Raw genomic sequence first — 57,671 nt, 5'->3', positions numbered from 1 at the left:
GTTACCGCGGCAGCGTAAATCCGGCGGGGCTTGGCCAACAACAGGCCGACTTGAGTTTTGCGCCGGTGCCGTTGCTGCCGGTCGATAACGACGACGAAGCCAGTGAAAGTTTTAACCCGTTATGCGACCCGCTGCGTATCAGCGAAGCCGTCGAAGCGGTGGAGCAACCCGCCACACTGCCAGCCTTGAATGTGCGTCAGGCCTGGGATCGCAAGATCTATACTTTAACTGCCACCGAAGGTAAACATCTTGATGTACCCAATCTACCCGCCAGTCTGACACCGCAAAATGGCCTGTTTTTGAAAAAGAGTCAGTCGATGTATTTTGTCAGCAGTGTCAATGGCGGCAGTGAAGGCAAACTGATAATTAACGGCCATGTGACGTTGTTTATTGCTGGTGACATGGTGTTTGGCGGCGATTCAGCGTTGCAGATTAACAACGGCAGTTCACTGACCATTATCACCAGTGGCCGGATTGAATTTACCGGCGGCGCCAAAGTCATTAATGATCAATTTCCGGTGGGCGAACCGCAAGGGATCGTCGATGGCCGGCCGGTGATGTCGATTTATTCTTCGTATAGTGGCAAAGATGGCATCAAACTCAATGGTGGCATTAAATCCATTTATGCTGCCATTTACGCCCCGCGAACCGATATCAAAATGGACAGTTTAGCCGGTATATTCTCCGGCTCTGCCGTTGGAAAAACGGTGAACGTCGGTGGAGCAGGTAAAATCCGATATGATCAGGCGCTCGGTAAAGTGGAGGCCGGTGGGTCAACCGGAACCGTTAACCCACGCATTGTGTTTCATGGCTGGAACTAACTATCCAGCTGCCGGTTTGTGAACAACTAACAGCTTAATAGGCCACACTAAAACGCCGGTTCAGCTGCTTCGGTTGCTGCAGTTCGTCCAGCATTGCCACGGCATAATCGCCGGTCGAAATGCGGCTTTTGCCGTTAGTATCGGTCAGTAACTGATCACCACCTAAACGGAACTGACCGGTTTTATCGCCCGGGAAAATTTCCGCCGCTGGCGACAAATAACTCCATTGCAGCGCGGTTTCTGCCCGTAATAGCTGCAACGCTGCATAAGCACCTTCTGCGGTGCCACGATATTCAGCCGGAAAATTCGGACTGTCGAGCAGCATCGACCCATCGGGTACTTCCAAGGATGCCGCGCCGCCGACCAGCAGTAAACGTGGGATGTCCGTTTGCGCTTTGACTGCTGCCAGAATGGAAGCTACACCACGTTGGTAATAGCTGGCTACATCAGTTTGCGCATGTCCACTAAATGCGCTCAGCACCACGTCCACCCCTTGAAGGGCGGCGATTAAGGCGGCGGTATCGAGCACATCCACTGCCACGACTTCTAATTGAGTTGTCGCTTCGAGCCTTTCAGGCCGGCTAACCAGCGCCCGTACCTGCAGCCCTCGCGAAAGCGCTTCTTTAGTTAACGCCGAGCCAATAAAACCTGAAGCGCCGATAATGGCAATTTTGCTGATGTTGTTCATAACAGTTGTCCTTCATGAGGTCATTGATTGATCAGTGGCTGACCGGGCTGACTACAACAGCAGCTCCGGCAATGACGCTATTATCCTTGCTCGATTACCAAAGAAAAATCAGCTAATCTTTGATTCACTGTTTAGATAAACAAAACAATTTGATGAAAAACCAACTGGATTTAAATAGTCTGTTATTGGTGCAGGCACTGGCGGCCAGTGGCAGTTTTACCGCTGCCGCCGCACGTCTTAGCAGCAGTAAAACAAAAATTAGCCTGCAAATTAAAGCGCTGGAGCAACAACTTGGTGTGGCGTTGTTCCGGCGTACCACGCGGCAAGTGAGCTTAACGGCCGAAGGTGCCTTGTTGGTGGAACGATGTTTGCCGCTGCTCGATGAACTGCGTAGCGAATTGACGCTGCTGCAGCAAAGGACGCTAGCAGATGCAGAGCTCAGCGGCACTTTGGTGATCAGCGCGCCTGAGGATTACAGCAACCGGGTGTTAGTACCGTTGCTGCTGCAGTTTCAGCGGTTGCATCCAAAACTGCAGCTGGACCTTCGCAGCAGCGATCAGGTGCAAGACCTGATTAAACAAGGGATTGATTTATCAATTCGGATTGGCTGGCTGCAGGATTCCAGTCTCAAAGCCCAGCGGCTGGGCGATTTTGCGCAGTGGTTGTTGGCCGCACCGGCTTATTTGGAAAAATTTGCCGCACCACTGCAGCCGGATGATTTGAAAGCAATGAATTTAGTGGCTTTTACACTGCTGCCAACACCACAACAGTGGCGGTTTAGCCAAGGCAAACAGGTGGTTGAATTGCGGCTGCCAAGCAGCATTAAAACCAGTTCTACCCAGACCGTGACCTCGTTATTACTACATGGCGCCGGACTTGGTGTACTGCCCGACTACAGCGCCAAAGCCATGCAGCAACAAGGTTTGTTGCAACGGGTGTTACCCGAATGGCAATTGCCGGCTGGTGGTATTTACGCGGTCTATCCGCCTGGACCACACCGGCCGGCCAAAGTACGGCAGTTCGTGTCGTTTTTGCAGCAGGGGTTAATCAATAGCTAAACTTTGCGTTTTGACCCAGCCAAGATGAATCAATCTGATGCCCCTCTCGCAAAGTCTTTACTTAAACAAAGTTAACAACGCTTAATATTTAACCATGTCGTCATATATTTTTACACTTATTCTACATTGAAAATTAAAATTCTTTAAAAGCAAAGGCTTATATTGTGGCCTATTTGTTGCTGAAGACCGGCAGCTTTTAACGAATGTAGGTTTCTCTAATGAAATTAAAACTCTCTTTACTCGTCGCAGCTTTTGGCTGCATTTTAACAGCAGGTACAGCACAGGCCGGTTTAATCGACCGTGGCAACGGCATGGTGTATGACAACTGGCTCGATATCACCTGGCTAACCGATGCTAACTTTGCAAAAACCAGCGGTTACCATGCGACGGGACTCATGAACTGGCAAGAAGCCACTGACTGGGCCGCCAATCTCGAATATGCGGGTTACAGTGACTGGCGCCTGGCCGGAGTTGACCCTGATGACTATACCTGCACACCCAGCCCGGGTTATGGCTTTGCCTGTAAAGGTGAGCAGAATGAATTAGCGGGAATGTTCAGCAACCATTTAGCACTGCACGGCCAACGCCTGGATATCCATGAATTGGATCCCGAGTGGCACCGCACCGCAATGCATCAGGCCATCAGCAATAGTTACCTCGATTTAATGACCTGGCAGTCCAAATCAGTTTCCAACCTGATGAGTGGAATTTACTGGGCTTCCACGCCCAGCAACTACAACGGCATTGCCAGATACTTCGATACTGAATACGGTTTTCAGTCCGAATACGAAACATACCAACATGCCTATGCTTGGGCTGTCCGTTCCGGAGATGTGGCTGCTGTGCAACCTCCAATCGAAACAGTTCCGGCACCCACCCCGCTGACTTTGCTTGTTTTGAGTCTGTGTAGTATGTTTTGGCTAAAACGACGCACGACCCGTTAATTCGTATTTACGTACAAAAAGCATCGTGGTTCCGGCAACGTCAACAAATGGCATCGCTGGAACATTCTCCGCACACCTTGCTTGAGCCTGGCCAATGACAGGCGTATTCTGAGCCTCCCATTCGCAAGGAGGTGTGTATGTATCAGCTTTTTATCGCCAATAAAAATTATTCGTCCTGGTCGCTGCGGCCCTGGTTATTAATGACGCAGCTGAATATTCCTTTTACTGAACAACTGCAGCAATTTGCCGCGAACAACTATCACAATTTCCGCAGCTTTTCACCAACCGGCAAAGTGCCTTGTCTACATGATGGCGATGTGGTGGTGTGGGAATCGCTGGCGATTGTCGAATATCTGGCCGAACGTCACCCGGGTGTCTGGCCAACAGATACCATGGCCCGGAATTTTGCCCGCAGCGCCTGCAGTGAAATGCATGCTGGTTTTGGTACTTTACGCAGTGTCTGCACCATGAACTGCGGCGTCCGAGTTGAGCTGCAGGATCCGCCAGCAGCGTTAGCAAAAGAACTACAACGGCTGGATGAACTCTGGCAACAAGGTCTGCAACAATTTGGCGGGCCATTTCTGGCTGGTGCACAGTTCAGTGCAGTTGATGCATTTTTTGCACCTGTAGCATTTCGCATTCAAAGTTACGGCCTGCAATTAAGCGAAAAATCAATGACCTATGTACAGCAGCTGCTGCAGCTCCCAGCCATGCAACAATGGTATGAAGCAGCGTTAGACGAAAGCTGGCGTGAAGTCAGTCATGAAGCAGAAATTGGCAATTACGGCCGGGTACTGGTGGATTACCGGCGGGTTTGACCGCTGAGCGGAAAAATTTTCGCTACACCTACCGAGTCAATAACATCAGGGTCAGAGTCAATTGTTAACAGACTTTTGTTAACAATTGACTCTGACCCTGATGTTAACAAGTGTCTCTTTTATCATTATGCATCCAACCAACAACCATGAAACCCCAGCGGTAACATCCGGTCCATCCGGGCCTGTGCGATGGGGCCCGCGTTCAGATCGTCGCTGTTAAACAAACTTAAACCACTTTGGTTGTGACGATAATCCAGCCAGCTGATTAAAACCTGCCGACTGCCACTGACTAATAAAGGCTCTTCCGCCACCACACCTGGCCCAAACTGATAACTTTGTTGCCGGCCAGCGGCATCGATGCACACCAGACTATCACTTAAACCGGCTTCGCTGCGATCGCTACCGCTGACGCCAAATAACGGTGCTACCTGTACTTTACCGGAAGCTGCTGATCCCGGACTGGCAAATCCCGCCACATATTGTGGAAACTCCATCACCAAGCCACTGCGTTCAACTGCTGCCGATGCGCCTTTTTTGTCAAGTGCCACGCGAATTGTAACCAATTCCGAGACGCTACTTTGTTTACGGCCATCACCGGTCAGTAAATAACTCATACCTTCCAGCATCACACCCGAGTCCGGATATAAACAGGCTTGCAGATGCAGTTCACCACCTTGCTGCCAGGCCTGACCAAAATGAAAAGCAAAACCGGCCGGTAATTCTACCCACTGCTGCTGGGTAAAGTCGGTTTTATCAATGATCAGCAGCTGCGAACCAAGCTCTGGCCGCCATTTAAAAGCATCAATAAAGGTCTGGCCCTGCTCATAAACACAAGCTCCCAAGAAAAATACCAGCTTGTCGGCGGTCTGGCTAAAAGCATGCAGATAACTGGCTTGCGGCAGTTTAATTTGCTGCATCCGCTGCATTTCGGACTTTGCGCCGATATGGTACAGCAGCATCAACGGCTGGCCGCTGACATACCAGGTGCCAAAATTCCACATCCCGCCCTGACCATCCGGCAACGGATGCGCCGAAAAAGGCAGTTGTTTATATTGCTCACCGAAGTCTTTGACGCTAAGAGTGCTCAGGTTATCCGGATCAATCCGGTGCGCCGAACCACCTTCCCATAACGCCAGCACTTCACCTTGCCATGGAATAAGCGCGGTATTGGCGGTATTTAAATCATCGTTATTGCGCGCCGGTAACGGATTTTTCACCAAAGTACCGGCAGTGTGATAACGAAAGGCGCCCGCCATTTCTTCCACCAGATATTTTTTGGTCTGAATAAATTTGCCTTGATGCTGCACTTTACCGTTGGCAAAGCGAAATTGCTGCACCATGCCATCGCCATCAAACCAGTGCTGATAACGCTCACCCGCCCGCTCCAGCCGTGCCGGACCGTTACGCAGCAACATACCGTTCAAATCGGTCGGCCATTTGCCTTCAGTGTGCAACTGCAGCGGCGCAAAATCGGCGCGAACTCCGGCAAAAGCTTTGCTCCACGAAGCTTTGCTGGTCGACATTGCTGGCGATCGGGTCACGGCCAGCAGTTTGTCAGCGTTACTGGCAAGTGCACTGGCGCTGGCACAAGCGATAGCAGCAGTTAAAAAGCGGCGACGATCCATGGTATACCCCGGCAAATAACGTTAATCAGTTTAACAGCTCAACATTCGTCTTAACGGATATGGATGGTCAGTTTGGTATCTGCCGCCACCGCAAAAGCCGCATCTTTAAAACTGGCCGGGCCAAACTGACCGGCGTTGTTGCTAAAGCCATACCCTTCACTTGGAATGCCCATGATGTTGCGGTCGAGCTCACCGTTGTCGTTGGCGTCGTGCATGATTTTAATGGCGTATTGGCCGTCTGCTAAATCCGCAAACACCAGCTGTTGGCTATCGCCGCTGACTGCTTTCACCACAGCCGCTGCTGCGTCCTTACCTTGTTGATAAGACTGCTCGCTGCGATACAGCGCCACATGTAATTTGCCAGTTTGCTCTTTAATCTGGTCAATATTGACGGTCAGGGTATGGGCTTGTGCGGTAAAAGCTGAAGTCAGTAATAACGCTAATAATGAGGTCGCAACAGTTAATTTTATCATGATGAAGTTCCTTGGAGTTGTGAGTCAGTCCCGCTGACTGATGACACCACTTTAGAACGTTGCTTGTGCTGGCATAACTGCTGAAAGTCACGATTTTCAGCAGTTAAAAAAGTGACTTCTGGGCTATTGGCAGGTTTTTATGGTGCTCTCGACTGTCGCAACGAAACATTTAAGACACTGTGGTCAGGATTTTTTTAAAAGATGCCGATCCATAACTGTCGGCTCAAAATTAACAATATAACAATAAATATCAATCACTTAATCAAGGTTATAACTTTGGTTATAACTTTAAGTGACACTAAATCACAGCAAAATCGCAAGCCGGTTATCGAATGGCAGCCTGCCGCTGGTTAGTTTGCAGCAACACATTTTCGCAAACTAACCATCAATAAACCGGAGTCATCTTATGCCAAACAAATCATTTTCTTTAACGAAGCTCACTATGGTCATTGTCAGTGGAAGCCTGATGTTGGCTAGTGGCGGTTGCACCAACACAACGGCGTCTGCGGTCTCGCAACCTGCCACTACACAGCCCGCAGTCACTTCAGCCAGCCAGCAACAGCTGACACTGAGCCCCAATGATCAGCGCCAGTATCAGGCGGTGACTCTGAGCAATCAGCTACAGGTGGTCTTGATCTCTGACCCTACTGCAGAAAAATCATCGGCAGCATTAAGTGTTGATGTCGGCTGGTTAAATGATCCGAAACAGCAACAAGGTTTAGCTCACTTCTTAGAGCATATGCTGTTTATGGGTACCAAACGTTTCCCTGATCCAGATGGTTTTATGAAGTTTATGGACCAGCACGGTGGCACGCGCAATGCTTTTACCAACCAGTTGACGAACTATATGTTTGAAATCAACGACAGTCATTACGAAGCAGCACTGGACCGTTTTTCTGACTTCTTTAAAGCCCCATTATTACTAGCTGAATATGTCGATAAAGAGCGCAACGCCGTGAACTCAGAATGGTCCTTGAACCGCAACCAGGATGGTTGGGCACAGCGGCAATTGGCAGCACAGTTATTGGGCGATCATCCGGCGAATCAACTTTGGGTTGGTAATCTGAAAAGTCTGAATGATAAAGAAGGTAGTCAATTACACCAGGAACTGGTGGCATTTTATCAAAAGCATTACTCTGCCAACCGGATGAAACTGGTGCTCATCAGCGCAAAACCGCTGGAGCAAATGCAGTTGCTGGCACAGCGCTACTTTGCTGATATTGAAAATAAAAATCTGGCGAGCCCAAGACCGACCGCGCCGATAGATTTTAAGAATCATGGTCCGAAACGGCTGCACTACGTCCCGAATACCGAAGCACAAATGTTGCAGCTGGAATTTACGATAGATAACAATCTGGCCGATTTTGCGCAAAAACCAAATGAATTTGTCGCCCATTTACTGCGTTCAGAAATGCCCGGAACCCCGGCACAACAACTCAAAGCGATGGGCTTATTAGATGGGCTCTCGGTAAGTTACGATCCGAAGTTTTATGGCAACTACGGTACTTTGCAAATCAGTCTGGCGCTGACCGAAGCCGGTATGAAACAACGGCCGGCAATTACTGCAATTATGATGCAGTATCTGGCGTTGATCCGCAAAAACGGTGTGGATCCAAAGTACTTTGAAGAGATCCGGACTTCACTGCAAAACGAGTTCAACTTCCTGGAAAAAACCGATGGCTTTAGCTACGCGTCCGAGCTCAGTGCAGCGATGCAATATTATCCGCTGTCGTCGATCGTCAGTGCGCCTTATCAGTACAACAGCTTTGATCAAAAGGCGATCAGTGCTTTGCTGACACAACTGGTACCAGAGCGTTTAACGGTTTGGCACATCAGCAAGCAAGAGCAAGCAGAACATAGTCTGCAGCATTTTGATGGCCGCTATTCAATTGCCGAGATTAGCGACGAGGAAGTTCAAAGCTGGCAACAACCGAAAATTCCTCTGAGTTTACCGGCGCTAAACCGGTTTCAGCCGGACAGCTTTGCGGTGCATCACAGCAGCAACACTACGCCGGTCAAAGTACTGGATAATCCGGGCGTGACCGCTTGGCTGGCTGGCAGCAAGCATTTCTCCGACCAACCTCGTGGCCAGTTACTCATGCAGTGGCACCAGCCCGAAGCCAAGAAAACCGCCAAAGATGCGGTGATGTTCAACCTTTGGTTACTTAATTTTTTAATCAACAATCAAGCGATGTTGCAAGAAGCCAGTGCGGCCGGCATGACGTTAACACCTGAAGATGAGGAGTATGATTTTGTGCTCAAACTGTCAGGTTTTACCAACAAACAAGCAAAGTTAGCCGGTTATATTGGCAAGGCACTGTCAGCCAACATTACCGAGCTGCAATATAAGCAAAGCATGGATTTATTGCAGCGCGGCTTACGCTCATCAGAGCAACAAATGCAGGCGCGGCAGGCCTTTGAATTGTTAAAAACTACCCTGTCCAGTGGCAGCTTTGAACTTCCGGCATTGCTGGCCAGTGCCAAGCAAGTGAGCGTCACGGAGTTAAATGCCTATATTCAGCAAACTCTTAATGGCAGCCATTTACGGCTGCTGGCGCAGGGTAATTACACTGAAGCCGATGTGACTGCTTTTGCCAAAGCGCTGGCCGGAACTAAAAAAACCATGCGCCCATACCAGCCATTTAGCAAATGGCAGCCGAAACAGGGTCAACGTCTCACAGTACTTCGCAATAATCCGCAAAACGACACCACAGTGATGCGGACACAGTTGGTCCCAAATGCCAATTATGCCGGTAAAGCGGCGGCAAAAGTGCTGGCAAATCATTTGCATCAGGCGTTTTTTAATCAGCTACGTACCGAGGAACAATTGGGTTATGTGGTACAAGCGATGGCATTACCCTTGGATCAGCATGCAGGCCTTGGCTTGTTAATCCAAAGTCCGGTGTTGTCCGGTTTGCAGCTGCAACAACGGGTAGATTTGTTCCTGCAGCAGTATGGCAAGCAACTGGAACAACTTACCGAAGCCGATTTCGCCAGTTTAAAACAAGCCCAGTTGCTGGAATTACAGCGTGCGCCAGCCAATCTCGATGAAGAGTTTGATACTTTCGGCAACGACTGGTTAAGAAACCGGCTCGACTTTAACGGTAAACAGCAACTGCTGGCTGCAATCAAGGTACTGACGTTGGCAGATCTACAACAATTTTATCGCCAGGCGATGGCCGCTGAGCAAAGTGCGGCGCTGCAAATCGTGTTGCAAGGCAAGGCAAAACCACAAACCAAAGAAACTTTGCCCGGCTTTAACTTATTAGAGGATGTCACGACGCTCCGTTAGTCGTTTTAAACTTAACCAGCGGTACTTCAGGCCCTGAACTCTCAGGGCCTGTTATTTGCACTATACAATGCGTCTTTTCGACCCCAGGCTCCGTGGTCAGCTCTAACACTATCCTGAATATTTCGCTCTAGTCTAACGACTTGTTTTATCGCATTTTTAAGATATTGCCTGCTTTAGCCAAAACACCCATCACCGCCTTTCCTGCCAAATCAAATACAAACCACTGGCCATAATGACTGATGCACCCAGCAGCAGGCTGCTATCCGGCCATACTTGCCACAGCACAATATCAAAACCCAAACCCCAGACCAGGGCAGAATATTCGAAGGGCGCGATCACTGAAGGTGGTGCCAGCCGGAAGGCTTCGGTGATAAAGACCTGGCCGATAGCGCCGGTAATGCCGATGGCTAAAAAGTAAGGCCAATGAATGAGTTGCAGCGGTTGCCAGTCGGGCAGTGCTAATAACCCAGCGCCGATGCCGATCATCGTCATTAACCAGAACACCATATTGCCGCTGGGTTCGGTTTTGGCCAGAATGCGCACCGTGATGCCGGACACCGCGTAACAAAATGCCGATAATAAAGCGGCCAGTGCGCCGAGGCTCAACAACTGATCACCTTCCGGTTTGAGCATATACAGCACCGCTGCCATACCAACCAAAATGGCCACCCACTGCCGGGGCGCGACATAATCTTTGAGCCACCACACCGATAACATGGTGATCAGCAGCGGCGCAGCAAAGAAAATGGCATAAGCATCTGCCAGCGACAGGGTTTTCAGCGCATAGATAAAAGCGGATAACATCACGATGCCAAGCGCGGCACGAAACAGGTGCAACGACCAGCGTGCCTGCATCAAATGCTGCAGCCGATTACCGTGCCATAACCACACCACAATAAAAGGCCAGGCACAGGCGGCGCGTAAGCAGGTAATTTGCAACGGGCTATAGTGTTCCGTCAGTGCCTTCATGCTGGCATCCATCCCGGAAAACATAAAAACCGCCAGCAGCATGGCCAGGATGCCATAAAGCGGTTTGTCATTGCTGTGGTGCATCAACCGGGTCCTCTTACCGGGTCTTGTCACCAAGACCCTAAAAACAGAACAATATGCTACCACAGCCAGCTGGATCCTTCCGAAGGTTCCGCCCGCAGCCAGACGCAGCAACCGGCGCTTTGACCGGTAATTTGCCGGCTTAGTCCAGCAACAGCATCAGTTGCGACGTCGCCACAGCCAAAGCGCCAGCAAGCCAAGGCCCCAGAAGTTCAGACTACCACCTGAACCACCCGCGGACGGTGTGGTGGTGGTGACGGTGCCTTTTACCTGCAGGCTAGCGTTGGCGGTCGAGACACCGCCCCGACTGTCGGTAACCGTCAATTGAAAACCCAGCGTACTGCTTTGCGCAGGTGCCACAAAAGTTAGTTTATTGGTGGCTGCGTTTTGCAGAGTCACGGCATTGCCTGAGGTCTGTTGCCACTGATAACTTAAAGCATCACCATCGGCATCGGTGGCAGTAGCCTCGATGCTTGTGGTGGCACCGGCATTCACTTCCACTGGAAACACCAAAGTCCCAATCACCGGCAACTTATTCACTTCATTGTCTTTTATTTGCACCTTCAATTGTGATTTGTCTGGCGCAATAACACCGGAAATAACCTGCAACTGCAGCTGAAAGTCCTCGTTACCTTCCAGTAGTTGATCATCAGTAATTGCAACCACAATGGTTTTATCCGCAGCATCACCATCGGCCCACTGCAATTCGCCGCTTTGCGCCACAAAATCTGCACCAGCCTTGGCACTGCCATCTACCAGCTGATAACTGATTTGCATCGGCCCGGCATTGCCACCAAAACGACCTACCGCCACATTGGCTGTCGGCTGATTTTCGTCAACGCTCAGCAGTGGCGCGACAAACCCCACGGCCCCGCCGGCAGAGCCTGCAATGCCAATTCTCACCGTATGATACGAAGGGCTTCCCAGCGTTAAGCCGTTGCGCGGGTCAAACAATCGAACAAACAACATTTTGGGCGCAACATCTGCGGTTGGCGCGGTGATCTGAATTACTTTGTCGGCCACATCCGCAGCATCCCAGCTCAATTCACCACTAGCATAAGGGCCATCGCTGACCACGCCGAAACCATTTAACGTTTCATACCGTACCCGCACGGCGCCGCTGCCCGAAGGTCGCTGCACTGCCACCTGCACCGCTGCACCCACGGTAAACTGTGAGCTAGCCGTTTTAAAGGATACCTGACCGGCAGCGCTGTTTTTAGTCTGATCCCGCAGCACATATAAACCACTATTGATGTCGGCTGAAATAATCAGCCCGGATGGCAAATATGGATAAGTACCCCAGACACCATTAAAAGCGGCGCTGTCGGACGATGGGAAGGAGTCAAAAAAACCAGCTTCAGTCGGATTGGTTGGATCGGTAATATCTAAAATGGTGGTGCCACGTTGATAATTGGAGATGTAATAACGATTACCACGGGTATAACCGTTGTGATCGATGGCCGCTGTCGGGCCACTCCAGACTTTGGCCAATACCGGATTACGTAAATCGTCGACATTCAACACCCGCACCGTGGTATTTAAACCGGCATTGCGTTCGTCCAGTTCGTCATGCACAAACACAAACCGTTGATCTTCACTCCACCAACCGGAGTGCACATAGCTGGCATTCTGATAGGTGATATCGGACAAGGCTTTGGCACCACTTAACTGACTGATATCCCACAACCGCACCGACTGCTCATTAAAATCCATTAACACGGTACAGCGTGAATTCTGACAACTTTGATTGGCCCGCGCATCCCGCACCACCATTGATGCCGCGTCGTGGGTGTAATCGCTGCGCACCGCCTGACTATTAGGGAAATACGCTGCCAGTTTCTCCGGCGCTTTTAAGCCATAAGTTGTGAACGAACCACCGACGGCTTTCTGCCCGACAATATGCAACGTAGGCTCCAGCCCATCCAGTGCAGTGTTGGTGGTGTAATCGACATGACTGATATAGACATTGTGCGCCGACGTCACTGCGGTATCGGCGCTGACCAGCCGGATGCTCGTCGGCAACTGGCTTAGATCAACAATCTGCAGATTATCAGTCCCTTCGGAACTGATATAGGCATACGCCTTCCAGCGCGACAATGCAGCATCGTAGTACTGCAGCACTTTAATATCACGCCAGGAAGTGCTGCTGCCGGCAATAGTGCCGATTTCTTTCGGTGCAGCAGGATTTGCCAGACTGACTACAGCAGTACCGTTATACAAGCCAATAATGGCGTATTCAGTACCGGTGTTCAGATCAACATGGCCCCAGATATCACTGGCGGCAGCAGGTCTGGATGAAAAATCGTCCAGCGCCAGATGGCTAACTAAATCAATGTTTTTGCAGCTGAAAATTCCGGCTTTACCATTTACGCAGGCTGCTGCCGGCTGGCTTTGTTGCAGCTGCGCCTGGGTGGCCGCCAGTTGCTGGTAATCCCTTGGCACACTGGCAAAACCATCGTTCACCACTACAAATCCTTGTTGCTGCAGCTGTTCGACAAAAGGCTGTGGCACGCCGGTTAAAATAGTGGCGTTCAGCTGTGGCGCCTGGCTCTGGAAATGGTCAAACTTGTTATAGCCGCCAAGCACTGGCACTAAAGCGCTGGTTAAAAAGAATAAATCTTCACCATTATCAATGGCATACCGACCAGAAGCGACCAGCACTTTATCGCCTTTATTGGCTTGTTTTACCGCGTAAGCAATACTGCGACAAGCACGTACCGGGCTGTCACAGCGCCCCAGATCCTGACCTGTTGCCGCCACAAACCGGGCGCGATCATGCTCGGCATGCGCCCAAACGGCGGAACTAAAACCGACTAAACTCAGTGATAATAACAAGCCAGAGCCAAGAGACAGCGGTAACATTTTCATCGGCAGTTCCATCCATCCTGGTAAAAAATTTGGGGTTTGGCTGAGCACCTTGGTATTGTTAACAAACTTTCGCAAGATACGCCGCAAAAATGAAAAAATGTAAAATTTTAACTAAATTACCACTAATTTCACTGCTGGTGTCGCTACTGATACTGCTGAGCGCCTGCCAGCCAAAATCCAATTCGACATTGCAGGTACAGCTGCTGTGGCAAGGTCAGCCGATCAACTGCGAAAGTACCTTCATGCTGGGCGACCAACGCTGGCAGTTACAACAATTACAGTTTTATCTGTCGGCTTTTTCACAGCAACAACAACCTTTATTACTACAACCAAACGACTACCAAAGCACGGAACTGGCGTTGCTCGGTACCGACTGTCAGTCGGCGGGTCAATGGCAACTGCAATTTGCCACGCCGCTACACCATGCGCCTTTAGAGTTCGAACTTGGGGTGCCATTTTTATTAAATCATCAGAACCCCTTAACCGCCGGCATTCCGCTGCAACAACTGGACATGCACTGGGCCTGGCAAAGTGGTTATAAATTTTTCCGGCTCGACCTCAATGGTCCACAGCACGACTGGTCTTTGCATCTCGGTTCCAGCGGTTGCAGTTCGGCCAGTGTGATGCGCGCACCCAAAACGCCTTGTCTGGCACCCAATCGGGTTCGGGTACAACTGCCCTATCAAGGGCAGTCCACTTTAACTTTAGACTTAGCGCAGCTATTAGGTGATTTTATTCTAACGGCGGATAACAACTGTATGGCTGATCCGGCCAGCTTGAGTTGTCAGCAGTTACTGCCAGCGCTGGGTATCGGTGGCAGCAGCAGGGTATGGGCGCTGCAACCATGACCCAGCATTTGCGACTGTTGGCAGCACTGCAATTCACAGGACGGCGGATGAAGCGGTTCACAATAGTAGCCGTGGCCGCGCTGCTCACCAGCTGCTCTGAAGCGCCACCACCCCCCTACGTCTGGACGTTACCGCCTGATTTCCCCAAACCGACAGTACCGACTGACAACCCAATGTCAGAGGCCAAAGTACAACTCGGGCGTTTTTTATTTTACGACCAACAACTATCCGGTAACGGCCAGCAGAGTTGCGCCAGTTGCCATCAACAAGCGTTTGCCTTTAGTGAACCCAAAGGCGGCTCGGTCGGCAGCACCGGTGAAATCCACCGGCGTAATGCGCTGGCATTGGTGAATATTGCTTACAACAAAACCCTGACCTGGGCGCACGATGGCCTGACTGATATCGAACATCAGCTGCTTTTACCCATGTTTGGCGAACAGCCGATTGAACTTGGCATCACCGGTCATGAAGACAAAGTACTGCAGGCGCTTGCACGACAACCGTATCCGAAATTATTTAAAGCAGCTTTTGGTGATGAACAAGTTAATTTTCAACGAGTCACCCAGGCGCTAGCCAGTTTTGTCCGCAGCCTGCTTTCGTTGCAATCGCCGTTTGACCGTTACGCTTATCAGGGCGATGACAGTGCGCTGAGCCCGCAACAAATTAAAGGCATGGATTTATTCTTTTCCGAGCGATTGGAGTGCCATCACTGCCATGGTGGTTTTAATTTTACCCAATCAACCAGCCACGAAAAACAGCCGCTGGATCGGCGACCTTTTCACAATACCGGTTTGTATTTCAGCAAACGCCAGCAAGTCGCCGGTGAAGGTTACCCTGATAAAGACCGCGGCCTGGCCGAAGTGACGCTGAACCCAGCGGACGATGGCCGTTTTCGCGCGCCAACGTTACGAAATATCGCATTAAGTGCGCCTTATATGCACGACGGCAGCATTGCCACTTTGCCGGAAGTACTGCAATTTTATATGGATGGTGGCCGCCATCTCAGCACTGGCCCTTATCAGGGCGACGGTCGCCGTCATCCACAAAAAAGTGCTTTCGTAAAAGGCATCGACCTAACCCCGGAAGAACAAGCTGCATTACTGGCGTTTTTACACAGTCTGACCGATCCAACCTTTGTGCAAAATCCGGTTTTTGCTGATCCGTGGCGCTAAATTTGCTCTGACAAAAACGCTGAATATCCTGCCAAAGTCTGCGTTCATCGCAGTAACCCCATCCCAACAAATGAAAAGGTCATTACCGCCCCCGAAATCGCGCATTTTTGGGGTGAATGTTTTATGTTTATTTTTTAATCGCCGCAAAATGTAAAAAAAAGCAAGAACGTAACGCATTTTGGCAACTTCAACCTTGGACGCGGATCACTACAATGATTTTTGGGGAGTTGGCAGCCCGACTTCGATATGCAGGAAGCCGGACCGATCAGCACCATGACAATCAAGGTTCGGGCATCAATAAGAAGTGCAATGACCAACAGCACCAGCCAGAACGTTGATTTGGTGACATACAACAAGTCGAGAGGGATTGGATAGATGAAAAATAATAAAACATTTACCAGAACTGCGGTGGCAAGGGCGATATCCTTGTTACTTGGCGGTTCTGTCGTTATGCCGTTACACGCACAGGAACAGCAGGCTCCGGCCGCTAATACTGCAGAAATTGAAGTCATTCAGGTTCGTGGTGTGCGCGGCAGTATGCAGGAAGCAGCAGACATTAAACGTAATTCAATGGGTGTGGTGGACGCCATTTCTGCAGAAGATATTGGTAAGTTTCCAGACACCAACCTGGCAGAATCGCTGCAACGGATTTCCGGTGTCTCGATCAGCCGCACCAATGGTGAAGGCTCGGAAGTGACAGTCCGTGGTTTTGGTGGTGACAACAATATGGTCACCCTGAACGGTCGCACTATGCCCTCAGCGACTACCTACGGCGCTGGTTCTGGTGCAGACGGCACCACTCGTGGCGGTGGCGCCCGTGCTTTTGACTTTTCGAACCTGGCCTCAGAAAGTATTCGTGCTGTTGAAGTCTACAAAACAGGTAAAGCCAATATTGCCACCGGTGGTATTGGTGCAACACTGAACGTAAAAACCGCCAGACCACTGGATAGTTCAGAAAACGTCGCCAGTGTTGGCGTCAAAGCCGCTCACGACACGTCGAATCGTGCCGGTTCTAGCGTCACACCTGAAGTGTCAGGTATTTTCAGCCATGCGAATGACGATGGCAAATTTGGCGTCAGTGTTTCTGCCAGCCATCAACAGCGCGATTCAGGTTATACCGGCGCCACCGTCAACGACTGGCAAGTGGATTACTGGGATGATATCGCCGATGCCAACCGGTTGTGGAACAACACTGCGACTGTGGTCAACAACGCCCCATCGCAAGGCCAGTTGTACACCCGTCCAAATGATATTCGTTATGCGTTTTCCGATACAGAACGTAAACGCGACAATGCACAGTTGACCTTGCAGTTCAAACCGCAAGACAATTTCACCGCCACCGGCGACTACACCTATGCCGAAAACAATCTGGTTGAACACCGTGGTGAAATCACCAACTGGGTACAAACCGGTAGCAATACTAAAATCGTCGAGTTTGATAATAATGCAGTGAAAACCCCGTCTTACATTAAAGAAGTGTATGACGGTGCGGTCGATGAAGGTTTTGAACAGCAGTGGCGTGAACAAACCAACACCCTTAAATCTGTGGGTGTGAACTTTGAATATAAACTCAATGACGACTGGACATTGGCGCTGGATGCTCACGATTCCAACATGTTCAGCCGTGGTACCGGCCCGCGTAATTCCGGCGAGTTGGCAGTAGGTTTAGGTGCGCCTATTGTGACTTCACGTGAATGGTTCTACGGTGCTGACTTACCAACATACCTGAACGTCTATAACGACGCCGTGCCAGGCAAAGGTGCCAACGGTAATGGTATGGTCGATCCAGGCGATGTGGGTTCTTCGATTGCACGTATTCGTAACGCCAGTCAGGAAAGTGATATTCAGCAAATTAAATTTGATGCCAGCTATGCACTGGAAGAAGGTCGTTTTGATTTTGGTGTCGAAACCCGCAGTATGGAATCGCGTTCCATGCAGACAGCTGGTAACAACATCGCTCTGGGTAACTGGAACGTTGGTAACCCTGGTGAATTTGGTGATTTAATTCAGCCGTTTGATTTACATGGTGAATTTGACGATTTTTCACCAAAGGCCGGTGGTTATGGTTTTATTGCCGATCCAAGGGCATTGTATACGGCCGCGCTGGGTTTATATCCGAACATTCCGACCGAGTCTGAAAAATCTTTGTCATTTGACAATATCGTCAAAGAAGACACCATGGCAGCCTACTTCCAGGTGTCGCTCAGCGGTGAAGTTGGCAAAATGCCGTTTGATATCCTGACCGGCCTGCGCTACGAAGAAACGGAGTCTGAATCCAGTTCCTTGGTCAGCCGTAATTATTTCCGCTGGGAAGATAACAATGACATCGTGGCTTATGTTGATTCCACGGTGCCAGCACAGCCATTTTCGGCAAAAAACGATTACGACTATCTGCTACCAAGTTTGGATGTGACGTTACATATCACTGACGAACTCATCACCCGTTTCTCCTTCAGCAAAACCATTGCCCGCGCTGGCCTTGGTAGCCTCGGTGTTTCGGCGTCTAACTTCGGCGGTGGTGGTGGCTCGACCATGTTTGGCGCCCAACCAACGGCCAATGCTTCAAACCCTGCTTTATTACCACTGGAATCGTCGAACTACGACTTATCGCTGGAATGGTATTACGATCCGGCCAGTTATGTGTCAGGCGGTTTATTCCAGAAAGACGTGGTGAACTTTATCGGTAGCCGGCAGGTTGATCAGCCGTTACTCGGCATTCGTGATGTCACGGCCGGTCCTCGGGCACTGGCTGCGGCACAGGCCATTCGCAATGCGGGTCTGCCGCTGGATGATACTTATTTATACGCGATGATGGTATTTACCCAGTTCAAGAACCATCCGGATATGCTGGCGAAATATGGTGCCAATCCACAGTTTACCGGCACAACCGATCAAATCAACTTCCTGGCGAACAATCCGGGTTTTGATTTAGTCGCTAATCCGGATGATCCGGAAATGGTGTTCCGCACCAATACCCCGGATAACAACAGAGCGGCGAAAATCTACGGCGCGGAAATGGCGGTACAACATTTCTTCGGCGAAACCGGTTTTGGCGTACAAGCCAACTACACTATCGTCCGTGGCGACATCGGCTTTGATGTACTGGCTAATCCTGCTGAATCACAGTTTGCATTGATTGGTCTGAGCGATACCGCTAACTTAATTGGTATCTACGAAAAAGATGGCTGGACCGGCCGGGTGGCGTTGAACTGGCGTGACAAGTTCCTGGCCGAAGTGAACAAAGGTGGCTCAAACAACCCAAGGTTTGATGAGGCTTATTGGCAGCTGGACGTCAACTTGAGTTATGCCGTGAACCCGCAACTCACGGTGTTCGTGGAAGGCCTGAACCTGACCGGTGAAGACAGCCGCAGCCATGCCCGGAACGAAGCCATGATGTGGTATCTGACCGACTTAAGTGCCCGTTATCAGTTTGGCGTACGTTACGACTTTTAAGGGTGGTAGCCGCCGGTGATCCCGGCGGCTTTTTTAAAGGAAGTATCATGACCAAACACGTCTTGCTGAATAATATCGACCATCAACACACCAAAGTCATTCACCATTTTGGCGTTGATTATGGTGACAATATCGCCAGCGCGCTGGTATTTCCAACCGAATTTAATGAACTACAAAAAGAATACCCGATCCTTGCCCGTCGTGACGAAGCCTCGGGGCAGTTTCAAGCCATTGTACTAATGGGTTTTGCCGCTGATGAGAATTTGTATTTAGCTGCCGAACAGCCATCTGGTTGGGACGCCCGGTATATTCCGGCGACCATTGAAAAAGGCCCGTTTTTAATTGGTTTTTCGCGCAACTCTGGTCAAAGCGATGCCGCTGAAGATCCGGTGGTGCATATCGATTTGGACCATCCGAAAGTCATTTCGAAGCAAGCTTCAAAGCAAGAATCGAATCAAGGACAGCCACTGTTTTTACCCGAAGGCGGCAATAGCCCTTACCTGTTGCATATTTCAGCAAAATTGCAGGCCATCCATCAAGGGATAGCCTTGTCGTCGGTGATGTTTAGCGCATTTGAGCAGCTTGAGTTGCTGGAACCGGTCACCATCGAATTTAGTCTTCGAAATGGTGACAAACGCCGCTTGATTGGTAATTATTGTATCGACCAAAGTCGGCTCGCCGCGTTACGGGGCGCTGATTTGGAAAAGCTGCATCAATCCGGCTTTTTACAACTGGCGCATGCGATGGTCAGTTCAATGAGCAATATCCGTGATTTAATCGAGCGCAAAAACCGGCTGCTTGCGCTGAGTACTGATTTGTAGAATTTGCTTTGTAGCATGTGCTTCGTAGCATTTGCTTTGTAGCGCTATCAAGGACAACCCTATGTTGCAGTTGCCACGCCGCACCCGCGAAATCACCGTCGACCAACCCGGCATCGTGCCGGACGGTGCACTTGGTGGCGACGAACCGCTGATCCTCAAAGGTCTCATTCGCCATTGGCCGCTACTGCAGGCTGGTGAACAATCGGCTGAGGCTGCCGCCGATTATCTGCGCCAGCATTACAACGGTAAGCCAACCCAGGTCTATCGCGGCGCACCAGGGCTGAATGGTCGTTATTTTTATGACGATACCGCCACCCGGCTCAATTTCGACATCAGCATGGGCCAGGTGGATGAAGTGCTGACGCAACTTCTGGACTGGCAGTCGCTGGAACAACCACCTTCTGTCTATATCGCCTCGAACTTAATCCAAAGCCATTTCCCAACCTTACCAGATCATCAGTTGCTGCAACGGCCCACACCGCAACTTGATTACGTGACTGAGCCCGATCGCATCAGCATTTGGCTCGGCAATCGCTCACAAGCGGCCGCGCATTATGACGCTTCGGATAATCTGGCTTGTTGTGTGCGCGGCAACCGCCGTTTTAGTTTGTTTCCGCCAGAGCAAGTGGCGCATCTGTATCCCGGCCCATTTGAACCGACACCGGGCGGCCAGGTGATTAGCATGGTCGATTTTAGCGCACCGGATCTTGCGCGTTTTCCGGATTTCCCCAAAGCCGTTGCCGCCGGGCAAGTGGCAGAACTCGAACCCGGTGATGCGCTGTATTTACCCAGCATGTGGTGGCATCAGGTGGAGGCGCTGCGTTCCTTTAATATTCTGATTAATTACTGGTGGAGCCGCGCGCCGCGTTATACCGGCTCGGGCATGAATCTGCTGTATCACGCCTTGTTATGCCTGCGTGATAAGCCAGAACACGAACGGCTGGCCTGGCGGGCACTGCTGGATTATTACGTATTTGATGACCCGGCCAAAGCCGGCCAACACTTACCGGAAGCGGCCCGTGGTGTGCTGGGGGAACTTGACGAGATGCAGGCACGACAGCTACGGGCGATGTTATTAAATCGGTTAAATCGCTGAAAAAAGAACAAGTTAGCTATAAAAACAACAATAAAAATGACAATAAAATCAATAGCAAATACAGGGAATAGACCATGCAAAGCTCAGCAAACCAAGGCATTAAAAAAGTAGTGATTGCCGGTGGCGGTACCTCGGGTTGGGTCGCTGCAGCAGCTTTATCAAAACGGTTAAAAGGCCTGGTCGAGGTGGTGCTGGTCGAGTCGGAAGAGATTGGTACCATTGGCGTGGGCGAATCGACCATTCCGCCGGTGCAGCTATTTCATAATATTTTAGGCATCGACGAGCAGGAATTTATGCGCGCCACCGATGCCACTTTTAAACTCGGTATTTCTTTTGAAAACTGGGGGCAAATAGGCGATCGCTATATTCACCCTTTTGGCACCACCGGCAAAGGCAGTTTTCTGACCGATTTTCAGCATTATTACCTGCATGGTCAAATGCTAGGGGTTGAGGCTTCTTTTGGTGATTATTGTTATGAACTGCAGGCTGCCAAAGCGCATAAGTTTGGTAAATCTGCCAATTCGCAAATTAGTTATGCCTATCATCTGGATGCGGGTCGATACGCCAGATTTTTACGCACCTTTAGCGAAAGTCATGGTTGCCGGCGGATTGAAGGCAAAATTGCCACAGTGACGCAGCATCAAAATGGCGATATTAAGTCGTTGCTGCTGGCATCCGGCGAGGAAGTCAGTGGTGATTTATTTATCGATTGCACCGGCTTTCGCGCCTTACTGATTGAACAAACTTTGCAAACCGGTTTTGTGCCCTGGGATCACTGGTTGCCGTGCAATAAAGCGGTGGTGGTGCAGACCGAATCGGCCGCTACCATACCGCCTTACACCCGAGCCATCGCCCATGACAGCGGCTGGCAGTGGAAAATTCCGCTGCAGCACCGGGTTGGCAATGGCCTGGTGTACGCCGGTGATTATCTGTCGGATGAACTCGCAAAACAGCGCTTGCTGGATGGGCTGGAAACGCCAGCGTTATTTGAGCCACGTTTTCTGAGTTTTCAAACCGGCCGGCGCAAGAAATTCTGGTCGAAAAACTGTGTGGCACTGGGACTGTCGAGTAGTTTTATCGAACCTTTGGAATCAACCAGCATTTATCTGTTTATGAACGGTGTCGTGCGGCTATTGCGGCTGTTTCCATTTGATGGCGTGCGGCAGGCACTAGCCGATGAATACAACCGGCAGTCGATTAGCGAACTGGAAAAAATCCGCGATTTTATTATTTTGCATTATCACCAGACCGAACGTACCGACAGCCCATTCTGGAACTACTGCCGTACCATGCAAATTCCGGATTCGCTGGCGCAGCGGATGGAATTGTTCCGGGAAAGCGCGCACGCCTTTCAAAGCGGCGAAGAAATGTTCCGGCTGGAATCCTGGACTCATGTGATGTTAGGCCAGCGGCTGCAACCTAAGAGTTACCATCAGCTGGTGGCGAGTTTGCCGGAGCAGGAGTTACGCCAGCATCTGCAAAATATTCGCGATACCATTGGCCGGGCGGTGGAAAAATTACCCTCGCATCGTGATTTCCTGCGGCAATATTGCCCGGCGAACGATCAGTGAGTGCTGAGGTGGCTGGATCAGAGAACCTGTCATTGGCGGCGCCGAGTATGCCGAACAGCGGTAATATTTTGACCGCGCATGCAAAGATGCACGTGCAACTACTGCATATTGGCAATGAACAATCGCCATTGTTGGTGATTGATAACTTTGTTGCGCAGCCTGAGCTATTGGTGGCGTATGCCTGTCGCCAGCAATTTGTCGCCAATTCGCCCTATTATCCGGGGGTGCGGGCGGCAGCGCCGCTGCAATATCAGCAGTTACTGCTGCAATCTTTGCAGCCAACTTTGTTGGAAGTATTCGCGCTACCGCAGCGGCAACTCAGTTTTTCGGTGTGTCATTATTCAATTGTCACCACCCCGCCAACCCAGCTGAAACTGCTACAACGCATTCCGCATTTTGATACGGTCGAGCCACATGCGCTGGCGGCGGTGCATTATTTATTTCAGGGCGATTTGGGCGGCACTGCCTTTTACCGCCATCGTAAAACCGGTTTTGAAACCATTGACCACAACCGGATGCCGGATTATTACCGCTCGTTAGAAAGTGAAAATGACGGGCCGAATTTACCAAAATCCGATGCCGGTTATATTCAGAGCGATACACCACTGTTTGAACAAATCGCCAATCCGCCGGGTTTATTTAACCGGCTGGTGATTTATCCGCGTAATTTGCTGCATAGCGGGCATATTCCCACTTCGTCTCTGCTATCAGCCGACCCGCGAACTGGGCGGCTGACCATCAGTAGTTTCATTGATTGCCAGCCATAAAAGCGGCAGCCATCAAAGCGCTATTTGCTGAATTGCATTTAAAGCCCCACTCATTTGCAATCGCTAATTACCACACGTTGCAGCGGACTTGCCACTGAACTTTTAGCAAACGTTTGAGAGTGGCTTTGTGCCAAAAGCGGACATTCATAAAAAACATGGACGCGATTAGCCTCATGTAAACTGCACTAACTTAGAGATAACCCACTTTTGAAGTGGGTCATCGTTTGTCCTTGGGTGCCACGCGACAATAACATCAAAAGGTTCTGGCATTTCATCCAGCTTGATTTCTACCAAGCTACTTTCATTCACAGCTCTTGAAGGTAAGAATGCGAGCGAATCTGTCACGTTTAGATATAAGGGTACAACTGAGAAACAAGGTGCTGTAATCACAACATTTCTCGTTAAATCATGTTTTTCAAACCAATCATCAATAGAACCTTTAAAATTTGGGCGCGAAGGCGATGCTGAAATATTAGGATGCTCAGCGACTTGTTTTAATGTTGCACTTATTTTTGGAATGCTAGAAAAATTTGATGTTACACATACATGCTGTTCTTCAAAAAGTTTCATCGTCAGATACGACGAAGGAACACAGTCAGGAAATGAGATCGCAAGATTTACTTTTCCACTTTCCATATAGTCATTTATTGAATTCACCTCAAAATCTCTGATAATTATTTTCAATTGAGGCGATTGAGTTCTTAACGTTTGAATTAAATGCGGTAGCACTATTTGTTGCGCGTAATCTGTAGCGGCAATAACGAATGTTCCTTGGGCTCTTTCTGGGTCGAATACGCGGGGCGATAACAAAGTTTGAAACTCTCTAAGTAATCTATCTATATCAACAGATAAGTTCTCAGCCAGTGGTGTAGGGATAAATCCATTTGTTTTTCTGATAAATAATCTATCTTCGAATACATCTCTAAGCTTTTTCAGTTGCTCACTGACAGCTTGTTGCGTCAAACCTAACTGATTCGCGGCCTTAGAAGCGCTTTTTTCACGAATAAGCGCTTGAAACACCCGTAGTTGCTTAATGTCTAACCGATCTAACTTACTCATATATCGTCCGATATCACCAGAAATTGGTTGTTAATTTAGCATAACAATTTTAATTGGTATCAATCACCTAAAATCATTGTTTTCAATTGTTGAGTTCGGGCAGTAGCATGGCTCTAACGAAAACAACATTGGTGGTGAGGCTTATGAAAACTGTTATTCTGATTGGTGCTTTAGGAAAGATGGGAAAGGCAGCTTTAACTGGCTTAGCAAAACATAAAGTGATCACAGCTGGTCGCTCTGGTGATGTTGATCATATCGTCGATATAACCAACGTCGATTCGATCAAAGCCTTGTATGAAAAAGTCGGACACTTCGACGCAGTTGTAAACACAGTCGGGTACTGCGAGTATGCCCCATTTACTGAAATGTCAGAAGCTCAGTGGATGACGACAGTGATGAGCAAAATGATGGGCCAAATCAATCTTGTACGCATAGGACAGGATTACATCGCTGATAACGGCTCATTCACATTGATCAGCGGAATATTAAATGTCAAACCAATTCCTTATGCAATTGCAGATGCAACAACAAGTGGTGCAATTGATACCTTTGTAAAATGCGTTGCGTATGAGATGCCAAGAAATATCCGCATAAATGTCGTGAACCCAACGGTGTTGACAGAGGCATGGGATGTTTACGGTGATATGATGCCGGGTTTTGAACCTGTACCCGGCAGGCTTGTAGGGAAAGCATTCGAGCGATCAGTTGATGGTTTTATCACGGGCCAAGTACTATTTGTTGATGCTTGACCAGTAAGTCATAGAAATGAGCTTAACGAACTGCTCGTTAAGCTCTTGTTAACTGCATTTTCAATTCAGTATGTCTGCTTCTCGCTCGTAGCAGTCTATGACTAGCAATCAGCCTAAACCTTGTAGTTCAAAAAAATTGCAATGCCGCAACAAATGGGCTGGCTGGCAAACCGGCGCTGTTGTACAACACTGCGTTGGGGTTGTCGGCATAGGCGTAACGCACCTGCACCGGCTGTTTGATGTCGGGGTGCGATAACCGCAGCTGATTAATTTGTTGCTTGCCCACAAGCTGCGTCACAAGCTCTACTTTGCCCCATTGAAACTTTCCATCGGCACCGGCGATGGCAAAGCTTTGATTGATGGTGGCTGCATCACCTTTTAGGTTGAGGCCAGCGGCAATCTGATCGAAACTTAACAACAAAGTTGCACCATCGGCCTGCAACGACGCAAGTTCAGGCCCGCGATAAATCACCGGCTCGCCATACACCACAGCCCGCGCCGCCAGCGCCAGGCGCTGACCTAAGGTTTTTTTATCCACCGGGTGAATATCATTCCATTCGCCGGTATCAATCGCCACCACCATCGCCGAATTGGGCGCGCTTAAACTCTGGCGCTGCGCTTCGCGTAAACCCGCCCAACTACTGTCCAGCGGTTGGGAAGTTTTTTCTAAGAAGTTCGCGAGCTGGACATAAAGAAATGGCAATGGCTTGTCGTCAGCGGCCTGAAAATGCGAACGCCAATCCTCGATCATCGCCTGAAACCGTTCCTTATACTGCTGATATTGGCCGACATTCGATTCGCCTTGGTACCAAATCACGCCTTTGACCGGCAGCTTGGTGAGCGGCGCCGCCAGGCCATTAAATAACCCGAGTGGTTTCCAGCGGATAAAAGTGTCGCCAGGCAGTGGCTTGGCCGTTGCTGCCGTTTGCATTTTCCAGGAACCCGTTAACGGAATATGCTGGCTGTCGGTGCCCAACCAATAAGGTTTATCCGGGTATAAACCGCTTTTACCATTGGTGGCGGTAATTCGCAGTGCCAGTTGGTTGGCGCCAGCTTTGAGCAAACCTGCCGGAATGTCGTAACGCCGTGGTGGATACTGATAGGTGGTATGGCCCACTTGTACGCCATTGAGATAAACTTCTTCGGCGTCGACAATGGAGCCGAGCCGCAAGGTATCAGCTTGTTTGGCTTGCGCTTCGCTCAGCCGTACCGTTTTTCGCAACCACCAGACGCCGGTAAAAGGTTCAGCCCGAAAGCCAGGTACCGTAAAATCTTGCCACTGGCTGTCATCAAACTGATTGCTATACCAAGGTGTTGTTGGATTCAACCCTGGATCACGACGCTGTAAATCACCATACCAGGCCTGGTTTTTAGCTTCATCGGCAGCGGTGACATCAGCAATCACTTTGGGGTCGCGATATTTCAGCCCTTCTGCCAGTGCGTCCGGAAAAGCCTGCAACGCCGATTCACTCAGCCAGGCTTCGACCGGCGAACCGCCAAGCGCGTTATTTAAAATACCGATAGGGACTTGGTGCTGACGATATAAGTCACGGGCGAAATAAAACGCCAGTGCCGAGAAATGCTCGATGGTTTTGGGGTTGGCGGACAGCCACTCGCCATTGGCCACATCATACTGCGGTGCGTCGAAATTGTAGTGCTGTGGCACGGTAAACTGGCGGATCAGCGGATAATCGGCGTTGGTTAAATCCTCCGGATAAGCCTCTTTGAGCCGCGCCATCGGCAGTTCCATATTGGATTGACCTGAGGCCACCCAAATGTCACCGAAATACACATCATTGAGTGCAATACGGTTTTTTCCCTGGAACACAAACTGATGCGGCCCACCGGCCGGTTGCGCGGGTAAGCTGATTTGCCAGCGGCCTGGTGCTGCTGGCTGTGTCGGAACGTCATTGGCTAACGCTGGCGCAGCCTGGATCTGCCCAATCACCTTACCGTTGAAACTGACCACCACGGTTTCACCCGGCGCGGCATAACCCCACAGATTGATGGTGCTATCGCGCTGCAACACCATGCCCTGACTAATCAGTTTTGGCAGCATGATATCTGCCAGTCCTGCAGGACTGAGTAGCAGTAAGCTGCAGCTCAGAGCAAGCTGCAGACGATGACGTTTTGAACTGACCCGTTGAAGTTCGAACATTCAGGACACCCATCCGGTTTTATAATCGATTTTCCTGCGGTTACCCTAACAGCTGTGACATCAGCGCGACACCAGCCTGACAGGAATGACAAGCTGTCTGGGAAAAATCATAAGTTGTTTGCGGATAGCTAGTTTGTGGACAGCCACTTATTCGTTTGTTATTCGTTTGACTTATGCACGTTCAAATCGTTAGAAAATTCGGCTTTTCGCCTCAAAAATTTTATCTATAAAGTATAAATTTTAAAATTATCTATAAAACCATATCTAAAAAATGAATTTTGAGGCTATATTCTTCTATAGATAAAATAAACGTTGCTCACCTATACTGATATCTTTTCATGGATAAATTTTCGAGGCATGAATATGTCAAAAAATAACATAAATTCCCTTTCAGCATCACTCCCTGAGCTCGTCCTAGAGCGCAACAGGCTGCAGCAGCAGATGGCACATTTGGACGAAAGCATACAGGCAAAACTGCAGCAGTCCGCAATGGACGGGTATCGGCCGGTGAGCAGCGAGTCTGTGTTATCCAGCATTGAGGCGCACAGGGGCGATCTTTCTATCTCTGAACTGGTCGCTTTTTCCGGCGTGTCGATGCAAACCTATTACAACGCGATACAGCGAGTGGAGGTGGTATCTGTAGGCAAGCTCAACAGTCTGATCGGCGCTGTTGGTTTGCAGCTGTTTATCGGCAAGCGTCAGGGCAATAAATAATGAACGCGCCAACACGGATCGGTTTTGTGTACTGCAATGATAACTTGGCCGGGACTATCACTGAGTATTCGGATCAGGCCGGTTACCAATATGAATTTCGTTATGATGCTACTTACTTGCAAAGCGGGCTCGCCAAGATAGGTACTAACCTCCCACTGACTGACGTACCACTTCGCAAAAACCATCTTCCGGCATTTTTTACCAATTTAATGAGCGAGGGGTGGATTAAGCGCCACCAGGCGCAGCTCGCCAGACTCGATGTCGATGATAAATTTGGTCTTTTGCTTGCGCATGGCGCAGAGCTTATCGGACCAATGAAGGTCCTTCCGAGTCTACTAAAAGATGAAGACGCAGGCCGTATACCAACGCTTCCACAGAAAAACCTCAAAGGCTTCACCATCGACTTTGCCAGAGATGAATTTAATGAAGTGGCCATCAGGTCATTTGGCAGAGCTTCCATTTCAGGAGTTCAGCCTAAAATGTTTCTCACTCATAAAGCCGGCGTTAAAAAAACTTTGACGGCAAGCATCGGTATTGGGCCGTACATCTTGAAACCATCCCCCAGAGATTTGCCCCATTTAGCGGTCAATGAATTTATCATTATGCGGTTATGCCAATTGGTTGGGTTCAATGTCGCAGATCATGCCCTTGTGCCTTTCTCCTGTGGTGAACTGGCCTATGTGACAGGTCGGTTTGATTTGGACGCCGCCGGCAGAAGCATCGGATTCATCGAAGATTTGGCCTCTGTGATGGATGTTGCACCCGGCAATAAAAGTAGCGAGACCTTATCCTACGAACACGCATTAAAAGTTGCCCATGCCAGCTGCGGTTACCACGCTCAAGTGCTTCGCGACGGTTTTTTGCAGGTGCTGATGGCGTACCTGGTTGGGAATAACGATTTACACATGAAAAACTTAAGCCTGATCAGACCGCTCGATAGTGATACTGCAACCGGTTTTTCAAAAATCTATGACATGGTATCTGTAGCGCCATACCGAGAGTACGACGGATCAGAGCTAAGTATCTGGTTGATGGAAAGTGAAGTAGCAGACGCCAAAAGCAGCAGTTCATACGACAACTACGGCTATTACACTGAACATGATTTTGTGACGTTTGCCGCTCAACTAGGGCTGGACCAAAAGATCAGCAAAAAGCTTATCCATGCTTTGGTTAAAAAGGTATCGCAAAATGTGCACAAGGCTTTTGATAGCGTGCCAGGTTTTGACGAACTTAAGCTCGTTTTGCTCAAACGCATCCAAGCGCGAATGGAAGCGATGTCACGCCCTTGGCTGTAAGGTGGCAGCCGATGTTCAAATTGATAAAGCATTCGTGTCAGCCTTTGATTAAAAGCTCATCGTTGAAAACTTCAAGGTAAATGTCTGCAACTGGCTACTGCTGGCCTTTGCCATTAGTTGTCCGCGGTCCATGGCGGATTCCGTAATTTCGTTGCGAGTATTCTCAATTGCAGCGCGCGTCAGCGCTGTTAGCCTGAGATTTTTGCCTTTGGTTACAGGAACTCACCTTATGAAAATTACCGCAGCGCGCGTTATTGTCTGCAGTCCGGGACGCAACTTTGTCACGTTGAAAATTGAAACGGCTGAAGGCATTTATGGCATTGGTGATGCCACCTTAAACGGCCGCGAGCTGGCGGTGGTCAGTTATCTGGAAGATCACTTAATCCCATGCCTGATTGGGCGCGATGCGCGGCAAATTGAAGATATCTGGCAATATTTCTATCGCGGTGCCTACTGGCGTCGCGGCCCCGTTGGCATGACGGCGCTGGCCGCCATCGACGTCGCGTTATGGGACATCAAAGCCAAAGCGGCGGGCATGCCGTTGTATCAGTTATTGGGCGGCCGCAGTCGCGATAAAGTGCTGGTTTATGGTCATGCCAATGGCAAAGATATCGCAGATACCGTCGAAGCGGTGGCGCGTTATCGCGAGCTGGGTTATCAAGCCATTCGTGCGCAATCAGGGGTGCCTGGCCTGGCGTCCACCTATGGCGTCTCCAAAGATACTTTGTTTTACGAACCGGCTGATGCGGCTTTACCCAGTGAAAATCTGTGGTCGACCAGCAAATACCTGAATCATGTGCCGAAGCTATTCGCCGAACTTCGGCAGCAGTTTGGGGATGATGTCCATCTGTTACACGATGTCCATCACCGGCTGACACCGATTGAAGCGGCCAGGCTTGGCAAAGAATTGGAGCCATTTAAGCTGTTCTGGCTGGAAGATGCAGTCACCGCAGAATTGCAGGAAGGCTTCCGGCTTATTCGCCAGCACACCACCACGCCACTGGCAGTGGGCGAGGTGTTTTCGTCCATCCACGATTGCCAGCAACTGATTAGTGAACAGCTGATCGACTATATCCGCACCACCATTGTCCATGGCGGTGGTGTCACCCATTTACGGCGGATTGCTGCGCTGGCCGAGCTGTATCATGTACGCACCGGCTTTCACGGCGCCACCGATTTATCACCGGTCACCATGGGCACGGCGCTGCATTTCGACACCTGGGTGCCGAACTTTGGGATCCAGGAATATATGCGTCACACCGCCGAAACCGATGTGGTATTCCCGCACGATTATCATTTTGAGCAAGGCTTTTTGTACTGCGGCGAAACCCCGGGCCACGGCGTCGACATCGATGAAAAGCTCGCCGCGGGTTACCCTTACCAGCGCGCTTATTTACCGGTCAACCGGCTGGAAGATGGCACCCTTTTTAATTGGTAACGGGTTTGATTGGTAGGGTTATTGGTGTTGCTGTTGGAGGCTTGAAAAGTGATCCCGGCTCACTCTACAGCGCTTGCGCTGAACAGCTTTAGCTGGTCCGAAGGACAGGGCGCAGCCCGTGTAAAGCCAGTAATAAAATCAACAGTTTGAGGCAAATGCGCAAACTGCTACTCAGGGCATGAAGCGGAGGTAGCTGCACGCCCGTGGCAAAACCGACTGGGTAAATGTGCTGTTCGCCCGTTCGCGCCTCCCGCGCTCACTTTTGAATGCTCACTGCACATTTACAGGATAGGTGAAACGGAACTTTGAGTGAATTGCAGACATAGCGCCTCGTTAAGCTTATAAAAACAGTTGGCCATCGCTTCGCGATTATACCCAACTGTTTTTATTCCGCTTAAACCACTTGTTAATTTTTTTTATTATTTGTATATTTTTCAGCTCTATCTAAATCTTCTTTGCTTAGTCGAGAGCCACTAACGTTAATTCTCTGAAACAGAGTAGACAATTCATCACTGTCTAGATTATTGACTTTATAAATTGGGAGTTCAAACTCCTTAATTCTGTAGTAAAAATCATCCAGTTCATTAAGAAGCTCTTCATTTACAACGCCTATTTTTTTAATTGTTTTAAAATACTCCTTTTGATCAAACAATGATGAAAGAAGGATCGAGCAATCGCTTTGTTTATCACCTACTGAGAATTCTTTATTTTTTAGATCGTACCAAACGTTGAATTTTTCATTATCACCGTTAAAGCAATTATATAGAGTTGATAGTCGTTGAACACCATCAATGACTAAGTAATGAGGGTAATATTTATTATGCTCTTTATTGGGTTTTGGAAAAAAAGACTCTTCAAAGTCTTTTAGTGGAAAGTTACCATTATCATTTGCAAGTATTATGATTCCGATAGGGAAGCCTGAGACAATAGAGTTGAATAAATCGATAATATTCTGATCATTCCAAGAGTAACTTCTTTGAAATACTGGAACTTGAATTAATCCATCTTGCATTTGAAGAAATAGTTTATATAGAGAAGTAGTTTGCAGTTCCATTGACTTATGCATTATTTTATTTCTCCTCTTTTAGAACAGAGTTTCTTGACTCTAGAATAATAGACTCTAGTAAGTGTAATGTATGGCTTAAATATCCCACTTTAAATTTTCCTGAGTTAAAATCCCACTTCCACTTACTAGTATCTTGAGAATCAGACGTGCGCTCTTTTTCATAAAATTTATGAGTGATACTTCTTAGAACTTCTTGAAGTTGTGTTGTGACTTGTATCTCAAGCTCAATCTCACTTTCGTAATCAGTAAAATCAATATTGAATAACGTCACTGGGATCTTGACGTAAAAATGATATGCATAATATCCATCGTCACGCTCTTGGCTGTAGCTCCGACTATCTAGATTTAATGATCTGGCATGTTGCTCTAACCTTTCAATAACATACTTTGGCCCATCAACATATTTACATACCAAACAGCCACGAATGATATCATTAAATGAAGAAACTAAATTTTTTGAGGTTATCCAGCCACCATCGGGACTATCAGGAAATTTTGAATTCCAAAGAATGTTAAATCGAAAAGATTTATTAACTGCTGAGTCATAAGGTTTTGAGACCAGTTCTGGTATCACATCACTAGTATAAAGCTCGCAATTATTTTCAAGCATATACTCTTCACACCATTGCCCTGACGCGTCAACAAGAGTTTGAAAAAATTCATGCTCTTCAATTGTGGTTCTAATCGATTTAACGTTTACATTGTATAGGTTTACGACCTGCTGAGAAGAGAAGTGAGAATCCAAAGCTCCCTCTGCCCAAGCGCAGTAATCCACCAATGTTAGTGGCTTTTCATCCAAAATTTCTACTCCAATAAGGTTTACCATAAATCAGATTATGGTTATACAATCTATTCATACATGCTGAGAAACTTAACGCAAAGCTTTGGGGCGGCTTACGCTGCGCTCCAGCCGTCCCAGGCATGACAGTAGCGATTTGTTATACATCATCTTTCAACAACTTATGAAGCGCATCAATACGTTTGTTAATTCTTTTGCTTTCAGAATGTAACTCTGAGTTCATGCCAAATATCAGAATTAAGAACACATACGAAACAGGTGGCTGAGCAACTTCTGGGTACATGAATAAAATAAAGGCCATGCCGAGCAACATGCTGGCGAATCTGATGATACTTCCTTTCCAATTTGGACGGAGTTTCTCGAATTCATCTAATAGCACTTGCGTCTTTTGCATACTATTAAAAAGTGAATGAGCTTCAACTTGATCTTTGTTCATCAAATGTACCTATTATGATGTATAACAGCATTTTTCCAACGGCTTAGAGCCCGCAAGTTGCTGCCGTTTTTTCATAAAAGTTGGTGTTTTAAGCTATCCGCTTTTTTGTCTAACTTCAACAAGATATAAACATAAGTTGTGGTTCAGGGAACGGGAATGAAAGTTTTGCGCCCGCAAGACGCGAAAAAATAACTCATGGTTTGCTTTGAAATCATTTTTTGGTTTTGTATTCGGCAATATTAAGTATCCGCTTCTGGCACAGAACTGATTTACGCTATGAGCGAAAATCGGAAGTTGGCGAACCTCGTTGTATTAGGCTGTTAGAACGTAGGTACCATCGTCCTCAAATTTAAAAAAAGTCGAGATTTAATAAAAACTCATACATTTAATTCAATAATTGTGCTGATTATACGATCTACCTTCAGTTATTAAGACAACTTCTTTTTTTGTTTATATGGTACAAGGAGCGCTCCTTAAGTTCTATTATAGCAGACTCCAAGTACACTTTAATTCTAGCTTGTTTTCCTTCTTTCTCAAGGTATGAATCGGCCCGTTCCGCACACACTTTTATATGATCAGCTCCAAGAGCTTTTGTTATATCAAAAAGACGAACCTCGGACATAACTGTTGAATTTCTTAGAGATAACAAGGCGTGCGCAATACATTCCAAAGAGTCATCACAAACAAATCGAGGAACGTTATCCATAAAAAAATTCAAGTAAAACATCGCTTGTTCAACAAGAATATTTACTATATTTAGGTTCCTTGATTTAACTAAGCTAGCACAATATAGTAGTTCACTTTTACTTTTAAGGTCTTTCGCACTTGTTATAGCTTCAACCAACAACTTCTCAAACTGATCCAAGCCAATGGAACCAAGCTTTCTAACTTTTTCTCTTGAGGCGCTCCTTACATCGCCGTCTTCAGATATAACACCAGATATCAATGAATGCACCATACTGCCCGGAGTCTCTTTAATACTCAGTATTAAATTTGGAATTTCGTGATACTCCTTAACATTTAATACCTGCAAGCCATATCTCGCTTCAAGAACAGCAAAATCAGCAGCACTTCTTACTCTAGCTCTCCCATTCTCATTACAGTCACACTGACTTTCATTTTTTACATCATCCTTCATAATCGCTATATGATCTTGAATGCCTTTGCCATAATCGCGTTCAATTGTCATCAAAATCTGATCAAAGTCCCTATCTCTGATAGCGAAGCCGACGATAAGAACTGTATACCTAGACAATACATGCTGCATAAATGCTCTATATTGAAGGCTTTCATTCAATATTTTCCTATATGAAGAACTTGTCAAAACTAAAGAATCGGGCTTAGAAACGCACCCATGAGCTTTCATTATGAAAGGATTTGACTTAAATCCGCTCCGAATAGATTCCCTCATAACTCCAGACTCAGAATGCAGCATCTTTGTGTAATGTACACCTTGACTTTCGAATGAGTTTTCATGACATCGGTCATAATTGAAAGTAATTATTCCCTTGGGGGCAATAGCTGTAATGCTATTATGGCATGCCCCCCATGCTTTCTCCGCTTCTGTTGTTTCTTCTGCAACCCACTTACAAAAATCAGCCTTATCTACGAGACTTTCTATTATTTCTGAGGCTTCAATTAATGCATCACCATGAACAAATTCGAGTCCATTTTCTGGAGCGAGTCGCTCTAAAAGCTCCTTTTTATTTGGCTCCATCGTCGACATTTTACCTATTGCTCTGTGTTTCAAATTACTAACAAGGTTGCCCCAATTTGGTAATTTCCCTCCCTTAGAACGCTCTACGCCGGCTGAAACGCCAGCTCCTGTGATAATAACGAGCCGATCTTCGGCCAAGGAGTTACGTAATATGTCAGTTAGATCCCTATTCAATTTAATTTACTGTCCTTTATAAATTCAAAAGCGTACATGAGTGGTTTATTAATTCTCTCTTCTACTGATGAAAACACTCTTGGCTCTCCATCAATTTGGGAGTCAACAATTACTTTAGGGGTGACATTACAGGAAATTTTTTTCGCCAAATCAGAAATACCTCTGAGAACGATTTCATTGTTAAATGATATTAATGTAGCAAGTTCTTCGCAGGCTGATAAAGCTATTGACAGCCGAGTTGTATTTTCCAGCTTCAAATGAGGCGCATGTTCAAGAATCGCAAGGGAAATTTCAGGATCCACATTTAAACTTATTAGAAATTTTACTAAAGGAAGTGGATGACATCCAGATAACTTTTGATTGCCACGACCTATTTCTAAGTCATGAGGATACATCAGGTAATCGAGATCATGAATTTTTCCTGCTAATCCATATATTTCAACAGATTCTTTAGTTATTTTTGCAAACTCCTCCATTAAGGCTTTAGTTATATCTCCATGCTCATTCCAATATCTATCGTTGCATCTACAACCACAGCTACTTTCATGTAGTAAATTTTTTCCATTCCTGCACTGTCTTTTCACTCTCGTTGCAAATTTTTTTAATAGCACTTCTAAAACTTCACCGCGCGCGTATTTTTCTTCTGTTTTCTTCTGAATCTTTTCACGTAGTTCAATTTGCAAATTTTTAGCTATGTGTAGATGTTTAGTCATTAAATTTCCATTTTCATTCAAGTATCATGAAAGTAAATCCGAACATTTGAGTGCTGTACTTATAGCATTTTTATACCATCCATCGTTGGGGCGATAAGCGCTGGTAGTGCACTTTATTAGTAAAAATACCATAACCCGGAGGACTTCAAAACCCAGATAACGCCTCATGTTCGAATCTAAAACTTACCCCGAGAAAAGCTGACTTCAGCAGGGTGATCAGTATGCTTACTCCTCAATAGAACAACAAATTTACATTATACTGTCAGATTCTGCTGATCAACTGTATTAGTAAATGACTGCTATTGGCACAAAGTAAGCTTTGCGAGAATAAAAAATGTACCTAACCGCCAATACTTCTTAGCTTCAACATTGCTTTTTAAAACGGTGAATCGATTACAGCATCAACAGCACAACCCCACTGCAACACCATTTAATCTTGGGCAAGATTGAGCATAAAACTGGTGGGTAATAGGGCCAAGTGGTGGACATCGATCAAGATTGGCAGGCTGCTCTGTTGCTGTGTTTTGATGAGTTCAAACATGTTGAGTTATTGGCGTGATCAATAGTCAAAAAACCGCCCAGCCACACCTGCCCCAATCAGGGCAGATGTTCCATGCAATCAGCAGTTTATAAACCGAATCTTCAAGGATGAAGGGTTTATCCGCCACACACCCCTTGCCCTTCATTCTCAGTCAACCGTACTCGCGCCAGTTGTAACTGGAATCCGGCCGGGCTTTCGATCAGCAGCGGGTGGGTGATCGCTGTCAGTTTAAAGTCCGGGTTGTTCTGACTAAAACAGCGCAGTGGGATTTTCAGGCTTTGCCAACCTTTGCCCAGTTGTGTGCTGAAATAGTTGCTGAAATCGAGGCTGGTTTTGCAGTTGTCGCCGCATAACATGCCGAGCAGAATTTTTGCAGCCCTTTTGTCCGTAGAAGCTTTGTCCGTTGCCGCAGGCAGGGCCAGCACCTGATATTCCAGTTCCAGCACCATATCGCCGTTGGCTTGGCGGGCTAAGTCCAGACTGGCATTTTGGCTATGCGTTAACGCCACGCTGGCAGATTTAACAAAGTTTAATACCACTGAATCTTCCTGCTGCAGGCGATCGGTGGCTTTGGCCGTGACAGCGCCTTGGGCCGATTGTTGCAGCGGATCAGTCACCACCGTCACTTGCCCGTCGTCGATGAGCTGTAATTGCCATGGACTCACCGCTTTGCCAGCATGTACATAGCGGCTGAAGTTCACCACCAGATCGGCGCTAATGCCTGATTTTTCGCTTAAAGCCGCCACTATGGTTTGATCTTGATAATTTAATCCATAACCAAAAGCAAATTGCGGCTGATAGTTGGTATCGCCGATATTCAGTGGTGTGCCGGTAGCATCTGCTGGCCAGGAGAACGGCAGTTTGCCTTGAAAATCATGGCGAATGCTGCCATCCGCAGCGCGGATCAGCACGTCCGCGATGGCGCCACCTTCCGAGCCTGGCAAAAAGGCGGCAACAAAAGCGTCGGATTGATTGAGTTCAGTATTCACCCATAGCGGCCGCCCGGATAAAAACACCGTCACCGTTGGAATGCCCTGCGCTTTGAGTTCCGTCAGAATTTGTAATCCACGGCTATCGTCAAACGCCAGATGCGCGCGGTCGCCGACAAACTCGGCATATGGATCTTCACCAAATACCACAATCGCCACATCTGGTTTTGCATCAGCAGCAAAACGGCCATTTTCACTTAGTTCAACCGTGCCACCCGCGGCAGTCACCGCGGTTTTGATGCCAGCATAAATCGATTCGCCATTCGGGAAATCGCTGTTTTTATTGCCGGCGCCTTGCCAGCTCAGCGTCCAGCCGCCACTTTGTTTGCCGATATTGTCGGCGCCATCGCCAGCCACTAACACTTTGCTATTGGCTTTGAGCGGTAACAGTTGTTGATTGTTTTTCAGCAGCACCAGCGATTTACGCGCGGCTTCCCGCGCCACAGCCCGATGATCAAAGCTCGCCATTAGCTCAAACTTGCCCGCAAGTGGCCGTTTTGACGGCAGCACCTCGTCAAATAATCCCATTTCGGCTTTGATCCTAAGCACTCTGCTGACCGCTTCGTCCAGCCGCGCTTTGGGAATCCGACCATCTTTTACTTGCGCCAGGGTGTTGTGATAGAGCTTTTCCCAACTATCCGGCGCCATAAACATATCCAAACCGCCATTCAGTGACGCGGCACAATCTGTTGGCGTACAGCCTTTGACCTGGCCATGGCCATTCCAGTCGCCGACCACAAAACCGTCAAAGCCCATCCGGCCGACTAACACATCGCTCAGCATCGGCTGGAAGCCATGCATTTTCTCGCCAAACCAGCTGTTGTAGGAGGCCATCACCACCCGCGCCCCGGCTTGAATGGCGCTGTAATAGGGCAAACCATGCAAGTCCCGCAGTTCTGATTCGGTATGTTGGTTATCGCCTTGATCTTTGCCGTCAACGGTGCCGCCATCGCCGAGGAAATGCTTTACCGTGGCGAGCATATGTTCACCACGTAAAAACTCGGCTGTACCCGGAACCCCTTGAATACCTTGTAAAATATGGGTGGCATAAGATGCGACCAGCGCTGGATCTTCACCATAGGATTCATAAGTGCGCCCCCAGCGGTCGTCACGCACCACGGCGATGGTTGGCGCGAAAGTCCAATCCAGCCCGGTGACCTGCATTTCGATGGCCGTCACCCGGCCGATTTTGCGCAGCAATTCCGGTTCACGCATCGCGCCTAAGCCAATGTTATGTGGAAAAATGGTCGCGCCTTTGACATTACTGTGACCATGCACGGCATCGGTGCCCCACATCACCGGAATATAAGGCCGGCCATCACTGGTATCGGTGCTGGCTTGCCAGAAGGCATCGGCCAGTTCCAGCCAGGCTTTCGCGCCGACTCGATTATCGGCACCGGGTGCGGAGTTACCGCCGTTGAGGACACTCCCCAAATAATAATCACGCACCTGTTTTGGCGTCACCGAGCCGATGTCCGCTTGGATCAGTTGCCCTACTTTTTGTTCATCGCTCATTTGCGCCAATAAAGTGCTGATTTTGGATTCAATGGCTGGGGTGCGGGCGATTGGCGATGGCTGTAACGGCCAGTTTTTGGCGTCGATCACTGGTTTTTCGGCAGCTACTGGTTTTTCCACAGCAACTGGATCGGCTGCAGCGGTGGTGGTCGTGGCCTGACTCTTGGTTTCTGTGGGTGATGACCCGGTCGGCTGTTCACAACCGGATAAAGCAAAAGTGCAGGACAATACCAATAACCCGGTACTTAATTCGTTTGCGATGGCCATGTCTTGTGCTCCTTCTGGCTGATGATTTGCGATGTGCTGCTTTGCGGACAGCCGCCGTTTATTGTTCATATCGGACATCCACGGTACTCAAATACGCTTTGTGCGCACCGACATCCGTGAGATCGCCATCAATGTCAAAGCTGCCGTGCAAGCGCAGATCAGCCGATGAGCTGCCAATCATCAGCTTGATTGCACCGGGTTCCACCACCCAGTTTTGCTGGCTGTCGACAAAAGCCAGTAGGTTGACCGGCACTTTAAAACTGACCAGCGCTTGCTGCCCCGGCTTTAAATCCACTCGGGCAAAGGCTTTCAGCTGCTTCACCGGCCGAGTGATACTCGCCACCGGATCATTGATATACAACTGCACCACTTCGGTGCCGAACACCTTGCCGCTGTTTTTCAGCCGAAAGCTCACTGTGACCTCGCTGTTGGCGACCGCACCTTTGGCACTTTCGACAATTTGCAAATCGCTGTAGTCAAATCGGGTGTAACTCAATCCATGGCCAAAAGGGTACAGCGGACTGATGTCGTCAAACAGATAACCACGTTTAGCTGAAGGTTTATGATTGTAAAAACCTGGGATATGGCCAGCGCTACGGACAAAAGTCAAAGGCAATTTGCCGGATGGATTGACGTCACCAAACAGCACATTGGCAACTGCAGCGCCGGTTTCTTGCCCCAGGTACCAAGCCTCGATGATCGCAGGCATGGAGTCAGCGAGCTCGCCTAACGCCAAAGGCCGGCCATTGCTCAATACCAACACCAGCGGTTTACCCGTCTCTTTGGCCACCTGCAATACGGCTTGTGCTAGCTGCAGCTGATTGCCGACCAATTCCAGACTGCTGCGATCGCCCAGATGTTCCTCGGCCCAGGCTTCGCGTGATAAACCTTCATTTTCGCCAAGCACCAGCACCACCGCATCCGAAGTTTTGGCTAAAGCCACTGCTTCTTCCAACAAGCCCTGGCGGTCCTCGTCATTGGTTAATTGAATGCCATCCTCGTTCCAGCGTTGCATCGAAAAAGTACCGGCGGTGGCACTTCGCTCAGCCAATCTGGCGGCGGCTTTCGCCTGCAGCATTGCAGTGGTGGATGTGTCTGTGCTGGCGATTGCTGCATTGTCCGAAACTTTGCTGGCAACCGTTTTCGTTAAAACCGTGCCGCGAGCAAAGCGGACTTCGGCTTTGCCCTGTAACTTCGTCTGCAGCCCGGCAACAATACTGACAGTTTGCCGTGGAATACTGCTGTACCCACCCAGCAAAGTTTCATCAGCGTGCGGGCCAATCACTGCCAACTTCTTGATATTGCTTATGTTAAACGGCAAGGCACCATCGTTTTTCAATAGGACCAGCGACTTCTCTGCCATCTCTCTGGCAAACACTCGCTGCTCTGGCGCTCCGACCAACCCATCAGCCTTGGACGCGTCGACATAAGGGTTTTCAAAAAGTCCCAGCCGGAACTTCAGCGTCAGCACCGCCCGAACTGAGGTATCGACTACTTTTTCCGATAGCTGGCCGGTTTTTACCAGTTCCAGTAATTTTGGATAAGCCTTTGGATCCGGTGTTTCCATATCAACCCCGGCTAACAGCGCAGCTTTGGCGGCTTCGGCATCACTGGCGTACAAACCATGACGACTGTTCAGCTCCTGAATGGCGAAATAATCGCTGACCATCACGCCGCGAAAGCCCCATTGTTTGCGCACCACATCGTTCAGCAGCGGCCCATTCACATGAGAAGGGATACCATCAATTTCGTTATAGGACGGCATAATACTGGCGGCATGCGCCAGCTTCACCGCAGCCTCAAAGGGCGGCAAAAATACTTCATGCAGTTCACGCGGGGCGATTTGCGCCGGTGCAATATTGACCCCGGCAGAGGGCTGACCATGACCGGTCAGATGCTTTAATGTCGCCACCACTTTATCTGCGGCAAAAGCGCCTTCAACACCAACATCACCCTGAAAGCCTCTGACCGAAGCCACACCCAGCGCCGACATTAAATAAGGATCTTCACCCATGGTTTCTTCAATCCGGCCCCAGCGCGGATCGCGGGCAATATCCAGCACCGGCGCTAACGCCCAATGCGCGCCGGTGGCCCGCATTTCTTTGGCCGCCAGCGCATATACGGCCTGCAAATCCTGCGGCGACCAGCTACTGGCCAGCGCAATCGCTTGCGGAAAACTGGTGGCATCAAAAGCCACATACCCATGCAAAGCTTCTTCGTGCATTAATGCCGGAATACCGAGCCGGGTGTGCTCTTTCAGCCAGCGCTGCAATGCGTTGTTAAATTCAGCGGTTTGCCGCGGCGTTTTAAATTCACTGGGCCGGGCGATATGGCCAATCCCCAGCGGCATCTTTTGCGCCGCAACTTCAGCGATAAACTGTAAACCGTCATCGCCAAGCTCAGCGGATGTTTCCATCGCCCGTCTTTGGTGCCACAGGGTCTGCAACTGTGCCAGTTTTTCTTCCAGCGTCATCCGGCTGATTAAATCGTCAACTCTGGCGCTTACCGGCAAAGCGGCGTTTTGATAAGGCAAAGTGCCCGCCGCGAGGCTTTGACCACTGGTGAAACCGCCAGCGAGACCACAACTCAGCACTGCTGCAGTCACAGCGGTGATCATCGGTTTACCCATGCTCATGCCTCCGGCGGCTGATTAATCACGGTAAGGTTTTAAGGTTTGAATGCGGCCGTCAGCGTCGTACTGAATTTCCGCCATTTTCACCGAACGTAAATGCGTGACGCCACCGGATAAAATCGAGTCGTGGTAAAACAGATACCATTTACCCTCAAATTCAGCGATTGAATGGTGGGTGGTCCAGCCAACCACCGGCTCCAGAATGCGGCCCTGATAGGTAAAAGGCCCATACGGATTATCGCCGGTGGCATAACACAAAAAGTGGCTATCGCCGGTTGAATAGGAAAAGTAATAGGTGCCCTGATATTTATGCAGCCAGGACGCCTCAAAAAAGCGTCGGTCAGTATCACCGGCTTGCAGCGGCTGGCCTTGCTCATCGAGAATTTGAATTTCCCGCGGAGTTTCGGCAAATTCCAGTAAATCGTCCTGTAGTTTTGCCACAATCGGACCAAGCGCTGGCTCATCGGCGGCTGGCTTTGCATGATCGGCATGCCACTGATGGTTACGGTATTGCTGTAACTGGCCGCCCCAAATACCGCCGAAATACAGGTAAAACTGGCCGTCATCGTCTTCGAACACGGCTGGATCAATCGAATAGCTGCCTTGAATGGGTTCTGGCTGGGCTTGAAAAGGCCCAATCGGCGAATCACCGACTGCGACGCCAATCTGGAAAATGCCGTCCGGGCGTTTGGCCGGGAAATAGAGATAATATTTGCCGTTTTTGCGAGTCGCATCCGGCGCCCACATTTGCCGCTCGGCCCAGGGCACATCTTTAATATGCAAAGCCACCCCGTGGTCGACCGCCGGCGCATCAGGGCCTGCCATCGATAACACGTGATAATCTTCCATGCCAAAATGGTCACCGTTGTCGTTAAACGGAATACCGGCTTCGATGTCGTGCGATGGATAAATATAAATGACACCATCAAATACATGCGCCGATGGATCGGCGGTGTAAATATGCTCGACCAGCGGCTGCGAAATCGCTTTGCTTTTCAGTGCCTGCAAATCCGGCTGCGGCTCGTTTGGAACTGCGGCCTCTGCTTCATCTTGCGCCGTTGTTTCTGGAAAATTAGCCATCACCTTTACTCCACTTGCGCCAAACCGGCAGCGGCGCGACGTTCGTTCAGCGCCTGCTCGATTTGGGTTTCTTTATGTTTATTAATCTCATACAAACACACGCAGCCAACGCCTAATAAAAACGGTAGTGACGCATACAGGCTAACTGAGAGTTTGATGCCATGGATGGTTTCCGGGGATTGCACGGCCAGCTGCGCGTCGTAACCAACCTGCGCCAAAATACCGGCCACCAAAGCACCGCCAATCGACAGCCCCAATTTCAGACCAAAAATCATCGCCGAGAAAATAATGGCGGTAGCGCGGCGGTTATTTTTCCATTCCGAATAATCCGCGACATCGGCAATCATTGCCCACAGCAGCGGAATGGTGATGCCATAGAAAAAGCCATGCAGAATTTGCGACAAAAACACCAGGCCGATGGCATCCGACGGAAACAGATAAAACGCCAGAATAAACAAGGTGGAAATAAACAACGCCACGGCAAATACATCACGTTTGCCGAAGCGATCGGCCAGTGGTTTGGAAAAACCAATACCGATAATCATGCAGATAATGCCGCCGGCATTAAACAAACTAAAACCTGAAGTCGCGGCGTCTTTTGGCCACAAAAACTCGGTTAAACCCATGCTGGTTAAACCGCTATTCAGCGCCAGAATAAAGCTGTTAAAGCCAATATCTTCCAGAAAAACCGCGACCTGCTGCTCACTTAAATAGTTTTCGAAATAGAAAATATACATGCCGCCTTTCAGCGCCAGGGTGATAAACACCAGCACAGTCAGAATCAGCATGATGAGCCAAGGCCGGTTTTTCAGCAGATCGCTAACATCCTGCCGGATGCTGGACGTCTGGCCGGAAATGGTTTTCACCCGCTCTTTGGTGGTGATAAAAGTGATCAGGAAAAACACAATGCCAACCCAGGCAAACAAGGTCATGGTGTTTTCAAAACCAACGGCTTTATCACCATCACCCAAGATCAGCACCAGCGGTAGCAACAGCGCCTGAATAATAAATTGCGCCACCATTACCGCGACAAAACGGTACGCCGACAAGCTGTTGCGATCGGCCATACTGCCGGTTAACACGCCACTTAGCGCCGAATACGGCAGGTTATTGGCTGAATAAACCAGCACCAGCAGGACGTAAGTAATAAAGGCATAAATGATTTTGCCATCAGGTCCAAAATCGGGTGTGCTAAAGGCCAGCAGTGCAATCACGCCAAAAGGCACCGAAGTCCATAAAATCCAGGGCCGGAACTTGCCCCAACGGGTTTGGGTGCGATCAGCAATAATGCCCATGATTGGATTAAAACAGGCGCCGATTAAACCGCCGGTGAAAATAATAGTGGCGGCAGCGGCCGGCGGAATTTGGTAGACGTCGGTGTAAAAAAACGCCAGAAAGGTCATCAACGTCTGAAAAATCAGGTTGGCAGCAAGGTCGCCCAGGCTGTAGCCGATTTTTTCGGTGACCGAGAGTTTATGTACTTCTGTTTGCATCTAATCCTGCCTGTTGCTTGCTGACTATCTGTCTGCTGTTGTTATAGTTTTTGTGATATTGCTGTTTAATCTGCTCTTAATCTTCCCTTACCATACCTCGCTCGTCACTCTGGCGAATTAACGTAATGTACTGCCAGAATTACGTTTTTTAATAAGCCAGCTGTTTTGAGACCAAATTACACATATGCTGCAATTCAGAGCAACCCCCATTGGAGCCACTATGTTGCAATCCTCAATCTCAGACCCAGCGCAAGCTGGATCGCCAAACACGACCGCTGAAGCCGCCAGCGAGCATCAGGCCGAAAACAAAGTATTTATTTTATTTATCAGTCTGGTCGCCACCATTGGCGGTTTTTTGTTTGGTTTTGACAGCGGCGTGATCAACGGCACCGTCGATGGCTTACAGCAGGCATTTAATTCGCAAAGTGTTGGCACCGGTTTTAATGTCGCCAGCATGCTACTTGGCTGTGCAGTCGGCGCTTTTTTTGCCGGACGTTGGGCTGATATCAGCGGCCGTCGCACCATACTGCTGGTTTCTGCGGTGTTGTTTATCATCAGTGCCTGGGGTTCCGGGATTGCGGTCACCTCACTTGAGTTTGTGATTTACCGGGTGCTCGGTGGCCTGGCGGTTGGTGCCGCTTCGGTGATCACCCCAGCCTACATTTGCGAAGTTGCGCCAGCGCGCTATCGTGGCATGCTCACCACTTTGCAGCAAATCGCCATCATCTTTGGCTTATTCATCGCTTTTGTCAGCAATTACTTGTTGGCCAATTATGCAGGCGCTTCCACCGCTATGTTGTGGCTGGATTTCGAAGCCTGGCGCTGGATGTTCTGGATTGAGCTATTTCCGGCCTGCTTGTTTTTAGTGATGCTGTTATTTATTCCGGAAAGCCCACGTTATCTGGTGCTGCGCGGTCGTGCCGCCGATGCCGGCAAAGTACTGACCCGCTTATACGGCGCCAGCGCTGCCAGTCGCAAACTAAGTGAAATTCAACAATCGTTAAATGCCGATCATCCACCGAAACTGGCCGATTTATTGAACCCAGCAGATAGCGCAGATCCAGCTGCAAAGCCCGGAAAGCTTCGGAAAATTGTCTGGGTTGGGATTGGCCTTGCCAGTTTTCAGCAACTGGTGGGCATTAATGTGGTGTTTTATTACGGCGCTGTGTTGTGGCAGGCCGTCGGCTTTTCCGAAGCGGATGCTTTATTTATTAACGTGATCAGTGGCGGTATCAGTATCGCAGCCTGTGTTTTCACGCTACTGGTGATTGATAAAATTGGTCGCAAGCCGCTACTGAAATGGGGCTCAGTGGGGATGACGGTTACTTTAGCGCTGATGGTACTGGCTTTTTTAAATGCAAACCAGGACGCCCAAGGCAATTTGCTGATGGGCGACTGGGGTATCGTGGCGCTGGTCAGTGCCAATGCCTATGTGTTCTTTTTTAACTTGTCCTGGGGCCCGGTGATGTGGGTGATGCTGGGCGAGATGTTCCCGAATCAACTGCGTGGTGTTGGACTTGCGGTCAGCGGCCTGTCGCAATGGGTGTGTAACTTCCTGATCACCATGACCTTCCCGCTGCTGTTGGCGAGCGTTGGCTTGGCCGGTGCTTATGGCCTGTATACGCTGGGGGCGCTGCTGTCGATTTGGTTTGTGGTGAAAATGGTGCATGAAACCAAGGGTACCGAACTGGAACAGATGCAGGGCTAACAATCAGCCAAGACGCAGCCCGGGAGCACATAGATGCAGCTATTTCAGTTAAATAATCAGGCCGGTGACGAGCTGGTGATTTTAGCCCACGGTGCCACCATGCAACGCTGGTCGACCTTGGTTGGCGATCAGCGGCGCGAACTTATTTTAAGTTACCCACAACCGCAACAATATCTGCACGACCGCAGCTACCTTGGCGCGCTGGTCGGCCCTTACGCCAACCGCATTGGTCAAGGCAAAATCACCATTGATCAGCAGCAGTTCCAGCTACAACAAAATGAAGGGCCGCATCATTTGCACGGCGGCGAGCAGGGTTTGCAGCAGCAACAATGGAACCTGCGGCAACTGCAAAGCAACGCCGTGGTGCTGACCTGCGAATTGGCCGACGGCCACAATGGTTATCCTGGCCCCAGCTATTTTCAGGTGAGTTACCGGTTGTCGGAACCGAGTCCAGTGACATCGACCGATGGTGTAGTGCAACAACAAAGCTGTTTAACCGTGGAGCTGCAAGCCAACAGCAGCCGCCCCACGCTCATTGGCCCGACGTTGCATCCATATTTTAATCTGGCGGCGCCAGAGCAGCCTGCATCGTCAACGCATGATAACGCCAGCAATCCTGCAACCAGGTCCATCAACAATCATCTGCTACAGCTGCATGCCGCTTATTACGCCGAAGTCGACCCCCAGAATATTCCGACCGGCCAACTGCGAAAAGTTAGTGGCAGCCCTTATGATTTCAGTCAACGCCAGGCGATTGGCGACGTTCAGCTGGACCACAATTTTGTAGTGCACGGCAACCTGCAACAACAAACTGCCGAGCTCACCAGCCCTGACGGTCTGCTCACCCTCGGCGTCAGCTCCGACTATCCAGGCCTGCAAGTGTACACCGGCGACCATTTAAGTGGCGCCTTTCAACCCCGCCAGGGCATTTGCCTGGAACCGCAGTTTTTCCCGGATTCCCCTAACCAAAAATGTTTCCCATTTCAGTTCACCCGACCGGATCAACCCTTTAGTGCGAAGATTTGTTATTGGCTGACGAAGCGCTAACCAGCGCGCTCGATTTTCGATATAGTTCCGATACAACTACCAGTTGTTGCATCTAGGTACAAATCAGTTTAATTTAAAGTTGTTTTTATTTGGGACTCGCAGATGTGCAGCAATATGTGCTGTCACGGAACATAAACTGCCAAGGAAAAGGTGCTGTTTTGAAAAAACTCCTCATATTGACGGTAAGCATTTTCACGGTAAGTGCCTGCCACTCAATTGATGCGACACAATCCGCTGCCAACAGCAATATTCAATACCTTGATCTCTCAGAGCCTGCCAAAAAAAGCTTGTTCGAAAATTATTGGCAAGTGAAATACCGTAAAGAGCCCAGGTATCCAAGAGCTGCTGCGCTAAACGGTATTTCCGGCTGTACTGAACTGGCTGTCGGCATTAACACCGAAGGCAAAGTCAGCCATTACAAAGTGATTAAATCCTATCCGGCTGGTGTTTTTGACCAAAATGCCATCGAAGCTATTTTAGCTTGGCGCTACACACCCACGGCAACAAACCAGAATTTACAGCCGGTTTTAACAACTTTACAGCTCGATTTTATGGTCAGTGATGTTAAAAACTCAGCCGAAGCTACGGCTATATGTACTAAAACAAACACGAGTGCTGTTGGATCCGGCGTTTAAATGGGTATGACATATCCACACTATTATTTGCCGCGTGCAATTCCTCTCGGGTCTTAGGGAAGCTGGCTGAACGCGTCCCTCCTGAGAATCCAGAACGTTTTAATAACAACATCCTGTCTACAAGTTGGCAGGTGATTCAACAATAACAGGACACTCTATGATTTCACTGAAACTCAAGGATACCGGTACATATCTGGGCACTGTTGAAGAGCGTGATTTACAGGTACTGATTAATCAACTGGAAGAAGAACACAAAGCCGACACTGATTATTTTATTTGCCTGGATACGATTGATCTATTGGCTGAAAACGGTGGCTCCAAGCATCTGATCAGCTTGTTACAACAAGCCGTAGGTGAAAGCGAAGGTGTCGAAATCGCCTGGACAAAAGGCTAAATTCCACCTTGTTCCGGCGCTGTTTTGATTCAACCAGTGACCCATAAATTATCGCGCCAAAGCTAAGTCGGTATGGCGCCCTTACGTTACCCGATACCAAAAACCTCTGCTTAAATCCAATGTCGTATTACTCCCTACAACAAAAAAACCGCAGTCTTCGCTGGCAATCTCGAAATTGTTCTGCGAGACTAAAACAATCTGTAAAAAGACTTTTTAGAGGTGGTTATGCAAACCGAAACTATTACCTACCTGAAAGAGCATGCCAATACACTCGAACTCCATGAAGAGTTGCTGATCACCAAAAATGGCAAACCGGCGTTTGTGGTGCAATCGTACGACGATTACACCTTCACTCAGGAAACTTTAGCCTTACTGAAAATTCTGAAACTGTCGGAAAAATCCCTGCAAACGGCGGCGTTAACTCTTGAACAAGCCTTTGAATAACCACTACATCATCGTTGCGTCGCCGCTGTTTAAACTTTCACTACAGCGGCTAAAAGCGTTTTTAACTGCCGCTGCCAGTGAACAGCTGGCAACAACAAAGCTGGCCGACATCCAACAACAAATCGGCCAACAACTGCCCACACAACCCCCAACCCATGAAGAGTTGGCTCCAATCTGTGAACGTTTACTAAAGCTTGGCATCCCCGACTACCGCCAATGGCAGCTCGATAATCATAATTTGTTGTTTTATAGGGTAAATGCTGCAGAGCAGCGCATCGAATTATTACTGGTGATGGATAGTCGGCAAAGTCTGTGCAAATTGCTGTTTGAACTGAATTTGTTGTTTTAAACCCTGCTTAGGGTTTTGAGAAAGCTACGCCAATAGCTGAAACCATCACAACTATCATTAATAGCCGCGTGTTGTGCTTTAAATACGGGTAGAAAAACTGGCAAAACAAAAAGCTGATTCTTTACCTAACTCTTATGCCAACGGCTAGCACAATTTCGCGTTATACCAAGGCAAACCAAGGAAACCCGGCTTGACGGTTAACTGCACGGTTTGCCCAGGTTTTACCTTCTGGTAAAGCGATTGCAGTATTTTCATTTTTCTCGGTAACGGCTGGCCGTAGACCTCCGATTGATCAGCCAAAATCATTGCAAAAAACGGCCACTGGCGGCTCTTGAATGACCGTTTTCAACTTAGCTCGTGAATAAATAATTCCAAAATGACGACGCTATCCAACCACAGTAAAACTGATTTTAACTACAGTATTCCTTCTGAGTTTTTAACCCGCGTCTTGCGGGCACAAAACCGTTCCAGCACTTACCTATTCTGGTTAATATGTTGACACTTGGTTGATTTAATATGGGTTAAAGGTTAAGTTCTTTTGAGTAAAAATCATGAAATAAGGCAATAGAATTTTTGTCTTGCGGATTCCTTGCCTTTGAAAAAATACTGTTAGGTGTTTATGGGTACTGAAGTTCTTATATTTTTAATACCAATCCCATTTATATTTTGGCTTCGCAACCTATGGCAGTTAACTAAAATCCAGACGAGAACTAAGGCTGCATTAAACTTGCTTTGTGGGTTGGTATTCGTAGGTTACTTTTGTTTGCCATATGAAAGTTATCAGAATTTTATGCAAGGTTTAATTTTTGGCGGGTTACTGTATATACCTTTCTATGTTTTAGTTTCGTGGCTGCTAGAAATGATATTGGAAAAATATAATCAGTGGAACGGAAGATAACTTGGGTTCTGCACCTAACAAGCCAAGTCAACGGGAATTTTACTCGCTGGCCAGCGGCCAAACACTCGCAAAATCCCCTGCTTGGGGCGTTAGGGCATATGGAGCACCAATGAAAAATTTGATGAAAATATTAATCGAGTTGGAGGAGCATCTTTTCCAGCCTGATGTTCGAAGTTCTTCAAGTGAACTCGCTCAGCTAATCTCTGATGACTTTATTGAAATTGGTGCTTCAGGGTCGCGTTTTGGGAAGGCAAATGTATTGGCGCGTTTACCAACTGAGATTGCGCCTGAAATAACTGCAAGTAATTATGAGTTACGAATGTTTGGCTTGGGCTGCGCTCAGTTGTTATACAAAGCTAAGATGTCAAAAGCTGGACAACCATCACCAATTTATTCGCATAGGTGTTCAATCTGGCAGCAGAATCGTAGCGGTCAGTGGCAAATGGTTTATCATCAAGGGACAACATGCGCTCCGTTCTAGCTTATTGCCCTAACAATCACCACCAAAACGCCACTGCGTGGCTCGACTCGCAACAAGTTGCTCGCGTTTGTGGCGGGCGTTAGGGCTTACGAGGCAAACGGATGGATTTTTCTTGTTTAACGCAGATTGTTAACACTGAACAAGATTTAGACTTGCTGCCAACCTGTCCTGACTGGACAGTAGTAGATTCAAATATTTCTGTTGATCATGGCTGGATCACTGAGGATGAGTTTAATCGATGCCTTGGGCGACTCATCGGGCAAGAGGTTTTTGCCTTTGAAACGTTTATACGGATTTATAAATCAACAAATGCCCAAAAGCGTTTAGAAGAGTCGTTCGTTTTAAATTGGCCTAATTTTAAAAAATTCCAGGAAACTACAGACATTCTGTTTGTTTACGTGGTTTCTAAACAACTAAACTGGGTGTTTTATGCAAATAGGGACAAGTGGTGTTTTACTATACAGCCCTAACAAGCCGCGACCTTTGAAAGCTCGGAGTAACCGTTGAGCAAAAATAATTTGTTAGCGTTAAAGCAAGCGATGCTCATTCCAGTATTCGCTTTTTACAATATATTCATTGGGTTATTTGTGTCTGGCTATAGTGTTACATCTCAACGTATTAGTGAGTTAGCGCTGGAAGCAGAATTTTTTGCATACTCTCATCGATTGGCTGACATTTTAATAGGTCTGTCCATGTGCTTGTTTGCTTTCGTGTGCTTTTCAACTGCAAAGGCAAAGTTCACTTTTGTAACAATGTTTTCATTCGGAATGACATGGATCTTTGCTGGGATCTTTATCCTTCATAGCCCCTTGCATGATATTTACGGGTTAACAAACATCTTAATAGTTGTACCTGTGGTGTTCGCACTAGAAATGCGAGACTTCTATACATCAAAGAAATTTCAAGACTTTTCCATTTTAGTTACATTGGTCCATCTAGTGTTTTTCTGGTTCTTTAACTACGGTTTTATGCCTGTTGAATATAAAGGCATAACTCAAAGAGTTTGGGTGGCAATTACTTTGGTGTGGTACGGCGTTGCTGCTTATCAAATGTATATAGTCGCTAACAAGCAAAGGCAGCCGACGCTTAACAGCGCGCGGCTGCTTTAAGCGTCATGTACTGGTCAAAACATGAAGAAATTCTCAATCAGCCGAATACACACTAGTTGCGGAATTTTCAGATTAACTGGGGTTGTAATGTCCTCTGAAGGATCTGATCAAATTAAGTATGAGAAAGTTGACTTTATGGGTACTGATGGCTGGTGTGAACTCGACTTAGAATCTTCTAATGCAAAGGATATTCTGAATAATATTCAATTGGATGTCATACATCATGTTCGCACTAAAGTATGAAAACATAACAAAAATATTTTATCGCTAGCAAAAATGCTGGCTGCGAAAATAAGCCGCTGCTCGGCTTTGCGCGCTAAATTAAGGCGTAGGGTAACTTATGAATACCATGTACCGGATGATCACTATTTTAATTGTTACAGCGCTTTCTGGATGTAGCAGTGCTCCTGAGTGTAGAACTGTTACACCGTTAATAGCGACCGATAATAAAATGATCTCAACGCTGGCTGATGAACTCCAACGTGAGCATCTGGCAGGCACTTTTGATGGGCTGGTACTGGTTGCCGAGGGTAATACTGTTTTATTCAAGAGCGCTTATGGTTACGCTGACAGAAAAGGCTCTGTAAACAATAGTGTCGCCACTATCTCTGATATGGGATCTATTGCCAAAACGTTTACAGCAGCGGCGGTGCTTCAACTTGTTCAAAAGAAAAGGTTGCAACTTTCTGACACTATTGGCAATTTTTACCCGGCAGCCCCAATGGAGTCGCAGTCTATAACAATCAAGCAGTTGTTGGGACATTCAAGCGGATTGGATAATTTTCATAATGATTCTGACTTTGAGTTGATGGATAAAGCTCAAGCAGAAAGCCGAATTTTAGCGATGCCGTTAATTGCCAAACCGGGTGAGAAAATTGCTTATTCAAACGCAGCCTATACCCTTTTGGCTGCAATTGTTGAGAAAACAAGCGGTCAGCCATTTCAGGACTACATTCAGGATCATTTACTCACTCCGTTAAATTTGAATAATACCGGTTTCTACCATGACTCACGATTATCAACCCAAAACATGGCTCGTGGATATGGGGGAAATGCTCCAGGTAAAACTACCTTTGAAAAAGGCTTAACTTGGGCACTTATTGGAGCTGGGGGTATGGTGACTTCAATTGATGATTTAGCTACTTGGTCCGCGGCACTTAAGCATGGAACGATATTTCCTGCTGGGACGCCGAATTCTATTTTGATTGAAGCAAACGAGCGATGGTTACTTGGTAGCCTTGCACAGATAAATGTAAATGGTGAGTCTATTGTTCAGATGGGTGGCAGCACTGACTACGGCTATACCGCTCTGATCCAGTTTGTCCCAAATAGAGATCTTTTGATCGTTCTGCTGTTAAATGCACATGATGATAAATATAAAAATGCAACGCACCATAGGTTAAGTAGGAATCACATTTTGCCAAAACTGCTTGGCGATGGTGCAGAATTACCTAACAATTCAATACAGTCGACCGCTAACACGTCGGCTGATTAAAACGGTAGGCGTTTACGCATGTATAGACGTACCGGAAAAATCATTGCGATCGTATCCCTTATCGGATGCATATTGTCCGCGATTACGCTTCCCCGATGGGTGGGGCATTGTGCTGCGAGTTATCCCGAGCCAATAACCTCGTTTCTTGTGCTGGTGTTTGGCATCCTTATGGCCTTCTCGCGTTTCCCTTTGACGACTCTGTTTGTTTGCATACTCTGGACACCCATTCATTATATAATCGCCATCGAGCCTTGTGCTCCAGCCAGATCCCAGGGAGCCGGTGGTCTCATCTATATCCTTGCGTATGCTGCAGTACCAGTTGTTCTGGCATGCAGTTTCCTGCTGGGATCCCTGATGCATTTTATACCCAAGCAACCTGAAGATGCGTTTCCAGAGCTGCGTCGCACAAGCGAAGACCGCACAGTACCGCAGCTTCCTCCGGACGGGGCTAAAAGCCCTTGATGCCGCGTTAGCGCTTGTCGCTTTGGAACAACCAAAGCTTCCAAACGCTGCCTTGCCTCAAGTTCTTTTATCTCCCGCTGAAATCCGCATCTTCAAGTTGTTTGGGTATATATTTCCGGTCAAGAACTCGCAGAAACCTGCTGAAGTGTGAATGAGAGCAAAATGAAAAAAGCATCACCATCAATTGAACTTCGAAATGACGAAGAAACTGTGCTATCGGTACGGCAGTGGGTTAACACTTTTGTCGTGGACATGAATCTTTGCCCATTTGCCAAGTATGAGATGCTGCACAATCGGGTGCGCTTTGCGACCACAGCGGCGATTACAGAAGAGCAATTGTTGGTGTCGCTGCAAGAGGAGTTGGAATTGCTCAACAGTGATCCTTCAGTGGAAACGACGCTGTTGATCCACGCCCATGTATTGCAGGACTTTTATGCCTACAATCAGTTTTTGAGTGATGCCGATAGACTCCTGGTGGAAATGGGACTGGAAGGTATCTATCAAATCGCCAGTTTCCATCCAGACTACCAGTTTGGCGGCACCAATCCGGACGATGCAGAGAATTATACCAATCGCTCTCCCTACCCCTTGTTGCATATTATTCGGGAGGCGAGTCTGGAGCGGGCTATTGCGGCCTATCCTGATGTCGATCAAGTTCCAGTACGCAACGTGGCGCTGATGAATAGTCTGGGGCACATTAAGCTACAGGCACTATTTGAGAGCCTGCTGAAGCGGTAGGGAGCCGTCGTATTTGTTATTAGCTTCATTGATAAATGGCATTTAATTTACCACCCAATTGCAATCGCTCCTTACCACTTGTTGCAGAGGACCCGACCAGTAGTTGCAACCACCTTACCACTAACCCAAAGGTAGCAGAGTGCCAGAAGCGGAAATTCACTGCAAGTCGATTAAATTGCTGCTTTTCACTGAAAGCGGAGTTTAGGACTACCCAAGTTCCTAAAAGGTATTGTTTGCCTAGTTTGAATGTGTCACCAATTCTTATACAATAATTTTGGTAATAATATTTAACAGTGAGTGATGAGCGCGAATTGCCATATCTAAAAAATATTTTTGCTAGATTAACGCTACCAGCATTCGAGTAAACAGAACGGAATTAACAATGGCAAGTTAGTCTTTGTCGCATGGTTCATTAAACAAGGTGAAATATTAAGGAAAATTATGAGTCGTTGGAGCCGAAATTTTGAACAGCATGCTTTTAAAGATCAATTAAACAGTTCCCTGTCAGCCGCGGATGAGCTAGAACCACACCAAACAGCATTGCCTGAAGATATTACTGACATTGCACATTTGAAAAAAGCGTTAAAGTATATCGAAGAGTCCATAAGCCAAATTGACCCAGAACTTATACCGCTGAATTATTTTGCTAACCTGACTGACCAATTTGCAAATATTGCTGCATATGTAAAACAGTACATAGCCGGAAGTTCAATCTCTTCGATTCATAGTGCAAATACTTATTTAGACCAAGTTTTAGCTCTACTGCTCCCAGTGTTAGGTAGAGGTTCAGCTACTGAAAAAGCAGCCAGCCGGTCTTTTTCAGCATATGCAAGAACTGTGAATAACCAATTGGTAAAATTCCACGATCTTGCGAATAAAACTCTTACACAGTTAGCCGATTTTAGTCAGCAAGCTGAAAACGCGAATGAAAAAATAAATTTGTTAAAAGGCGAAATCTCAGCATTTCACAGAGAGTTACTTTTAGACACTGACGTTGATTCGCTGCAAAAACGAATCCGTAATCTAGAAGTAAATGCGAACAAAGTTTACGCAGAAATTAACGAATATCATGATGAGCTTTTTACGGACGATAGCCGTGGTGAAGCGATTAGTACACAAATTCAGAGTGCATTGACTGAAGCTACTGATAACACATCACAATTAGCTGCGTTACTAGAAAACGCTGAAACAAACTTGGCAGAACTAAAAGTGTTCTATGACTCAATTTTCGGAAAGCTGTCTGCTGATGGAGACGGTGTGTTAGTTGGCGGACTTCAAGACGAATTGCAAAAACGACGCACAGATTTAGAGAAATTTAAAAATGAGCAAGAACTTAGGTACAAAGCTTTAAACGATGAGATTGAAACTCTGCTCCCAGGCGCGACAAGCGCAGGTTTAACCACAGCATATTCCGAGATGAAACTAAGTTTCGACAAAACTATTTCTGATAATACGCGCATTTTTTATGCATCGATTTTTGGACTTCTCTTCATTTCATTTATTTCCATAACGAACCGCATATATTGGTTTGGTGTTGATTGGGTTGATTTGCGAGATCTTACAAATTTATGGAGCAATTTTGCTTATAAATTGCCAGTTGCTTTACCCGTAATCTGGCTTGCATTTTTTGCATCGAAAAGACGAAGTGAAGCACAGAGGCTTCAGCAGGAATATGCACATAAAGAGGCTTTAGCCAAGTCCTTCCAGAGTTATAAAACGCAAATTGAACAGCTTGGTGAACAGGATAACATCCTCATGCGGCACCTTTTGAGGTCAGCTATTGATGCTATAGCTTTCAACGCTTCAACAACACTTGAAACGAAGCATGGCGACAAATCGCCCATTCACGAAGCATTGGACAAACTACTATCTGCACCTGACGGATTGCAAAAACTCCTCAAACCTGAAAAGTAGATTGAATCCGATTATGATGGCGTATTGAAGTGACATTTAAAATTTTATTAAGTAGATGCGGGGGCAAGTCTTGCTTTTTGCCTTTAGTTGAATGGCTCAATAGGGCAAAAGTCAAGACTTGACCCCGTAGCAACACAGGCTGGCCAGAGTGAACATTACAGCAAAGGAAATTCACGCAGCCATCAGGCAAATCCTAGCATGGGCGGCATATTAGGACTGGAAAAATGTCAGGAAAATAAGGTTATGATATTCCTGCGAAATTTGTGGCGATCCCTCAGTATGATTATACCTTCATGATGTGAATAATAAGTTGTTATATGCCAAAGGAGGCTGCGAATGGGGTTATTAATACTTTTTGTCCTACCTTCAAGTATCTACTACTTTTTGTGGGTATTAAGTGCAGATCCAAGAAACGTTTTCAAACCTGGTAAATGGTGGATTATTCTTCCGCTCACACTAATCTGTTTGTTTCCCCTTCTTATGTATCCGGCGGGAGTTCCCTCGGACGACCCGGTTTTTAATGCATTACTTGCTTTTGGCACATCGATAATCTTAACACCGCTATTATTTGGCAACATCGACCTGCCGTTCTTAGACTCTCTAAAGGACAAGTTATTGATTTCATTAGTCCGAACCTTTTTCGCCTTCGTTTTCGGCTCTGCTATTGTCTATTTCGAATCTGAACTATGGTTTTTTACACTATGCGGAATTTCACTTGCTTCGTTTTTTACAAGAATAGCGTTCTATACTTCTTTTGATGGGGGGCTAAAAAAGTTCTTTGGAGCAGTGATAAGTTTCTTTATTATTGTATTTTTCTATTCTCAAGCAATAGAGTATTCGACTATAACGTATGAAAATTGGACTAAAACATTCTCCTTTTTTTCAAACTAGCATGGCATATAGCAAAACGCTTAACACGTGTGCCGCTGCACGCCACACTGGGATAGTATAGCAGCAGCGCTTCGCGATTATGCCGCTGCATTACTGCCCGTTAGCTGAGAGTTAGCTCTTACTCGAACAAGGTAGTTAAAATGCAATCTAAAAAGTCGTTAAACCAATTATTAACAGAAGCTCGCTCAGAGTCTATGAACAAATGGATTGGTATTCTTCAAGAAGAAACAGAAATATCTTCTGTCGGTGAAACCCCAACAGAAAAAATGACAGACTTAATTAGGAAAATCAAACTTGCAATAGACTCTGGCGGTAATGCTGATAAGAGTATAAACGATCTGATCCAAAGTGCTTTTGATCAGGGTATTCAAAGTGGTTTTGCTAAAGCACTTTCTAAATTTCACAATGGAGCTATCACTACACGTAAAATACCGAATGAGGATTTTTGGGTGCTGCACTCATCTTCTAACCAGTATCAGATAACTGCAAAATTACCGACAGTTGATGGGAATACCCAGAAAACAACCACCGTTATTAAAATGAGTGAGCATGGTTTCGAGTAAGTAAAAGCTAACAAGCTGTCATAAAAGAGGACGAAATAAGCTTGGCTTACGCTCCTTCGTCGCAAATTATAGCTAAGCAGTTTCCGCCTTCTACGGCGTGTTAAAGTCCGAAACTCGCTCAAAGCAGCACATGACTTATCCTTGGTAATTGCTGGTACGTTCGGGTGCAAGTTATGGTGCGCAAAAATTGCAACGAGTGGTAAGTTACTGGTGAAAGGTAATCCCCCCTCAAATTAACTGACGTCAAAAGTAGAATTTTCTCGTAACATAAACGCAGGAGATTCACTATGAAAACATCAAAATTCACCGATAGCCAAATCATGGCAATCCTTAAACAAGCTGA

Annotated in this window: 46 protein-coding genes (1 of these 46 running past the window's edge); 30 read left to right on the top strand and 16 right to left on the bottom strand. The window is 47.8% G+C overall.

The genetic code is table 11. The annotated features are described in order from the left end of the window. A protein-coding gene (locus A5320_RS21360) for a DUF7305 domain-containing protein (RefSeq protein ID WP_068070004.1) crosses the window boundary here: on the top strand, positions 1-821 show its final stretch. The gene continues 985 nt to the left of window position 1, outside the view; only the last 821 of its 1,806 coding nucleotides appear in the window; its start codon lies beyond the left edge, outside the window; its stop codon occupies positions 819-821. Between the two features lie 34 nt (positions 822-855). Here A5320_RS21360 and A5320_RS21355 read toward each other — a convergent pair whose 3' ends face one another. Further along, positions 856-1,509 (bottom strand): NAD(P)-dependent oxidoreductase, encoded by a 654-nt coding sequence (locus A5320_RS21355; protein WP_068070002.1) that lies wholly within the window; start codon positions 1,507-1,509, stop codon positions 856-858. A 152-nt stretch (positions 1,510-1,661) separates the two neighbouring features. Here A5320_RS21355 and A5320_RS21350 point away from each other — a divergent pair, with 152 nt between their 5' ends. The 3 genes from A5320_RS21350 to A5320_RS21340 all read left to right on the top strand — a co-directional run bounded on the left by A5320_RS21350 (position 1,662) and on the right by A5320_RS21340 (position 4,329). Next, the gene (locus A5320_RS21350; protein ID WP_068070098.1) at positions 1,662-2,567 is read left to right on the top strand and encodes a LysR family transcriptional regulator; all 906 of its coding nucleotides are present in this window, start codon (positions 1,662-1,664) and stop codon (positions 2,565-2,567) included. 218 nt (positions 2,568-2,785) lie between these two features. After that, positions 2,786-3,511, top strand: coding sequence for a DUF1566 domain-containing protein (locus A5320_RS21345; RefSeq protein WP_068070000.1), 726 nt, complete (start codon positions 2,786-2,788; stop codon positions 3,509-3,511). 137 nt (positions 3,512-3,648) lie between these two features. Next, positions 3,649-4,329, top strand: coding sequence for a glutathione S-transferase family protein (locus tag A5320_RS21340; protein WP_068069998.1), 681 nt, complete (start codon positions 3,649-3,651; stop codon positions 4,327-4,329). 125 nt (positions 4,330-4,454) lie between these two features. Here A5320_RS21340 and A5320_RS21335 read toward each other — a convergent pair whose 3' ends face one another. Together A5320_RS21335 and A5320_RS21330 are read right to left on the bottom strand one after the other, a co-directional pair. Further along, positions 4,455-5,954: a carotenoid oxygenase family protein gene (locus A5320_RS21335; protein ID WP_068069996.1), complete on the bottom strand. Its 1,500-nt coding sequence runs from the start codon at positions 5,952-5,954 to the stop codon at positions 4,455-4,457. A gap of 50 nt (positions 5,955-6,004) precedes the next feature. Further along, positions 6,005-6,427, bottom strand: coding sequence for a DUF2141 domain-containing protein (locus A5320_RS21330; RefSeq protein WP_068069994.1), 423 nt, complete (start codon positions 6,425-6,427; stop codon positions 6,005-6,007). Positions 6,428-6,833: 406 nt separating this feature from the next. Between A5320_RS21330 and A5320_RS21325 the strand changes: the two genes are divergently transcribed. After that, on the top strand, positions 6,834-9,719 hold the full coding sequence (locus A5320_RS21325; protein WP_068069992.1) for an insulinase family protein: 2,886 nt from the start codon (positions 6,834-6,836) through the stop codon (positions 9,717-9,719). Between the two features lie 189 nt (positions 9,720-9,908). On the opposite strand, the gene A5320_RS21320 is transcribed toward A5320_RS21325, so the two are convergent. Both A5320_RS21320 and A5320_RS21315 read right to left on the bottom strand, forming a co-directional pair. Beyond that, positions 9,909-10,772 (bottom strand): DMT family transporter, encoded by an 864-nt coding sequence (locus A5320_RS21320; RefSeq protein WP_068069990.1) that lies wholly within the window; start codon positions 10,770-10,772, stop codon positions 9,909-9,911. 156 nt (positions 10,773-10,928) lie between these two features. Beyond that, the gene (locus A5320_RS21315; RefSeq protein ID WP_068070096.1) at positions 10,929-13,637 is read right to left on the bottom strand and encodes a choice-of-anchor B family protein; all 2,709 of its coding nucleotides are present in this window, start codon (positions 13,635-13,637) and stop codon (positions 10,929-10,931) included. A gap of 89 nt (positions 13,638-13,726) precedes the next feature. On the opposite strand from A5320_RS21315, the gene A5320_RS21310 reads away from it, so the two are divergent. The 7 genes from A5320_RS21310 (at position 13,727) to A5320_RS21275 (ending at position 23,365) form a co-directional block, all read left to right on the top strand. Then, entirely contained in the window at positions 13,727-14,485 is a 759-nt protein-coding gene (locus A5320_RS21310) for an MbnP family copper-binding protein (protein ID WP_068069988.1), read from the top strand. A 47-nt stretch (positions 14,486-14,532) separates the two neighbouring features. After that, positions 14,533-15,657 carry an MbnH family di-heme enzyme gene (locus A5320_RS21305; RefSeq protein ID WP_068070094.1) on the top strand — a complete coding sequence of 375 codons (1,125 nt, stop codon included), beginning with the start codon at positions 14,533-14,535 and terminating at the stop codon, positions 15,655-15,657. A 375-nt stretch (positions 15,658-16,032) separates the two neighbouring features. Further along, complete coding sequence (locus tag A5320_RS21295) at positions 16,033-19,110, top strand: TonB-dependent receptor (protein ID WP_068069984.1); 3,078 nt, start codon at positions 16,033-16,035, stop codon at positions 19,108-19,110. Between the two features lie 47 nt (positions 19,111-19,157). Then, positions 19,158-19,931: a SapC family protein gene (locus tag A5320_RS21290; protein WP_068069982.1), complete on the top strand. Its 774-nt coding sequence runs from the start codon at positions 19,158-19,160 to the stop codon at positions 19,929-19,931. Positions 19,932-19,992: 61 nt separating this feature from the next. Beyond that, positions 19,993-21,027 carry a cupin-like domain-containing protein gene (locus A5320_RS21285; RefSeq protein ID WP_068069980.1) on the top strand — a complete coding sequence of 345 codons (1,035 nt, stop codon included), beginning with the start codon at positions 19,993-19,995 and terminating at the stop codon, positions 21,025-21,027. A 74-nt stretch (positions 21,028-21,101) separates the two neighbouring features. Further along, a complete protein-coding gene (locus A5320_RS21280) occupies positions 21,102-22,598 on the top strand; it encodes a tryptophan halogenase family protein (RefSeq protein ID WP_068069978.1) in 1,497 nt (498 codons plus the stop codon). Between the two features lie 86 nt (positions 22,599-22,684). Further along, positions 22,685-23,365, top strand: coding sequence for a DUF6445 family protein (locus A5320_RS21275; RefSeq protein WP_068070093.1), 681 nt, complete (start codon positions 22,685-22,687; stop codon positions 23,363-23,365). 171 nt (positions 23,366-23,536) lie between these two features. Here A5320_RS21275 and A5320_RS21270 read toward each other — a convergent pair whose 3' ends face one another. After that, on the bottom strand, positions 23,537-24,424 hold the full coding sequence (locus tag A5320_RS21270; protein ID WP_068069976.1) for a LysR family transcriptional regulator: 888 nt from the start codon (positions 24,422-24,424) through the stop codon (positions 23,537-23,539). Positions 24,425-24,567: 143 nt separating this feature from the next. On the opposite strand from A5320_RS21270, the gene A5320_RS21265 reads away from it, so the two are divergent. Further along, positions 24,568-25,173 carry a short chain dehydrogenase gene (locus A5320_RS21265; RefSeq protein WP_068069975.1) on the top strand — a complete coding sequence of 202 codons (606 nt, stop codon included), beginning with the start codon at positions 24,568-24,570 and terminating at the stop codon, positions 25,171-25,173. A 127-nt stretch (positions 25,174-25,300) separates the two neighbouring features. Here A5320_RS21265 and A5320_RS21260 read toward each other — a convergent pair whose 3' ends face one another. After that, positions 25,301-27,331 (bottom strand): sialate O-acetylesterase, encoded by a 2,031-nt coding sequence (locus A5320_RS21260; RefSeq protein ID WP_068069973.1) that lies wholly within the window; start codon positions 27,329-27,331, stop codon positions 25,301-25,303. Positions 27,332-27,694: 363 nt separating this feature from the next. Here A5320_RS21260 and A5320_RS21255 point away from each other — a divergent pair, with 363 nt between their 5' ends. The 3 genes from A5320_RS21255 (at position 27,695) to manD (ending at position 30,778) form a co-directional block, all read left to right on the top strand. Then, complete coding sequence (locus A5320_RS21255; protein ID WP_157606198.1) at positions 27,695-28,045, top strand: hypothetical protein; 351 nt, start codon at positions 27,695-27,697, stop codon at positions 28,043-28,045. After that, a complete protein-coding gene (locus A5320_RS21250) occupies positions 28,045-29,340 on the top strand; it encodes a type II toxin-antitoxin system HipA family toxin (RefSeq protein WP_068069969.1) in 1,296 nt (431 codons plus the stop codon). The genes A5320_RS21255 and A5320_RS21250 overlap by 1 nt, the downstream gene beginning before the upstream one ends. A gap of 229 nt (positions 29,341-29,569) precedes the next feature. Beyond that, on the top strand, positions 29,570-30,778 hold the full coding sequence (gene manD, locus A5320_RS21245; RefSeq protein WP_068069967.1) for a D-mannonate dehydratase ManD: 1,209 nt from the start codon (positions 29,570-29,572) through the stop codon (positions 30,776-30,778). A 406-nt stretch (positions 30,779-31,184) separates the two neighbouring features. Here manD and A5320_RS21240 read toward each other — a convergent pair whose 3' ends face one another. The 9 genes from A5320_RS21240 to A5320_RS21200 form a co-directional block, all read right to left on the bottom strand. Then, positions 31,185-31,844 carry a DUF262 domain-containing protein gene (locus A5320_RS21240; protein ID WP_068069965.1) on the bottom strand — a complete coding sequence of 220 codons (660 nt, stop codon included), beginning with the start codon at positions 31,842-31,844 and terminating at the stop codon, positions 31,185-31,187. Positions 31,845-31,848: 4 nt separating this feature from the next. Further along, complete coding sequence (locus A5320_RS21235) at positions 31,849-32,643, bottom strand: hypothetical protein (protein WP_157606194.1); 795 nt, start codon at positions 32,641-32,643, stop codon at positions 31,849-31,851. Between the two features lie 139 nt (positions 32,644-32,782). Next, entirely contained in the window at positions 32,783-33,079 is a 297-nt protein-coding gene (locus A5320_RS21230) for a hypothetical protein (protein WP_068069960.1), read from the bottom strand. A gap of 421 nt (positions 33,080-33,500) precedes the next feature. Continuing rightward, positions 33,501-34,934: an SIR2 family NAD-dependent protein deacylase gene (locus A5320_RS21225; RefSeq protein ID WP_157606191.1), complete on the bottom strand. Its 1,434-nt coding sequence runs from the start codon at positions 34,932-34,934 to the stop codon at positions 33,501-33,503. 32 nt (positions 34,935-34,966) lie between these two features. Further along, a complete protein-coding gene (locus tag A5320_RS21220; RefSeq protein WP_068069956.1) occupies positions 34,967-35,683 on the bottom strand; it encodes a hypothetical protein in 717 nt (238 codons plus the stop codon). Between the two features lie 657 nt (positions 35,684-36,340). Beyond that, a complete protein-coding gene (locus tag A5320_RS21215) occupies positions 36,341-38,995 on the bottom strand; it encodes a glycoside hydrolase family 3 protein (protein ID WP_082971975.1) in 2,655 nt (884 codons plus the stop codon). A 58-nt stretch (positions 38,996-39,053) separates the two neighbouring features. Further along, positions 39,054-41,624, bottom strand: a complete 2,571-nt coding sequence (locus tag A5320_RS21210; RefSeq protein ID WP_197490244.1) for a glycoside hydrolase family 3 N-terminal domain-containing protein — start codon at positions 41,622-41,624, stop codon at positions 39,054-39,056. 21 nt (positions 41,625-41,645) lie between these two features. After that, a complete protein-coding gene (locus A5320_RS21205) occupies positions 41,646-42,707 on the bottom strand; it encodes a glycoside hydrolase family 43 protein (RefSeq protein ID WP_082971965.1) in 1,062 nt (353 codons plus the stop codon). Positions 42,708-42,712: 5 nt separating this feature from the next. Next, a complete protein-coding gene (locus tag A5320_RS21200; RefSeq protein WP_068069954.1) occupies positions 42,713-44,200 on the bottom strand; it encodes an MFS transporter in 1,488 nt (495 codons plus the stop codon). Positions 44,201-44,420: 220 nt separating this feature from the next. Between A5320_RS21200 and A5320_RS21195 the strand changes: the two genes are divergently transcribed. The 14 genes from A5320_RS21195 (at position 44,421) to A5320_RS21115 (ending at position 57,328) form a co-directional block, all read left to right on the top strand. After that, positions 44,421-45,908: a sugar porter family MFS transporter gene (locus tag A5320_RS21195; RefSeq protein WP_082971964.1), complete on the top strand. Its 1,488-nt coding sequence runs from the start codon at positions 44,421-44,423 to the stop codon at positions 45,906-45,908. 33 nt (positions 45,909-45,941) lie between these two features. Then, positions 45,942-46,955, top strand: a complete 1,014-nt coding sequence (locus A5320_RS21190) for an aldose epimerase family protein (RefSeq protein WP_068069952.1) — start codon at positions 45,942-45,944, stop codon at positions 46,953-46,955. Positions 46,956-47,113: 158 nt separating this feature from the next. Continuing rightward, positions 47,114-47,590 (top strand): energy transducer TonB, encoded by a 477-nt coding sequence (locus tag A5320_RS21185; protein ID WP_197490241.1) that lies wholly within the window; start codon positions 47,114-47,116, stop codon positions 47,588-47,590. A gap of 157 nt (positions 47,591-47,747) precedes the next feature. Next, positions 47,748-47,984 (top strand): hypothetical protein, encoded by a 237-nt coding sequence (locus A5320_RS21180; RefSeq protein WP_068069950.1) that lies wholly within the window; start codon positions 47,748-47,750, stop codon positions 47,982-47,984. A 225-nt stretch (positions 47,985-48,209) separates the two neighbouring features. Continuing rightward, entirely contained in the window at positions 48,210-48,428 is a 219-nt protein-coding gene (locus A5320_RS21175; protein WP_068069948.1) for a type II toxin-antitoxin system Phd/YefM family antitoxin, read from the top strand. After that, positions 48,409-48,777 carry a hypothetical protein gene (locus A5320_RS21170; RefSeq protein ID WP_231916808.1) on the top strand — a complete coding sequence of 123 codons (369 nt, stop codon included), beginning with the start codon at positions 48,409-48,411 and terminating at the stop codon, positions 48,775-48,777. The genes A5320_RS21175 and A5320_RS21170 overlap by 20 nt, the downstream gene beginning before the upstream one ends. Before the next feature lie 1,007 nt (positions 48,778-49,784). Then, complete coding sequence (locus A5320_RS21160; RefSeq protein WP_068069943.1) at positions 49,785-50,156, top strand: nuclear transport factor 2 family protein; 372 nt, start codon at positions 49,785-49,787, stop codon at positions 50,154-50,156. A gap of 101 nt (positions 50,157-50,257) precedes the next feature. Next, positions 50,258-50,626, top strand: coding sequence for a hypothetical protein (locus tag A5320_RS21155; protein ID WP_068069941.1), 369 nt, complete (start codon positions 50,258-50,260; stop codon positions 50,624-50,626). A 33-nt stretch (positions 50,627-50,659) separates the two neighbouring features. Then, the gene (locus tag A5320_RS21150; protein ID WP_082971962.1) at positions 50,660-51,265 is read left to right on the top strand and encodes a DUF998 domain-containing protein; all 606 of its coding nucleotides are present in this window, start codon (positions 50,660-50,662) and stop codon (positions 51,263-51,265) included. A gap of 340 nt (positions 51,266-51,605) precedes the next feature. Further along, positions 51,606-52,760, top strand: a complete 1,155-nt coding sequence (locus A5320_RS21145) for a serine hydrolase domain-containing protein (RefSeq protein ID WP_068069939.1) — start codon at positions 51,606-51,608, stop codon at positions 52,758-52,760. A 382-nt stretch (positions 52,761-53,142) separates the two neighbouring features. After that, on the top strand, positions 53,143-53,373 hold the full coding sequence (locus tag A5320_RS21135) for a hypothetical protein (protein ID WP_068069935.1): 231 nt from the start codon (positions 53,143-53,145) through the stop codon (positions 53,371-53,373). Between the two features lie 11 nt (positions 53,374-53,384). Continuing rightward, complete coding sequence (locus A5320_RS21130; protein ID WP_068069933.1) at positions 53,385-53,960, top strand: DUF1415 domain-containing protein; 576 nt, start codon at positions 53,385-53,387, stop codon at positions 53,958-53,960. A gap of 441 nt (positions 53,961-54,401) precedes the next feature. Then, positions 54,402-55,874 (top strand): coiled-coil domain-containing protein, encoded by a 1,473-nt coding sequence (locus A5320_RS21125; protein ID WP_068069931.1) that lies wholly within the window; start codon positions 54,402-54,404, stop codon positions 55,872-55,874. Positions 55,875-56,905: 1,031 nt separating this feature from the next. After that, a complete protein-coding gene (locus A5320_RS21115) occupies positions 56,906-57,328 on the top strand; it encodes a hypothetical protein (protein ID WP_068069927.1) in 423 nt (140 codons plus the stop codon). The last annotated feature ends 343 nt before the right edge of the window (positions 57,329-57,671 follow it).

Source organism: Rheinheimera sp. SA_1 (assembly GCF_001669775.1).
GTDB lineage: Bacteria > Pseudomonadota > Gammaproteobacteria > Enterobacterales > Alteromonadaceae > Pararheinheimera.
This window is presented reverse-complemented; position numbering and strand designations above follow the sequence as displayed.

Excerpts from the sequence above, each read along its gene's own strand:
- A5320_RS21325 (WP_068069992.1), top strand. The coding sequence starts at position 6,834 with ATGCCAAACAAATCATTTTCTTTAACGAAGCTCACTATGGTCATTGTC.
- A5320_RS21335 (WP_068069996.1), bottom strand. The coding sequence starts at position 5,954 with ATGGATCGTCGCCGCTTTTTAACTGCTGCTATCGCTTGTGCCAGCGCC.
- A5320_RS21295 (WP_068069984.1), top strand. The coding sequence starts at position 16,033 with ATGAAAAATAATAAAACATTTACCAGAACTGCGGTGGCAAGGGCGATA.
- A5320_RS21315 (WP_068070096.1), bottom strand. The coding sequence starts at position 13,637 with ATGAAAATGTTACCGCTGTCTCTTGGCTCTGGCTTGTTATTATCACTG.
- A5320_RS21210 (WP_197490244.1), bottom strand. The coding sequence starts at position 41,624 with ATGGGTAAACCGATGATCACCGCTGTGACTGCAGCAGTGCTGAGTTGT.
- manD (WP_068069967.1), top strand. The coding sequence starts at position 29,570 with ATGAAAATTACCGCAGCGCGCGTTATTGTCTGCAGTCCGGGACGCAAC.
- A5320_RS21200 (WP_068069954.1), bottom strand. The coding sequence starts at position 44,200 with ATGCAAACAGAAGTACATAAACTCTCGGTCACCGAAAAAATCGGCTAC.
- A5320_RS21115 (WP_068069927.1), top strand. The coding sequence starts at position 56,906 with ATGCAATCTAAAAAGTCGTTAAACCAATTATTAACAGAAGCTCGCTCA.
- A5320_RS21125 (WP_068069931.1), top strand. The coding sequence starts at position 54,402 with ATGAGTCGTTGGAGCCGAAATTTTGAACAGCATGCTTTTAAAGATCAA.
- A5320_RS21355 (WP_068070002.1), bottom strand. The coding sequence starts at position 1,509 with ATGAACAACATCAGCAAAATTGCCATTATCGGCGCTTCAGGTTTTATT.
- A5320_RS21215 (WP_082971975.1), bottom strand. The coding sequence starts at position 38,995 with ATGGCCATCGCAAACGAATTAAGTACCGGGTTATTGGTATTGTCCTGC.
- A5320_RS21190 (WP_068069952.1), top strand. The coding sequence starts at position 45,942 with ATGCAGCTATTTCAGTTAAATAATCAGGCCGGTGACGAGCTGGTGATT.
- A5320_RS21240 (WP_068069965.1), bottom strand. The coding sequence starts at position 31,844 with ATGCATAAGTCAATGGAACTGCAAACTACTTCTCTATATAAACTATTT.
- A5320_RS21180 (WP_068069950.1), top strand. The coding sequence starts at position 47,748 with ATGATTTCACTGAAACTCAAGGATACCGGTACATATCTGGGCACTGTT.
- A5320_RS21320 (WP_068069990.1), bottom strand. The coding sequence starts at position 10,772 with ATGCACCACAGCAATGACAAACCGCTTTATGGCATCCTGGCCATGCTG.
- A5320_RS21130 (WP_068069933.1), top strand. The coding sequence starts at position 53,385 with ATGAAAAAAGCATCACCATCAATTGAACTTCGAAATGACGAAGAAACT.
- A5320_RS21230 (WP_068069960.1), bottom strand. The coding sequence starts at position 33,079 with ATGAACAAAGATCAAGTTGAAGCTCATTCACTTTTTAATAGTATGCAA.
- A5320_RS21155 (WP_068069941.1), top strand. The coding sequence starts at position 50,258 with ATGGATTTTTCTTGTTTAACGCAGATTGTTAACACTGAACAAGATTTA.
- A5320_RS21175 (WP_068069948.1), top strand. The coding sequence starts at position 48,210 with ATGCAAACCGAAACTATTACCTACCTGAAAGAGCATGCCAATACACTC.
- A5320_RS21305 (WP_068070094.1), top strand. The coding sequence starts at position 14,533 with ATGAAGCGGTTCACAATAGTAGCCGTGGCCGCGCTGCTCACCAGCTGC.
- A5320_RS21275 (WP_068070093.1), top strand. The coding sequence starts at position 22,685 with ATGCACGTGCAACTACTGCATATTGGCAATGAACAATCGCCATTGTTG.
- A5320_RS21340 (WP_068069998.1), top strand. The coding sequence starts at position 3,649 with ATGTATCAGCTTTTTATCGCCAATAAAAATTATTCGTCCTGGTCGCTG.
- A5320_RS21310 (WP_068069988.1), top strand. The coding sequence starts at position 13,727 with ATGAAAAAATGTAAAATTTTAACTAAATTACCACTAATTTCACTGCTG.
- A5320_RS21135 (WP_068069935.1), top strand. The coding sequence starts at position 53,143 with ATGCGTTTCCAGAGCTGCGTCGCACAAGCGAAGACCGCACAGTACCGC.
- A5320_RS21350 (WP_068070098.1), top strand. The coding sequence starts at position 1,662 with ATGAAAAACCAACTGGATTTAAATAGTCTGTTATTGGTGCAGGCACTG.
- A5320_RS21270 (WP_068069976.1), bottom strand. The coding sequence starts at position 24,424 with ATGAGTAAGTTAGATCGGTTAGACATTAAGCAACTACGGGTGTTTCAA.
- A5320_RS21195 (WP_082971964.1), top strand. The coding sequence starts at position 44,421 with ATGTTGCAATCCTCAATCTCAGACCCAGCGCAAGCTGGATCGCCAAAC.
- A5320_RS21330 (WP_068069994.1), bottom strand. The coding sequence starts at position 6,427 with ATGATAAAATTAACTGTTGCGACCTCATTATTAGCGTTATTACTGACT.
- A5320_RS21205 (WP_082971965.1), bottom strand. The coding sequence starts at position 42,707 with ATGGCTAATTTTCCAGAAACAACGGCGCAAGATGAAGCAGAGGCCGCA.
- A5320_RS21255 (WP_157606198.1), top strand. The coding sequence starts at position 27,695 with ATGTCAAAAAATAACATAAATTCCCTTTCAGCATCACTCCCTGAGCTC.
- A5320_RS21280 (WP_068069978.1), top strand. The coding sequence starts at position 21,102 with ATGCAAAGCTCAGCAAACCAAGGCATTAAAAAAGTAGTGATTGCCGGT.
- A5320_RS21220 (WP_068069956.1), bottom strand. The coding sequence starts at position 35,683 with ATGACTAAACATCTACACATAGCTAAAAATTTGCAAATTGAACTACGT.
- A5320_RS21290 (WP_068069982.1), top strand. The coding sequence starts at position 19,158 with ATGACCAAACACGTCTTGCTGAATAATATCGACCATCAACACACCAAA.
- A5320_RS21250 (WP_068069969.1), top strand. The coding sequence starts at position 28,045 with ATGAACGCGCCAACACGGATCGGTTTTGTGTACTGCAATGATAACTTG.
- A5320_RS21260 (WP_068069973.1), bottom strand. The coding sequence starts at position 27,331 with ATGTTCGAACTTCAACGGGTCAGTTCAAAACGTCATCGTCTGCAGCTT.
- A5320_RS21145 (WP_068069939.1), top strand. The coding sequence starts at position 51,606 with ATGAATACCATGTACCGGATGATCACTATTTTAATTGTTACAGCGCTT.
- A5320_RS21160 (WP_068069943.1), top strand. The coding sequence starts at position 49,785 with ATGAAAAATTTGATGAAAATATTAATCGAGTTGGAGGAGCATCTTTTC.
- A5320_RS21265 (WP_068069975.1), top strand. The coding sequence starts at position 24,568 with ATGAAAACTGTTATTCTGATTGGTGCTTTAGGAAAGATGGGAAAGGCA.
- A5320_RS21285 (WP_068069980.1), top strand. The coding sequence starts at position 19,993 with ATGTTGCAGTTGCCACGCCGCACCCGCGAAATCACCGTCGACCAACCC.
- A5320_RS21345 (WP_068070000.1), top strand. The coding sequence starts at position 2,786 with ATGAAATTAAAACTCTCTTTACTCGTCGCAGCTTTTGGCTGCATTTTA.